The sequence below is a fragment of the Streptomyces sp. x-80 genome, from assembly GCF_046549095.1.
In the GTDB taxonomy this organism is placed as follows: domain Bacteria; phylum Actinomycetota; class Actinomycetes; order Streptomycetales; family Streptomycetaceae; genus Streptomyces; species Streptomyces celluloflavus.
This window is the reverse complement of record NZ_JAJPWM010000014.1, coordinates 57,672-115,342: the sequence shown is the minus strand read 5'-3', so window position 1 is coordinate 115,342 and position 57,671 is coordinate 57,672. Positions and strand designations below refer to the sequence as shown.

Here is a 57,671-nt window from a genome sequence, read left to right as displayed (position 1 = left end):
TCCGGAAACCGCGCAGTTCACCGATCGCACCGTCGGCGACCAGATCGGCGACCCGGGCGTGCTGCGAGTGGTGCAGGAACATGGCGTTCTCCCGCAGCACCAGACCGCGCTCGCGCGCGAGGCGGACGAGGGCCTCGCTCTCGGCGCGGGAGGCCGACAGGGGCTTCTCGGCGAAGACGTGCTTGCCCGCCTCCAGGGCGCGGGTGACCCACGGAGCGAGCAGCATCGCGGGCAGCGGTACGTACACCGCGTCGATGTCGGGGCGGGCGAGCAGCGCGTCGTAGCCGTGCACGGCCGCGCAGCCGAACCGGTCCGCGAAGCGCTGCGCCTTCTGCGGGGTGCGGCTCGCGATGGCGACCGGCGTCGCGTCCGGGTTCGCGCAGAGCGCCGGGAGCGTGCGGCGCCAGGCGATGTCGGCGCAGCCGAGCACGCCGAAGCGCACCGGGGCCCGGGAATCCGGCGACGTCATGGGGCAGTCCTCCGTACTTCGTCGGGCAGGTCCTCTGCGATGACCCGCTCGATGTTGCGCTCGGCGAGCGCGGTGATCGTCACGAACGGGTTGACACCGACGGACCCGGGGACCAGTGAGCCGTCGGTGACGTACAGATTGCGGTATCCGGACACCCGGCCGTAGAGGTCGGTGGCCTCGCCGAGCACACAGCCGCCGAGCGGGTGGTAGCAGAAGTCGTCGGCGAAGTTGCGGGTGTCGCCGAACAGGTCGTAGCGGTAGATCGTCCCGTTGGCCCGGTTGATCCGGTCGAAGAGCGAACGGGCGGCTTCCACGGCCGGGGTGTTCTGGTCCCGGGTCCAGTCGAGCCCGAGCCGGCCGGTGGCCTTGTCGTAGGTGAAGCTGCCGCGCTCGGGATTCCTGGCGATCGCCAGATAGAGGCTGACCCAGGTCTCCAGCCCCGCCGGCATGGGGGCGATCTCCGCGTACACGGGGTGGGTGGGGTTGGCCCGGTCGTCGATGGCGAGCGTGGGGATGGACGACTGTCTGCTGCCGGTGGGATCCCAGAGATGGTTGGCGCGGGCGGTCATGATGTTGCCGTTGGTGCCCCAGCCGGTGCCGAGGCGGGTGCTCAGATCGGGCAGGGCGCCGGTCTCCCGGGCCCGCAGCAGGAGTTCGGTGGTGCCGAGGCTGCCCGCGCCGAGGAAGAGCGCGCGGCAGCCGATCTCCGTGCGCTCCAGCACGGTGCCGAACGGGTCGCTCCGCTCGACCGACAGGACGTAGCCGCCGTCGCTCTCCCGGCGGATGGACGTGACCCGCGAAAGCGTCTCGATGGTGACCTTGCCGGTGCCCAGGGCCGCTGCCAGATACGTCTTGTCCAGGCTGTTCTTGCCGCCGTTGTTGCCGTAGATGACCTCCGAGTCCAGCGCGGACTTCGGCGCGGTCCCGGCCGCTTCGCGCTGCATATGGCCGAAGTCGTAGACATTCGGCACGAACGAGGTGCCGATACCGGCCCGTTCGGCGGCGGTCCGGGACACCCGGGCGAACTGGTAGTAGTCCGTGCTTTCGAAGAAATCGGCGGGAATGCTGTTGACCTTCAGCATCGCATTGGCCCGCGGGAAATAGCGGTCGTACATCTGCCCGGCATCGACGTGCGGCAGCACTTCCTCGAAATACGAACGCAGCGGGGTCACCGCCATACCGCCGTTCACCAGCGAACCGCCGCCCACGCCCCGCCCGACGTAGACCGACATCTCACGGAACCGGACCTTGTCCAGCACGCCCGCGTACGACTCGATGTCGCGGTTCACCACGTCCAGCCAGAGGAAGCTGCCCAGGGGTGCCTCGGTCCGCGTCCGGAACCATGTGGAGCGGCGGTCCGGGGTGGTCATCTTGGAGAAGACCTTGCCGTCCGGGCCCGCCTGGTTCCAGAGCTGGCCCATCTCCAGCATCAGCGTGGTCACCCCGGCCTCGGCCAGCCGGAGCGCCGAGACGGCCGCGCCGTACCCGGTGCCGACGACGATCGCGGGCACGAAGGAGCGGCTGCCGTCGTGCGACGCCCGGCCCCGCACCGCCGCGTGCGCCGCGGTGACCGTGGTGGCCCCGGCGGCCGCGGCCGCGCTCAGCGTCGCCATACCGAGGAAACGCCGCCGGGAAAGTGTCGAATGCGCTGACACGCTGAATTGCACCAAGCCTTTCGGTCGGGCAGGGAAGAAGAACGAGGCGATGCGGACACGGAAAAGGTTTTCGCTGCACGCTATACAGCGGAACGCTAGGAAATTCCCCATACCGTGTCCGGGCGCCCGGCCGAATGCGCGGCCCCGGCCGCCGGATCCGTATGCGCCGCGTACAGGCGCGCATATGTTCCGCCGTTGTCCAACAGTTCGCTGTGTGTGCCCTGTTCGGCGATCCCCCCGGATTCCATGACCACGATGACATCGGCGTCGCGGATGGTGGACAGCCGGTGCGCGATGATGAAACTCGTCCGGCCCGCGCGCAGCGAGCCCAGCGCACGCTGGATGAGCACCTCGGTACGGGTGTCGACCGCGCTCGTCGCCTCGTCCAGCACCAGGATCGCGGGATCGGCGAGGAACGCCCGTGCCACGGTGATCAGTTGCCGCTCGCCGGCGCTGGCGTTCGAGCCCTCGTCGTCCAGCACGGTGTCGTATCCGTCCGGCAGTGTGCGCACGAACCGGTCCACACAGGTGGCGCGCGCCGCGGCCACGATCTCCTCGCGGGTGGCGCCGGGGCGGCCGTACGCGATGTTCTCGGCGATGGTGCCGCCGAACAGCCAGGCGTCCTGGAGCACCAGCCCGAACTGCGCGCGCACCTCCTCGCGCGTCATCAGCGCGGTGTCCGTGCCGTCCAGCAGGATGCGGCCGCCACTCGGCTCGTAGAACCGCATGAGGAGGTTGCCCACCGTGGTCTTGCCCGCCCCGGTCGGTCCGACGATCGCCACCGTGCGGCCGGGCGCGACGGTCAGCGACAGGTCCTCGATCAAGGGCGTGCCGGGGGAGTAGCGGAACGACACCCGCGCGAACTCCACCTGGCCGCGCACCCGCCCCGGCCGCACCGGAGTCCGCGGGTCCGGCCGCTGCTCGTCCGCGTCGAGCAGCGCGAAGACCCGCTCGGCGGACGCCACTCCGGATTGCAGCCGGCCCGCGATGCTCGCCACCTCGACGATCGGCTGGCTGAACTGCCGGGAGTAGAGGATGAACGCCTGGACGTCCCCGAGGGACAGTGCGCCGCTCAGGACCCGCAGCGCGCCGACGACCGCCACGGCGATATAGCCGAGCGCGGCCACGAACGTCATCGCCGGCTCGATGGCGCCGGACGCGAACTGCGCCTTGACACCGGCCGCGAACACGGCGTCGTTGTGCTCGTCGAAGCCGCGCTCGGCCAGTTCGCGCCGGCCGAACCCCTTCACCAGCGCGTGCCCGCCGTACATCTCCTCCACATGCGCGCTGAGCGACCCGGTGGCGCCCCACTGTTCGGCGTACCGCGGCTGGGCCCGCCGGGCGATCCACGCGGCCAGCAGCGCCGACACCGGCACGCTCGCGAGCATGACGAGCGCCAGCAACGGCGAGATCACCACCATCAGGACCAGCATGCTCAGGATGGAGAACACCAGGATGATCAGCTGGCCGAGCGTCTGCTGGAGGATCTGCTGGAGATTGTCGACGTCATTGGTCACCCGGCTCAGCAGCTCGCCCGCGGGATGCCGGTCGAAGTAACTCAGCGGCAGCCGCGCGAGTTTCGCCTCGACCCGCTCGCGCAGCTCGAAGATGACGCGCTGGACGACGGTCGCGGCCAGCCGGCCCTGGAGCAGGGTGCAGAGCGATGCGGCGAGATACAGCGCGAGGGTGATCAGCAGCAGCCGGCCGACCCCGCCGAAGTCGATGCCCCGGCCGGGCACCACATCGACCGTCGAGAACACCCGGGCGAGCGTGTCGTGGCCCTCGGCGTGCAGCCGGGCCAGCGCCTCCTGCCGGGTCGTACCGGCGGGCAGCTGCCGGCCGGCGACCCCGGCGAAGATCAGGTCCGTGGCCTGGCCCAGGAGCTTCGGGCCGAGGGCGCTGAGCGCGATACCCGCGATCCCGAGCATGAGCAGCACGGCGACCCGCGGCCGGTGGGGCCGCAGCAGGCCCAGCAGCCGGCGGCCCGTACCGGGGCCGGTGTCCGGGCCGGTGGCCCGCGGGCGGTTACGGCTGCTCGGCCAGCGCATCGGCGGCCTCCTCGGCGCTGAACCGGTGGACCGGGGACGGCCCCGCGGGCCGCGCCGGCGGGGAGAGCTGGGACCGGGCGATCTCCCGGTAGGTGGGGCAGGTGCGCAGCAGCGCGTCATGGGTGCCGTGGCCCACGATCCGGCCCTCGTCCAGGACCACGATGCGGTCGGCGTGCCGGACCGTGGCGACCCGCTGGGCGACGGTGACGACGGTCGCGCCGGCCAGCTCGGGCGCGAGGGCGGCCCGCAGCGCCGCGTCCGTGGCGTAGTCGAGGGCCGAGAAGCAGTCGTCGAACAGATAGATCCGGGGTCTGCGCAGCAGCGTGCGCGCGATGGCCAGGCGCTGCCGCTGCCCGCCCGACAGATTCGTACCACCCTGCGCCACCGGCGCGCCGAGACCGTCGGGCAGCCGCTCGACGAAGTCCCGCGCCTGCACGGTCGCCAGCGCCCGCCACAGCTCCTCATCGGTGGCCGCCGGATTCCCGAAGCGCAGATTCGACGCGATCGTGCCGGAGAAAAGCTGAGATCGCTGCGGTACGAATCCGACCGTGCGGAAAAGAACGTCGGTATCCCATTCCCGGACGTCCGCGCCGCCCACCCGCACGGCGCCGGCCGTGACATCGAACTGCCGGAGTACGAGATTGAGCAGCGTTGTCTTACCGCTTCCGGTGCTGCCGAGAATGGCCACCTGTTCACCCGGGCGTACCGTGAGATCGATGCCCCGCAACACCGGTTCCTGCGCGCCAGGATATCGGAACTCCGCTCCACACAATTCGAGACCGGTGTCGGTATCTGTCCGGGCTCGCGGTACCGGCGGTGGGACGCTCGGGGCGGTGCCGAGGACTTCCTGGATACGGCCTGCGGAGACTCTGGCCCGCGGTACCGACAGGAATACGAACGTCACCATCACAACCGACATGAGGATCAGGCTCAGATAGCCGAGAAAGGCACTCAGCGCACCCACCTGCATGGCACCCGTTCCGATGCGGCCGGCGCCGAACCAGACCACCGCCACCCCGAACACGTTCAGCACCAGCAGCACGACCGGGAACATCGTCGCGATCTGCCGGCCGACCCGCAGGGAGATCCCGTTCAGCTCGGAGTTCAGCTCCCCGAACCGTTCGCGTTCGCGAGTGTCCTGGACGAAGGCACGCACCACCCGGACCCCGGTGATCTGTTCGCGCAGCACCCGGCCCAGCCCGTCGAGCCGGGTCTGCATCAGCGCGTACCACGGGCTCATCCGGGACAGCAGAATCCCGAAGACGGCACCGAGCACCACCACGAGAGCCACCAGGCACAAGGACAGCGGCACATCCTGGCGCAGCGCCAGCAGCAGGCTACCGACGCACATCAGCGGCGCCGGGACCACCACCCCGAACGCCGACACCACCAGCATCTGCACCTGCTGGACATCGTTGACGGTCCTGGTCAGCAGCGACGGTGTGCCGAACCGCCCGACCTCGCGCGCGGCGAAGTCCAGCACCCGGCGGAAGACCGCGGAGCGCACATCACGGCCGAGCGCCATCGCCGTACGGGAGGCGAGCAGCGCCGCGGCGAGCGAGCAGCAGACCTGCACGAGCGCCACGGCCAGCATCACCGCGCCGGTACGCCGGACAAAGTCCGCCTCGCCCTTGACCACACCGTCGTCGATGAGGGCGGCGCCGAGCGTCGGCAGCGCCAGCGCCGCCAGGATCTGCACCAGTTGCAGCAGCAACAGCAGGGCGACGGTGCGGGCGTAGGGCCGCAGGCGGACACGCAGGAGTGTGATCAGCACCGTGATTCTCCGGACGGCAGGGTCGGCCGACCGCCGACATACTCCAGTCCAGCGCACCGGGCACGCGAGAATCACTAGTCTTCCGCGGCTCCTGGACCACGGTCCGGGCTGCTCAACTCGGGAATTCCCTAGTGTGCAGGGGTTTTCTTGACACCCGCCGACGGGGGCTGCGAGCGTGCCGTCCATATTGGCCGGACAGGCGGCATATCTCGGTGCCAAGGTCGACGACCGGCATTTCACGGGAAGGGGATGAGATGTCCAAGCGCGCGCTGATCACCGGGATCACCGGGCAGGACGGTTCTTACCTGGCAGAACACCTGCTTTCGCAGGGATACCAGGTGTGGGGACTGAACCGGGGCCAGGCGAATCCGCGGAAATCGCGGGTCAGCCGGCTCGTATCCGAACTGTCCTTTGTGGACGGCGATCTGATGGACCAGGCGAGCCTCGTGTCCGCCGTGGACAAGGTGCAGCCCGACGAGGTCTACAACCTCGGCGCCATTTCCTTTGTGCCGATGTCGTGGCAGCAGGCCGAACTGGTCTCCGAGGTCAACGGCATGGGCGTGCTGCGGGTGCTCGAAGCCATCCGCATGGTGAGCGGCCTGAACGGCTCCCGCAACGACAGCGGCGCACAGATCCGCTTCTACCAGGCGTCCTCGTCCGAGATGTTCGGCAAGGCCGCCGAGACCCCGCAGAGCGAGACGACCCGCTTCCACCCCCGCAGCCCCTACGGCGTCGCGAAGGCGTACGGGCACTTCATGACGCGCAACTACCGCGAGTCCTTCGGCATGTACGCCGTCTCCGGCATGCTCTTCAACCACGAATCCCCGCGCCGCGGCGCCGAGTTCGTCACCCGCAAGATCTCGCTCGCCGTCGCCCGCATCAAGCTCGGCCACCAGGAGAAGCTGCACCTCGGCAACCTCGACGCCGTACGGGACTGGGGCTACGCCGGCGACTACGTGCGCGCGATGCACCTCATGCTCCAGCAGGACGAGCCGAGCGACTACGTCGTCGGCACCGGCGCCATGCACTCGGTGCGCGACGCGGTCCGGTTCGCGTTCGACCACGTCGGCCTCGACTGGCGCGACCACGTCGTCATCGACCCGGCGCTGGTCCGCCCCGCCGAGGTGGAGATCCTCTGCGCCGACTCCGCACGCACCCGCGCCGAACTGGGCTGGGAGCCCACCGTCGACTTCCCCGAACTGATGCGGATGATGGTCGACTCCGACCTCAAGCAGGCCACCCGCGAGCACGAGTACGGGGACCTTCTGCTGGCCGCCAGCTGGTAACCCACCCCCATGGGCGGCCCTGCCGCCACCGGGGCGCACCGCGCGGGGTGCGGGAAGTCCGGCCACTGGCCGTCGAGATCGCTGTCGAGATGGGTTGAGTTGAGATGGACAACGAACAGAAGCTCCGGGACTACCTCAAGCGAGCGACTGCTGATCTCCAACGCACGCGGCAGCGGGTGCAGGACCTGGAATCGGCGGCGCAGGAGCCCATCGCCATCGTCGGCATGACCTGCCGCTACCCCGGCGGCGTGCGCAGCCCCGAGGACCTGTGGCAGATGGTCGTCAGCGGTGCGCACGGCATCTCGGCCTTCCCCGCCGACCGCGGCTGGGACCAGGAAGCCCTCGGCGCGTCCGCGACCACCTCGGGCGGCTTCCTGCACGACGCCGCCGAGTTCGACACCGCCTTCTTCGGGATCTCGCCGCGCGAGGCCGTGGCCATGGACCCTCAGCAGCGCATCCTGCTGGAGTCCGCCTGGGAGGCTGTCGAACGCGCCGGCATCGACCCCACCGGACTGCGCGGCAGCCGGACCGGTGTCTTCATGGGCGCGATGGCCCAGGAGTACCGGGTCGGCCCCGCCGACGGAGCGGAGGGCTTCCAGCTCACCGGCAACACCGGCAGCGTGCTGTCCGGACGCATCTCCTACTTCCTGGGCACCGTCGGTCCCGCCGTGACCGTGGACACGGCCTGCTCGTCCTCGCTCGTCGCCCTGCACCTGGCCACCCAGGCGCTGCGCGCCGAGGAGTGCTCCCTCGCGCTCGCCGGCGGCGTCACCGTCATGTCCAGCCCCGCGACCTTCCTCGAATTCAGCCGCCAGGGCGGTCTGTCCGCCGACGGCCGCTGCCGGTCCTTCGCCGACTCCGCCGACGGCACCGGCTGGGCCGAGGGCGTGGGCGTCCTCGTCCTGGAGCGGCTCTCCGACGCCCGGCGCAACGGCCACCACGTACTGGCCGTGGTGCGCGGCAGCGCCGTCAACCAGGACGGTGCCTCCAACGGCCTCACCGCCCCCAACGGCCCCTCCCAGCAGGCCGTCATCCAGCAGGCCCTGGTCAACGCCCGGCTGTCGCCCGGCGAGATCGACGCCGTCGAGGCCCACGGCACCGGCACCACGCTCGGCGACCCGGTCGAGGCCCAGGCGCTGCTGGCGACGTACGGCCACGACCGCGCCCCCGAACGCCCGTTGCTGCTGGGCTCGGTGAAGTCCAACATCAGCCACACCCAGGCCGCCGCCGGCGTCGCCGGCGTGATCAAGATGGTCATGGCGATGCGGCACGGCGTCCTGCCGAGCACGCTGCTCGTGGACGCCCCCTCGTCCCACGTCGACTGGTCCCAGGGCGCGGTCCGGCTGCTCACCGAGAACCTCCCCTGGCCCGAGACGGGAGCGCCACGGCGGGCGGCCGTCTCCTCGTTCGGTATCAGCGGCACCAACGTCCACACCATCGTCGAACAGGCCCCCGAAACACCGCCGGCCGCCGAGCCGGCGGGCACGCCGGCCGTCGCCCCGGACGTCGTACCGGTGCTGCTGTCCGGCCGGACCCAGGACGCCCTGCACGCACAGGCCGGACGGCTGCTGACCGCCCTGGCGGAGGACCCCGCACCCGGCGTCCTCGACACCGCCTACTCCCTGGCGACCACCCGGACCGCCTTCGCCCACCGGGCGGTCCTCGTCGCCGCCGACCGCGACGAGGTACGCGCCCAGCTCACCGCCCTCGCCGCCGGCGGCGACCCGGCGGGCCTGGTCCAGGGCACGGCCCAGGGCGACGGGAAGCTCGTCTTCGCCTTCACCGGGCAGGGCAGCCAGCGGCTCGGCATGGGCCGCGAACTCCACCGCCGCTACCCGGTGTTCGCCCAGGCACTGGACGAGGTCCTCGCCGAACTCGACCCCCACCTGGACCGCCCGCTGCGCGACGTCATGTGGGGCGAGCGGGCGGCGGACCTGGACGAGACCGGATACGCGCAGCCCGCGCTGTTCGCCGTCGAGGTGGCGCTGTTCCGCCTGCTGCGCTCCTGGGGCGTCAAACCCGACTTCCTGACCGGCCACTCCATCGGCGAGATCACGGCCGCCCACGTGGCCGGCGTGCTGTCGCTGCCCGACGCCGCACAGCTCGTCGCCGCCCGCGGCCGGCTGATGCAGGCGCTGCCGGCGGGCGGCGCGATGGCGGCGGTACAGGCCACCGAGGACGAGGTCGTACCGCTGCTGACCGACCGCGTCGCCATAGCGGCCGTCAACGGCCCGTCGGCCGTCGTCCTCGCCGGCGACGACGACGCGGTGACCGAGCTCACCGCGCACTTCGCGGCGCAGGGCCGCAAGACCACCCGGCTGCGCGTCTCGCACGCCTTCCACTCGCCGCGCATGGACCCGATGCTCGACGCGTTCCGCCGCGTCGTGGCCGGACTCTCCCTCCAGGCCCCCCTCACCCCGATCGTCTCCAACCTCACCGGCGAACCGGTGACGGTCCAGCAGGTCACCTCCGCCGACTACTGGGTGGATCACGTCCGCCGGCCGGTACGGTTCGCCGACGGCATCCGCTGGCTGCGCGACCACGGCGCCACCACGTACCTGGAGCTCGGCCCCGACGGGGTGCTCTCCGCCCTGACCCGGGCCTGCCTCGACGAACCCGGCGACGACGACCTCGCCACGTTCCCCGTGCTGCGCTCCGGCCGCCCCGAGACCCACACGCTCACCACCGCACTCGCCGGCCTGCACGTGCGGGGCATCCCCGTACGCTGGGACGCCTGCTTCGCGGACACCGGCGCGCGCCACGTCGACCTGCCCACCTACGCCTTCCAGCGCCGCCGGTACTGGCCCAAGAACGGTCCGGCCCACTCCGGCGACCTGCGCTCCGCCGGACTGGGCGCGGCCCACCACCCGCTGCTCTCCGCGGCCGTCTCCCTGGCCGACTCCGACGGCGCCCTGCTCACCGGCCGCCTCTCCCTGCTCACCCACCCCTGGCTCGCCGACCACGCGGTACAGGGCTCGGTACTGCTCCCCGGCACCGCCTTCCTGGAGCTGGCCATCCGTGCCGGTGACGAGGTCGGCTGCGACCGGGTCGAGGAACTGACCCTCGCCGCACCACTGGCACTGCCCGAACAGGGCGGCGTCCAGGTGCAGTTGTGGATCGGCGGCCCCGACGCGTCCGGCCGCCGCACCCTCGCCGTCTACTCCCGCCCGGACGGCGCCGACGAACTCCCGTGGACGCAGCACGCCACCGGTGTGCTGACCACGGGGGAGCGGCGCGCCGACTTCGACGCCGCGGTGTGGCCGCCGGCGGACGCGCGAGCGGTGGACGTGGCCGGGCTGTACGAACGGCTGGCCACGGACGGCTTCGCGTACGGACCGGTGTTCCAGGGGCTCCGCGCGGCCTGGCGGCGCGGGGACGAGATCTACGCCGAGGTGGCACTGCCGGAGGACACCGGCGGCGAGGCGAGCGCGTTCGGCGTGCACCCCGCGCTGCTCGACGCCGCACTGCACGCGGCGGCGCTCACCGGGCCGGGCGGCCCGGAAGCGGACGGTCAGGGCAGGGTGCCGTTCTCCTGGGAGGGCGTGTCGCTGCACGCGACCGGTGCCGCGGCGCTGCGGGTGCGCCTGACCCCGGCGGACGACGGCGCCGTGTCGATCGCGGTCGCGGACGTCTCCGGTGCCCTGGTCGCGACGGTGGACTCGTTGCTGCTGCGCGCCGTGGGAGGCGAGCAGCCGGCCGCGGCGACCGGTCCCGGCCGCGACTCACTGTTCCGGCCGGACTGGGTACCGGTGCCCGCCGCGGATGCGGTGGCGGGTCCGGTGGCGGTGCTGGGGTCGGATGTGTTCGGTCTGGCCGATGCCTTGCGGGGTTCGGGGGTTGAGGTCGTCACGGCGGCGGATGTGGCGTCGCTGGATGGTCCGGTGCCGGACACCGTCCTGGTGTCCGTGCAGGCGGTGCCGGGTGCGGAGGCTGTCGGCTCGGTGCACGCGCTTGTCTCGGGCGCGCTGGCCCGGGTGCAGGAGTGGTTGGCGGACGAGCGGTGTGCCGACTCCCGTCTGGTGTTCGTCACCCGTGGTGCGGTGGGTGGTGAGGATCTGGCGGCGGCGTCGGTGTGGGGTCTGGTGCGCTCCGCGCAGACAGAACATCCCGGCGCCTTCGGTCTGCTGGATCTGGAGTCCTCGGTGTCGGGGGAGTCTGTTGGGTTGTCGGGGTCGGTGTTGGTGCGGGCGTTGGCGGTGGATGAGCCGCAGCTGGTTGTGCGGGAGGGGGAGCTGCGGGCGGCGCGTCTGGTGCGTGCGGCTGTCGGTGAGCAGGCGGTGGTGCCCGTCTGGGGCGATGGTGCGGTGCTGATCACGGGTGGTACGGGTGGTCTGGGTGCGGTGGTCGCGCGTCATTTGGTGAGCGAGCATGGTGTGCGGCGTCTGCTGCTCGTCAGTCGGCGGGGTGGTGAGAGTCCGGGCGCGGCTGATCTGGTGGCGGAGCTGGCGGCATGCGGTGCTGAGGCTCAGGTCGTGGCTTGTGATGTGGCGGACCGTGATGCTGTGGCTGGTCTGCTGGCTGGTCATGGGGTGTCGGCGGTGGTGCATGCCGCGGGTGTGCTTGATGACGGTGTTGTCGGGTCGATGACTGCTGAGCGGCTTGCGGCCGTGTTGCGGCCGAAGGTGGATGCGGCGTGGCATCTGCATGAGCTGACTCGGGACCTGGACCTGTCCGCCTTCGTGGTGTTCTCGTCCGTGGCGGGGACGTTCGGTGGTGCTGGCCAGGCCAACTATGCGGCGGGCAATGCCTTCCTGGACGCTCTGATCCAGCGGCGTCGTGCTGAGGGTCTGCCGGGTGTGTCGCTGGCGTGGGGCCCCTGGGCCCAGGACACCGGAATGACCAGCGGTCTCGGTGCGGGGGATCTGCACCGGCTGGCGGAGTCCGGTATGCCGGCGCTCTCGGTCGCGCAGGGTGTGGCGCTCTTCGACGCGGCCCTCGCCACCGCCGAACCGGTGCTGCTGCCGGTCCGGCTGGACCTCCCGGCCCTCCATGCCCAGGACCAGCTCCCGTCCGTGCTGCGCGGCCTCGTCCGCGGCCGGACGCGTCGTGCGGTGGTGGCGGGTACGGCGACGGCCACCGGTCTCGTACAGCGGCTGGGCCGCCTCGCCGAGCCCGACCGGCACGAGGCGCTGGTGGACCTGGTACGGACCCAAGTGGCGCAGGTGCTCGGCCACTCGGGGGGCGAGGAGATCGATGCGGCCGCACCGTTCCGCGCCCTCGGATTCGACTCGCTGACCGCCGTCGAGCTGCGTAACCGGCTGAAGACGGCGACGGGCCTGCGGCTGCCGGTCACGCTGATCTTCGACTACCCGACGGTCCAGGCCCTGGCCGGATACCTCCGGGACGAACTGCTGGGCGCGGACGCGGCCGTGACCGTACCGGACACCGCGCGCACCGCGGCCGGCGCCGACGACCCGATCGCGATCGTCGGTATGGCCTGCCGCTATCCAGGCGGCGTCGGCTCGCCGGAAGACCTGTGGCGGCTGGTCACGGAAGGCACCGACGCGGTGTCCGGCTTCCCGGTCAACCGCGGCTGGGACGTGGACGGTCTCTTCCACCCGGATCCGGATCACGCGGGGACGGCGTACACGCGGTCCGGTGGATTCCTGCACGATGCGGGTGAGTTCGATCCGGAGTTCTTCGGGATGAGTCCGCGGGAGGCGCTGGCGACGGATGCGCAGCAGCGGTTGCTGCTGGAGACGTCGTGGGAGGCGATCGAGCGGGCGGGTATCGACCCGGTCTCGCTGCGCGGCAGCCGGACCGGTGTCTTCGCCGGTGTCATGTACAGCGACTACAGTGCCGTGCTCGGCGGCGGCGAGTTCGAGGGCTTCCAGGGCAGCGGGACATCGCCGAGCCTCGCCTCGGGCCGGGTCTCCTACACGCTCGGCCTGGAAGGCCCGGCCGTCACGGTCGACACGGCCTGCTCGTCGTCCCTCGTCTCGCTGCACTGGGCGATGCAGGCGCTGCGCGCGGGGGAGTGCTCGCTGGCGCTCGCCGGTGGTGTGACGGTCATGTCCACCCCGTCCGTGTTCGTGGAGTTCTCCCGGCAGCGCGGTCTCTCGCCGGACGGGCGGTGCAAGGCGTTCTCCGACGCGGCCGACGGTGTCGGCTGGTCCGAGGGCGTCGGCATCCTCGTCGTCGAGCGGCTCTCCGACGCCCGGCGCAACGGTCACCAGGTGCTGGCCGTGGTGCGTGGCAGCGCCGTGAACCAGGACGGTGCGTCGAACGGTCTGACCGCGCCCAACGGTCCCTCCCAGCAGCGTGTCATCCGTCAGGCCCTGGCCAGTGCCGGTCTGTCCGCGGAGGACGTGGACGCGGTGGAGGCGCACGGTACGGGGACGACGCTGGGCGATCCGATCGAGGCCCAGGCGCTGCTGGCGACGTACGGCCGCGACCGGGACGCGGACCGGCCGCTGTTGCTCGGCTCGGTGAAGTCCAACATCGGCCACACCCAGGCCGCCGCCGGTGTGGCGGGCATCATCAAGATGGTCATGGCGATGCGGCACGGTGTGCTGCCGCGCACCCTGCACGCGGACACCCCCTCCAGCAAGGTCGACTGGAGCCTCGGCGAGGTCCGGCTGCTGACCGAGCAGACCGCGTGGCCGCAGACCGGCCGCCCCCGCCGGGCCGCCGTCTCTTCCTTCGGTATCAGCGGCACCAACGTCCACACGATCATCGAGCAGCCCCCGCTGCCCCAGGCCGAGCAGCCGGACCCCGCACCGGCCGGCACCGTGCCCTGGCTGATCTCCGGCCGGACCCACGACGCCCTGCGCGCGCAGGCGGCCAGGCTGCGCGCCTACGTCGAGGCACGCCCCGAACTCGACCCGGCCGACATCGCGTACTCCCTGCTCACCACGCGCTCGCAGTTCGACCGGCGGGCCGCCGTGGTGGCGGGCGAGCGCACCGAACTGCTGCGCGCCCTCGCCGCGCTCGCCGCCGACCGGCCCGACGCCGCCCTGACCGAGGGCGAGGCGGCCCGCGCCGGCAAGGTGGCGATGCTCTTCGCCGGCCAGGGCAGCCAGCGGCTCGGCATGGGCCGTGAACTCCACGGCCGGTTCCCGGTGTTCGCCGAGGCGCTGGACGGCGTGCTCGCCGGACTCGACCCCTACCTGGACCTGCCCCTGCGCGAGATCCTGTTCGCCGCCGAGGGCTCGGCCGAGGCCGCGCTCCTGGACGACACCGGCTGGACCCAGCCGGCCCTCTTCGCCGTCGAGGTCGCGCTGTTCCGCCTCGTCGAGTCCTGGGGCGTCCGTCCCGACTTCCTCGCCGGGCACTCCATCGGCGAACTCGCGGCGGCCCATGTCGCGGGCGTGCTGTCCCTGGCGGACGCGTGTGCCCTCGTCGCCGCGCGCGGCCGGCTGATGCAGGCGCTGCCGGCGGGCGGTGCGATGGTCGCGGTGCAGGCCACCGAGGAGGAGATCAGCCCGCTGCTGACCGACCGGGTGTCGGTCGCGGCGGTCAACGGCCCGTCGGCGGTGGTGATCGCCGGTGACGAGGACGAGGTCCTGGCCGTCGCGGCGCACTTCGCGGCCGAGGGGCGCAAGACCAAGCGGCTGCGGGTCAGCCATGCCTTCCACTCGCCCCGTATGGACGCGATGCTGGACGACTTCGCGGCGGTGGCCGGGAGCGTGTCGTACCACCCGCCGCGGATCCCGTTCGTCTCCAACGTCACCGGCGTGCTGGCCACCGACGAGCAGGTGTGCAGCCCGCGGTACTGGGTCGAGCACGTCCGCCACGCCGTCCGCTTCGCCGACGGTGTGCGGACGCTGCGCGCCGCCGGTGCGACGACCTTCCTGGAACTCGGCCCCGACGGCGTGCTGTCGGCGATGGTCCAGGACACCCTGGGCGACGAGGACGACAGCCGGCTCGTACCGCTGCTGCGCGCGGACCGGGCCGAGGAGACGGCCGTCACCGCGGCCCTCGCGCGCCTCCATGTGCACGGCGTCGCCGTGGACTGGCCCGCCTGGTTCGCCGCGCGCGGCGCCCGGCGGGTGGACCTGCCGACCTACGCCTTCCAGCACGAGCTGTACTGGCCGCAGCCGCCGGTGGCGACGGCCGACGCGAGCGCCGACCCGGCACAGCAGCGGCTGTGGGCCGCGGTGGAGCGCGGCGACGCGGGCGAACTCGCCACCCTGCTCGGCCTGGAGGAGGCGCAGCACTCCTCCCTGAACTCCCTGCTGCCCGCCCTCACCTCGTGGCGGCAGGGCACCCAGGAGAAGACCCTGCTGGATTCGTGGCGGTACCGGGTCACATGGACCCGGCTCCGCAAGCCGGCGGCCCCCGCACTCGACGGCGGCTGGCTGCTCGTCACCACGGACGCCGCCGACGCCGCCCTCGGCGACGACCTGTCCGCCGCCCTCGGCGACCACGGTGCGCGGGTGCAGCGGCTCGTACTCGACGAGTCGAGCGCCGACCGGGCCGTCCTCGCCGCCCGGCTGGCCGAGTTCACGGACCTCGCGGGCGTCCTGTCCGTGCTGCCGCTGGACGAGCGGACCAGTGCGGACCACCCGTCGCTCACCACCGGACTCGCCCTCACCGTCGCCCTCGTCCAGGCTCTCGGGGACACCGGTACCGACGCCCGGCTGTGGACGGCGACGCGTGGCGCCGTGTCGACCGGCGCGGACGACCCCGTCACCCGGCCGCTCCAGGCGGCGGCGTGGGGTCTCGGCCGGGTCGCCGCCCTGGAGTACCCCCGGCTCTGGGGCGGTCTGATCGACCTGCCCGAGGTCCTGGACGAGAGCGCCGCCCGGCGGCTGGCGGGAGCGCTGGGCGGAGCCGACGGCGAGGACCAGATCGCGGTCCGGGCCACCGGTGTCTCCGCGCGCCGCCTCACCCACCACCCCGTACCGGACTTCCCCGCCGCGGGTGAGTTCACCGCCCGGGGCACCGTCCTGGTCACCGGCGGCACCGGTGCGCTCGGCGCCGAGGTCGCCCGCTGGCTCGCCCGCAGCGGCGCCCGGCATCTCGTCCTCACCAGCCGCCGCGGCCCCGACGCCCCCGGAGCGGACCAACTCCGCGCGGAACTGGCGGAGTTGGGCGCGGGCGTCGACATCGTCGCGTGCGATGTGGCCGACCGTACGGCGCTGGCCGCCGTCCTCGCCGGCATCCCGGAAGAACTGCCGCTCACCGGCGTCGTGCACGCCGCCGGCGTCGGCCAGGCCGCCCCCCTGGACGAGACCGGCATCGCCGACTTCGCCGGGCTGATGGCGGCGAAGGCCGCGGGCGCGGCGCACCTCGACGCCCTGCTCGGCGACCGCGACCTCGACCTGTTCGTCCTCTTCGGCTCCGTCGCCGGCGTCTGGGGCAGCGGCGGCCAGAGCGCGTACGGCGCGGCCAACGCCTACCTGGACGCCCTCGCCGAGCACCGGCGGGCCCGCGGTCTGACCGCCACCTGCGTGGCCTGGGGCCCCTGGGCCGAGGCCGGGATGGCCCTCGACGACGCGGTCTCGCAGAACCTGGCCCGGCAGGGGCTCGGCTTCCTCGCCCCGCGCCCCGCACTGACCGAACTCCGGCGCGCGATCGTGCAGCGCGATACGACCGTGACCGTCGCCGACGTCGACTGGGACCGCTACGTCCCCCTCTTCACCGCGATGCGCCGCAGTCCCCTGCTGCTCGGCCTGCCCGAGGTCCGCGCCCTGGACCGCGGCACCGCGGACCGGACCGCGGCCGCCTCCGAGTTCGCCGACCGCGTCCGCGCCACCGCCGACGCGGACCAGGAGCGGCTGCTCGCCGAACTCGTCCGGGCCGAGGCAGCGGCGGTCCTCGGACACGCCTCCGCCGACGGCGTACCGGAGCAGCGCGCCTTCCGCGACATCGGCTTCGACTCGCTGACCGCGGTGGAACTGCGCAAGCGGCTCGCCACGGTCACCGGCCTCGCCCTGCCCAGCACGCTCGTCTTCGACCACCCCACCCCGCTCGCCCTGGCCCGCTACCTGCGCGCGGAGATCCTGGGCGCCGCGGTCGAGGTAGCCGGGCCCGTCGCCACCACCGCGGCGGCCGACGACGAACCGATCGCCATCATCGGGATGGGCTGCCGCTTCCCCGGCGGCGCCGCCTCGCCCGAACAGTTCTGGGACCTCGTCTCGTCCGGCGTGGACGCCGTCTCGGACTTCCCCGCCGCCCGCGGCTGGGACGCCACCGGCCTCTACGACCCCGACCCCGACCGGGCCGGCGCCACCTACTCCACGCAGGGCGGGTTCCTGCACGACGCGGGCGAGTTCGACCCCGCCTTCTTCGGGATCTCGCCGCGCGAGGCGCTCACCATGGACCCCCAGCAGCGGCTGCTGCTGGAGACCACCTGGGAGGCCGTCGAACGCGCCGGTATCGACCCCGCCGCGCTCCGCGCCACCCTCACCGGCACCTTCATCGGCTCCAGCTACCAGGACTACGGACGCGGCGCCGACGCGAGCTCCGAGGGCCACCTGGTCACCGGCAGCATCCCGAGCGTCCTCTCCGGCCGCCTCGCGTACGTCTTCGGCCTGGAAGGCCCGGCCGTCACCGTCGACACCGCCTGCTCGTCCTCGCTCGTCGCCCTGCACCTGGCCTGCCAGTCGCTGCGCAACGGCGAGACCACGCTCGCCCTCGTCGGCGGCGCCACCGTCATGACCACGCCCGACCCGTTCGTCGCGTTCAGCCGGCAGCGGGCCCTCGCCGCCGACGGGCGCTCCAAGGCGTTCGCCGACGCGGCGGACGGTATGACCCTCGCCGAGGGCATCGGCGTCCTCCTCGTCGAGCGGCTCTCCGACGCCCGGCGCAACGGGCACCCGGTGCTCGCCGTGGTCCGCGGCTCCGCCATCAACCAGGACGGTGCCTCCAACGGCCTCACCGCGCCCAACGGCCCGGCCCAGCAGCGCGTCATCCGCCAGGCCCTCGCCAACGCCGGTCTGTCCGCGGCCGAGGTGGACGCGGTGGAGGCGCACGGTACGGGCACCGCGCTGGGCGACCCGATCGAGGCACAGGCCCTGCTCGCCACGTACGGCAGAGACCGCGATCCGCAGCAGCCGCTGCTGCTCGGCTCCGTGAAGTCCAACATCGGCCACACCCAGTCCGCCGCCGGTGTCGCGAGCATCATCAAGATGGTCATGGCGATGCGGCACGGAGAACTGCCGCAGACCCTGCACAGCGACCATGCGTCGTCCCGGGTGGACTGGAACTCCGGCGCGCTGGAGCTGCTGACCGAGCCGACGCCGTGGCCGGCGCACGGACGACCGCGGCGCTGCGCGGTGTCCTCCTTCGGCATCAGCGGGACGAATGCGCACGCGGTGCTGGAGGAGGCGCCGGCGGACGAGAGCGCTGTGGCCGTCGAGGCTGATGTGCCGGGTTCGGCGGCGGTGCCGTGGGTGGTTTCGGCTCGGGCGGCGGGTGCGGTGCGGGAGCAGGCGGCGAGCCTGCTGGCGCGGGTGGACGGCGACGCGGAGCTGCGTTCCGCGGATGTGGCCCACTCGCTGGTCGCCTCGCGGTCGCTCTTCGAGCACCGGGCCGTGGTCGTGGGCACGGACCGCGCCGAACTGCGGGACGGTCTCGGCGCCCTCGCCGCGGGCGCGCCGTCCACCGCCGTGGTCGGCGGCGTCGCCGACGTCGCGGGCAAGACGGTGTTCGTCTTCCCGGGGCAGGGGTCGCAGTGGGTGGGGATGGGTGCCCGGCTGCTGGGGGAGTCTTCGGTGTTCGCGGAGTGGATCGGTGCTTGTGAGGAGGCTTTGCGGCCGTTTGTGGACTGGTCGTTGACGGAGGTGTTGGGGGCGGTTGAGGGTGCGCCGTCGTTGGAGCGGGTGGATGTGGTGCAGCCCGCGTCGTTCGCGATGATGGTGTCGCTGGCCGCGGTGTGGCAGGCGCATGGTGTGCGTCCGGATGCGGTGGTCGGGCATTCGCAGGGTGAGATCGCTGCCGCGGTTGTGTCGGGTGCGTTGTCGTTGGAGGACGGGGCGCGGGTGGTGGCGCTGCGGAGTCAGGCGATTGGGCGGCGGTTGGCGGGGCGGGGCGGGATGATGTCCGTTCCGTTGCCGGTGGCCGAGGTGGAGGAGCGCCTCGGTGTGTGGGGTGGGCGGGTGTCTGTCGCGGCGGTGAACGGGCCGCGTTCGGTGGTGGTCTCGGGTGAGCCGGGTGCGTTGGACGAGTTGTTCGAGGCGTTGAGTGCGGATGAGGTGCGTGTCCGGCGGATCGCGGTGGATTACGCCTCGCACTCCGCGCAGGTCGAGGACCTGCGCGAGGAACTGCTCGACGTACTCGCCCCCGTACAGCCCCGGCGGCCGGAGGTGCCGTTCCTGTCGACCATGACCGGCGACTGGCTGGAGACGGCCGCGACCGACGCCGAGTACTGGCACCGCAATCTGCGGCAGACCGTGCGCTTCGAGGAAGCCGTCCGCAACCTCCTGGGCGCCGAGTACCGCTCGTTCATCGAGGTCAGCTCACACCCCGTGCTGACCGTCGGGATCCAGGACATGATCGATGACACCGTCGGCGGCCAGGCCGCCGTCGCGGTCGGCACGCTGCGCCGCGACGAAGGCGGGCTGCGCAGGGTGTACACCTCGCTGGCCGAGGCGTTCGTCCGGGGCGTACCCGTCGACTGGGCGGCGGCCTGGGCCGGTACGGACGCCCGCCGGGTGGACCTGCCCACGTACGCCTTCCAGCACGAACACTTCTGGCTCGTGCCCGCCGACCCGGACGGGACCGCCGCGGCCGATCCGGCCGACGCCGCGTTCTGGACCGCGGTGGAGCAGGCGGACCTGGAAACGCTCACCCGGAGCCTGCACCTCGACGAGGAGTCCCTCGCCGCCGTGCTGCCCGCGCTCTCCACCTGGCGGCGGCAGCGGCGTGACCGCTCGACGGTCGACGCGTGGCGGTACCGGGTGGACTGGCGGCCGCTGGACGTCCCCGCACGGCCGGCGCTGCCGGGCACCTGGCTGGTGGTCTCCACCGATGGCGACGGGAACGAGGATGTAGTCACCGCGTTGGCCGACGGCGGTGCGCAGGTGCGGCGGTTGGTGCTGGATGAGGTGTGTGTGGATCGTGCGGTGTTGGTGGAGCGGTTGGCCGGTGTCGGGGATATCGCGGGTGTGGTGTCCGTGGTGGCTGGTGCTGAGCAGCCGAGTGAGCGGTATCCGGGTCTGTCCGTCGGGCTCGCTCTCACCGTCGCGTTGGTCCAGGCGTTGGGCGATGCGGAGATCGAGGTGCCGCTGTGGTGCCTGACCCGGGGCGCGGTGTCCACCGGGCGTTCGGACCGGGTCACCCATCCCGGTCAGGCGCAGGTGTTGGGTGTGGGGTGGACCGCGGCGTTGGAGCATCCGCAGCGGGTGGGTGGGGTGGTGGATCTGCCATCTGTGGTGGATCGTCGGGCGGGGCAGCGGTTGGCTGCTGTGCTGGCGGGGGCCGGTGGTGAGGATCAGCTCGCGATCCGTGCCTCGGGTGTGTTCGCGCGCCGGATTGTCCGGGCCGCGGCCGAGGAGCGCCGCCCGGCCGGTACCTGGACGCCTCGCGGTACCACCTTGATCACCGGCGGCACCGGCACCCTCGCCCGGCACGTCGCACGGTGGCTCGCCGGACAGGGCGCCGAGCGGCTGGTCCTCGTCAGCCGACGCGGCCCGCAGGCCCCGGGGGCTTCCGAACTGGTCGCCGAGCTCGCCGAGTCGGGCACCGAGGCCACCGTCGTCGGCTGCGATGTCGCCGACCGCGAAGCCGTCGCCGCACTGCTCGCCGGACTGAAGGCCGACGGGCACACCCTCCGCAACGTGGTGCACACCGCCGCCGTGATCGAGCTCCAGACGCTGGCGGAGACCGGCCTCGACGAGTTCGCCCGGGTCGTCGACGCGAAGGTCGCCGGCGCCCGGCACCTGGACGAACTGCTGGCCGACGACGCCCTCGACTCCTTCGTACTCTTCTCCTCCACCGCCGGGATGTGGGGCAGCGGCCGGCACGCCGCGTACGTCGCCGGGAACGCCTTCCTCGGCGCGCTCGCCGACAACCGGCGCGCCCGCGGCCTGACCGCCACCGCCCTGTCCTGGGGCATCTGGGCCGACGACCTCCAGCTCGGCCGCGTCGACCCGCAGCAGATCCGCCGCAGCGGCCTGGAGTTCATGGATCCCGAGCTGGCGCTCGCCGGACTGCGGCGCGCTCTCGACGACGACGAGACCGCCGTCGCCGTCGCCGATGTCGACTGGGACGTCTACCACCCCGTCTACACCTCGACCCGCCCCACCACTCTCTTCGACGAGATCCCCGACGTCCGGCAGCTGACCGAAGCCGCCGCGCGGGCGGACGGCCCGGCCGGGGAGGCGGAGTTCGCGGCCCGGCTGCGGGCGCTGCCCGCCGCCGAGCAGGAACGGCTCCTGCTGGACCTGGTGCGCGGTGAGGCCGCCACCGTCCTCGGCCACACCTCCTCCGAGGCGCTGTCGGACCGGCGCGCCTTCCGCGACGTCGGCTTCGACTCCCTCACCGCCGTCGGCCTGCGCAACCGGCTCGCCGCGGTCACCGGCCTGACCCTGCCGACCACCATGGTCTTCGACCACCCCAACCCGGCCGCCCTGGCGGGCTTCCTGCGCGCCGAACTCGCCGGCACCGAGGCCCCGCTGTCCGCCGCGGCGCCGTCCGCCACCGATGACGATCCCATCGTGATCGTCGGCATGAGCTGCCGCTACCCCGGCGGGGTGACCTCGCCGGACCAGCTGTGGGACCTCGTCCTGGGCGGCACCGACGCCATCTCCGGCTTCCCCGACGACCGCGGCTGGGACGCCGACGGGCTCTACGACCCGGACCCCGACAGCCAGGGCAAGAGCTACTCCGTCCAGGGCGGATTCCTGCGGCACGTCGCGGACTTCGACGCCGACTTCTTCGGCATCTCGCCGCGCGAGGCCCTCGCCATGGACCCCCAGCAGCGGCTGCTGCTGGAGACCGCGTGGGAAGCCTTCGAGCGGGCGGGCATCGACCCCGCCTCCGTACGGTCCAGCCTGACCGGCACCTTCATCGGCGCGAGCTACCAGGACTACGCGGCGAGCGACCTCGGCGCCGCCGGCGCCGCCGAGGGGCACCTGGTCACCGGCACGCTCCCCAGCATCCTGTCCGGCCGGGTCGCCTACCTCTTCGGACTGGAGGGCCCGGCGGTCACCCTCGACACCGCCTGCTCCTCCTCCCTGGTCGCCATCCATCTCGCCTGCCAGTCCCTGCGCAACGGCGAGAGCACCCTCGCCCTCGCGGGCGGGGTGAGCATCATGGCCACCCCCAACGCCTTCATCGGCTTCAGCCGGCAGCGGGCCCTCGCCGCCGACGGCCGCTGCAAGGCGTACGCGGACGCCGCCGACGGGATGACCCTCGCCGAAGGCGTCGGCCTCGTCCTGCTGGAGCGGCTCTCCGACGCCCGCCGCAACGGACACGACGTGCTGGCCGTGGTACGCGGCAGCGCGATGAACCAGGACGGCGCCTCCAACGGCCTGACCGCCCCCAACGGCCCCTCCCAGCAACGCGTCATCCGCCACGCCCTCGCCGACGCAGGACTGCGCCCCGACGACGTCGACGCCCTGGAGGGCCACGGCACCGGCACCGCCCTCGGCGACCCCATCGAGGCGCAGGCCCTGCTCGCCACGTACGGCCAGGACCGCACCCGCCCCCTGCTGCTCGGCTCGGTCAAGTCCAACATCGGCCACACCCAGATGGCGTCCGGCGTCGCGAGCATCATCAAGATGGTGCAGGCGCTGCGGCACGGCGTCCTGCCGAAGACCCTGCACGCCGACACCCCGTCGTCCCATGTCGACTGGACGGCCGGCGCCATCGACCTGCTGACCGAGCAGCGCGACTGGCCGCGGACCGGGCACCCGCGCCGGGGCGGTGTGTCCTCCTTCGGACTCGGCGGCACCAATGTGCACACCATCCTCGAACAGGCACCCCCCGCCGAAGAACCCGCCGAAGAACCCGCCGAAGAACCCGCCGACGGCCCGGCGCCCGCGGCGGAGCCGGTACCCCTGCTGGTGTCGGCCCGGAGCGACGCCGCGCTGCGCGCCCAGGCAGGCCGGCTGCTCTCCTTCGTGACGGACCGGCCCGGTCTGCACCTCACCGGCCTCGCCCACGCGCTGGCCACCACCCGCGCGGCCCTGGAGCACCGCGCGGCGGTCGTGGCCGGGGACCACGGCGAACTGCTGCGCGCCCTGACGGCGCTGCGCGACGGCGCACCGGCCCCCGGTCTGCTCCAGGGCACCACCGGCCACGGCGGGCTGGCGTTCCTCTTCACCGGCCAGGGCAGCCAACGGCCGGGCATGGGACGGGAGTTGTACGACCGCTTCCCGGTGTTCGCCGATGCCCTCGACGCGGTGCTCGCCCGGTTCGACGCCACCACGGACCGCCCGCTGCGCGAGGTGATCTTCGCGGCGGACGGCACCCCGGAAGCCGCCCTGCTCGACCTGACCGGCTACGCCCAGCCCGCGCTGTTCGCCGTCGAGGTCGCGCTGTTCCGCCTCGTCGAGTCCTGGGGCGTCCGTCCCGACTATCTCGCCGGGCACTCCATCGGCGAACTCGCGGCGGCCCATGTCGCGGGCGTGCTGACCCTGGCGGACGCCTGCACGCTCGTCGCCGCGCGCGGCCGGCTGATGCAGGCGCTGCCGGCGGGCGGTGCGATGGTCGCGGTGCAGGCCACCGAGGACGAGGTCCTGCCGCTGCTGACCGACCGGGTGTCCCTCGCGGCGGTCAACGGTCCGTCGGCGGTGGTGATCGCGGGCGACGAGGACGCAGTCCTGGCCGTCGCGGCGCACTTCACCGCGGAGGGGCGCAAGACCAAGCGCCTGCGGGTCAGCCATGCCTTCCACTCGCCCCGTATGGACGCGATGCTGGACGACTTCGCGGCGGTGGCCGGGAGCGTGTCGTACCACCCGCCGCGGATCCCGTTCGTCTCCAACGTCACCGGCGCGTTGGCCACCGACGAGCAGGTGTGCAGCCCGCGGTACTGGGTCGACCACGTCCGCCACGCCGTCCGCTTCGCCGACGGCGTCGCCTGGCTGGCGGAGCGCGACGTCCGCACGTTCCTGGAGCTCGGCCCCGACGGGGTGCTGTGCGGGATGGCACGCGAGAGCCTGACCGACGAGCGGCGTACGGCACTGCTGCCGCTGCTGCGCCGCGACCGCGACGAGGTCCGCACCGTCACCGCCGCCCTGAGCGGCGCCCAGGTGCGGGGCGTGGCCGTGGACTGGTCTGCCTACTTCGCGGACTTCGCGGCAGCGGGCGCGCGGCCGGTGGAGCTGCCGACCTACGCCTTCCAGCGCGAGCGGTTCTGGCCGGAGCGGACGGCCGCCGCGGTCCCGGCCGACGCGGTGGACGCGGAGTTCTGGTCGGCCGTGGAACAGCAGGACGTGGCGTCGCTCGCCGCGGCGCTGGAGCTGGACGGGGACACCGTGACCGCGATGGTCCCGGCGCTGACCGCCTGGCGCCACCGCCGCGACGAGCAGTCCCGCACCGACACCTGGCGCTACCGGGTCACCTGGAAGCCACTGACCGCACCCACCGCGCCCACCGCCGCCCCGGGGCCGTGGCTGGTGCTGTCCCCGGCCGGTACCGCGGACGACGCGTGGTGCACCGCCGTCACCGACGCCCTCGGCGACCGGACCGTACGGATCGAGGTCCCGGAACCCGACCGGGCGGCGCTCGGCGAACGCCTCGCGGAACTGCCCCTCGACACGGACGAGTTCACCGGAGTCCTGTCGCTGCTCGCGGTCGGCGACCAGGCGCCGGACGCGGACGTGCCCGCCGGCCTCCTGCTGACGGCCACCGCCGTCCAGGCACTCGGCGACGCCGGGATCGACGCCCCGCTGTGGTGCCTGACCCGCGGCGCCGTGTCCGTCGGCCGCTCCGAGCCCGTACGCACCCCCGAACAGGCCGCCGTATGGGGCCTCGGCCGGGTCGTCGGACTCGAACACCCGCAGCGCTGGGGCGGGCTGGCCGACCTGCCCGAGCACCTCGACGCCACCGCGCTCCGCCGCCTCGTGGACGTACTGACCGGGGAGCGCGGCGAGGACCAGGTGGCCGTCCGTGCCTCAGGTGTCTTCGCCCGCCGCCTCACCCACAGCCCCGCCGCGGGCGAGGCCCGGCGCGCCTACACCCCCACCGGCACCGTGCTCGTCACCGGCGGCACCGGCGGACTCGGCAGCGAGGTCGCCCGCTGGCTGGCCCGGCACGGCGCCGGCCATCTGCTGCTCACCAGCAGGCGCGGCCCCGACGCGCCCGGCGCCGCCGAACTGCGCCGCGAACTGGCCGCGGCGGGCACCCAGGTCACCCTCACCGCCTGCGACGCCGCCGACCGGGACGCCCTGGCCGCGGTCCTCGCCGGTATCCCCGAGGACCGCCCGCTCACCGCCGTCTTCCACACCGCGGGCGTCGTCGAGGACAGCGTCGTGGCGGCGCTCACCCCGCAGGACTTCGCGGCCGTACTGCGCGCGAAGACCGTCGCGGCACGCCATCTCGACGAGCTCACCGAGGGCATGGACCTGTCGGCGTTCGTCCTGTTCTCCTCGACCGCGGGCGTCATCGGCGCCGCCGGACAGGGCAACTACGCGGCGGCCAACGCCTTCCTGGACGCGCTCGCCGAGCACCGCCGGGCCCGTGGCCGGACCGCGACCTCCGTCGCCTGGGGCCCCTGGGCGGGTGCCGGTATGGTCGCCGGCACCGCGGAGATCGAGAGCCGCGTACGCCGCGGCGGATTCGCCCCGCTGCCGCCGCGGCAGGCCATCGCCGCACTCCAGCAGGCGATCGAACACGACGACACCGCCGTCGCGATCGCCGACATCGACTGGCGCCGCTTCGTCCGCACCCTCGCCGCCGCCCGGCCCGTACCGTTCGTGGCCGACCTGCCCGAGGTACGGGAGGCCGCCGCGGTGGTCACCGGCCCGGACGCCGCCGCGCCCCGCGAACCGGAGCTGCGGCAGCGACTGGCGGCGCTGCCCGCCGCCGAGCGCGCCGACCACCTGCTCGACCTGCTGCGCACCCTCGTGGCCGGGGTGCTCGGGCACACCGACACCGGCCGCGTCGAACCCGAACGGGCCTTCAAGGACCTCGGCTTCGACTCCCTGACCGCCCTCGAACTGCGCAACGGGCTGTCGGCCGCGACCGGCCTGAACCTGCCCGCCTCCCTCGTCTACGACAGCCCGACCCCGCTGGCGATGGCGCGGTTCCTGCTGGCGGAGCTCGACGGCTCGCTCCCCGAGACCGCCGCGCCGCCGGCCACCACCGCCCCCGCCGACGACGACCCGGTCGTCGTCGTGGGCATGAGCTGCCGCTTCCCCGGCGGCGTGTCCTCCCCCGAGGAGCTGTGGCAGCTGCTCGCCGACGGCCGCGACGGCATCTCCGCCTTCCCCACCGACCGGGGCTGGGACCTGGACGCCCTCGCCGCGGGCGCCTCGGCCACCCGCGAGGGCGGATTCCTCACCGGCGCCGCCGAGTTCGACGCCCGCTTCTTCGGCATCTCCCCGCGCGAGGCCCTCGCGATGGACCCGCAGCAGCGCCTGCTGCTGGAGACGAGCTGGGAGGCCCTGGAGCGGGCCGGCATCGACCCGGCCACGCTCCGCGGTACCCCGGCCGGCGTCTTCGTCGGCACCAACGGCCAGGACTACTCCACCGTCCTGCGCGCCTCCGACGCCGACGTCCAGGGCTACGTCGCCACCGGCACCACCGCCAGCGTCATGTCCGGCCGGCTCTCCTACGCGCTCGGCCTGGAGGGCCCGGCGGTCACGGTCGACACCGCGTGCTCGTCGTCCCTGGTGGCCCTGCACTGGGCCGCCAAGGCGCTGCACGCGGGGGAGTGCACGCTGGCACTGGCCGGCGGCGTCTCCGTGATGTCCAGCCCGGACTCGTTCATCGAGTTCAGCACGCAGGGCGGCCTGGCCCCCGACGGCCGCTGCAAGGCGTTCGCCGACGGCGCCGACGGCACCGCCTGGTCCGAGGGCGCCGGCGTCCTCGTCCTGGAGCGGCTCTCCGACGCCGTCCGCAACGGACACGAGATCCGCGGCATCATCCGCGGCACCGCCGTCAACCAGGACGGCGCCTCCAACGGCCTCACCGCACCCAACGGCCCCGCCCAGCAACGCGTCATCCGGCAGGCGCTGGCCGACGCGGGCCTGACCGCGGCCGAGGTCGACGCCGTCGAGGCACACGGCACCGGCACCACTCTCGGCGATCCGATCGAGGCACACGCCCTGCTCACGACATACGGTCAGCAGCGGGCACACCCGCTGCTGCTGGGCGCGGTCAAGTCCAACATCGGCCACACCCAGGCCGCCGCGGGCGTCGCGGGCGTCATCAAGATGCTCCTGGCGATGCGGCACGGCACACTGCCCAGGACGCTGCACCTCGACGCCCCGTCGTCCCACGTCGACTGGTCGGCGGGCGCCGTCGAACTGCTGGCCGAGGCGACCGCCTGGCCGCAGACCGGCCACCCGCGCCGGGCGGGCGTCTCCGCGTTCGGCGTCAGCGGCACCAACGCGCACGTCATCATCGAGCAGGCACCGGCCGCCGAACCGGCCGCCGAACGCCCCGCCGCGACGGCTCCCGCGCTCGTGCCGTGGGTCGTGTCGGGCCGTACCCAGGAGGCGCTGCGGCAGCAGATCGAGCGGCTGATCTCCTTCACCGGAGACGACCACGCGCCGTCCCCCGTGGACGTGGGGTACTCGCTCGCGACGGGCCGTACCGCCTTCCCGCACCGCGCGGTGCTGCTCGCCGCCGACGGCGGGGTGACGGAGGCGGCGCGCGGCACGGCCGGCCACACCGCCGGGAAGACCGCGTTCCTCTTCTCCGGCCAGGGCAGCCAGCGGGCCGGAATGGGCCGGGAACTCGCCGCACACTTCCCCGTCTTCGCCGAGGCCCTGGACGCGGTGCTGGCGCACCTGGACGTCGAACTGGCCCGCCCGCTGCGGGACGTGCTGTTCGCGGCCGCCGGCACGCCCGAGGCGGAGCTGCTGAACGACACGGGCTGGACCCAGCCGGCCCTCTTCGCCATCGAGGTGGCGCTGTTCCGGCTGGTCGAATCATGGGGGGTGCGGCCCGACTTCGTCGCCGGGCACTCGATCGGCGAACTCACCGCGGCACATGTGGCGGGGGTCCTCTCCCTGCCGGACGCCTGCCGGCTGGTCGCCGCCCGCGCCACGCTCATGCAGCAACTCCCCGCGGGCGGCGCGATGGTGGCCGTAGAGGCCACCGAGGACGAGATCACCCCGCTGCTGGACGCGTCCGTGGCGCTCGCGGCCGTCAACGGCCCCGACGCGCTGGTCATCGCCGGCGCCGAGGCCGCCGTCCTGGAGCTCGCCGCACGCTTCACGGAGCAGGGCCGGCGGACCCGGCGCCTGCGCGTCAGCCACGCCTTCCACTCGCCGCTGATGGACCCGATGCTGGCCGACTTCGCCCGCGTCGCCGGTCAACTGACCTTCCAGGAACCCCAGGTGCCGGTCGTCTCGAACCTGACCGGCCGCCTCGCCGCGGACGAGGAACTGACCTCGCCCGCGTACTGGGTCCGCCACGTCCGCGAGGCGGTGCGGTTCGCCGACGGCGTGCGCACCCTGCGGGACGCGGGCGTGACGGCGTTCGTCGAGCTCGGGCCCGACGGAGTGCTCGCCGCCATGGCCCAGCAGAGCCTCGACGGCGACGAGCCCGCGGCGACGGTCGTGCCCGTCCTGCGCGCGGACCGGGACGAGACGGCGGCCGTCACCACCGCGCTGGCCCGCCTGCACGTGCGGGGCGTGGCCGTGGACTGGTCCGCGTACTTCGCCGGATCGGGCGCCCGGCGGGTGGACCTGCCGACCTACGCGTTCCAGCGCGAGCGGTTCTGGCCGGCGCGGGCCGCCGCCCGGCCGGGCGCCCCCGACGCCGCGGACACGGAGTTCTGGTCGGCGGTGGAGGACCGCGATGTGGACGCGCTCGCCGCGACACTGGAGCTGGACGACGACACCGTGACCGCGATGGTCCCCGCACTGTCCTCCTGGCGGCGCCGCCGCACCGAGCAGTCCGCGTCCGGCACCTGGCGCTACCGCGAAACCTGGACGGCACTGCCCGCCACCGGCTCCGCGCCGCCGCACGGACGCCGGCTGGTGCTCGTACCGGCCGGGGCCGCCCGGGACGCCTGGGTCACGGCCGTGCTGGACGCCCTGGGCGAGGACGCGGTCCGCGTCGAGGCCGGGGACCTGGCCACGGCACGCGGCGACGGCGCGGAGTACACCGGTGTGGTGTCCCTGCTGGCGGCGGCCGAACCGACCGCACCCGAGGCCGCCGGCCCCGGAAGCGCCGCCCTGCCGCCCGCCGCGGTCCGGCCCACGGCGCTGCTGACGGCGCTGGGCGAGGCCGGTGTCGACGCACCGCTGTGGTGCGTCACGCGCGGCGCCGTCGCCGTCGGGGCGACGGAGCGCCTGGCTCACCCCGGCCAGGCGGCCGTATGGGGCGAGGGCCGGGTGGCCGCGCTGGAGTACCCCGAGCGCTGGGGCGGTCTGATCGACCTGCCCGAGGTACTGGACGCACCGGCCGCGGCCGGCTTCGTCCGGGCGCTCGGCGGACCCGACGGCGAGGACCAGCTCGCGGTCCGCGCCACCGGCACCCACGCGCGCCGCCTGGTGCGCGCACCAGGCGGCCCCGGCGGTTCGTGGAAACCGGCCGGCACGGTGCTCGTCGTCGGCGGTACCTCGCCCACCGGCCGCGGCGTCGCCCGCTGGCTGGCCCGCGAGGGCGCCGGGCACCTGGTGGTGACGGCGGGCCCCGGCCTCGACCCGGCCGAAACGACCGCCCTGGGCGAGGAGCTGACGCCGTACGGCACCACCCTCACCGTCGTCACCTGCGACCCGTCCGACCGTGCCGCGCTCGCCGCCGCCCTCGACGCGGTCCCGCAGCACGCACCGCTGACCGCCGTGATCCACGCGGCGGACGACACCGACGCCGCGGCGACCCTCACCGCGGTCAGCCACCTCGACGACCTGCTCGGCGACCGGCCGCTGGACGCGTTCGTCCTGTTCAGCTCGGTCGCCGGGGTGTGGGGCGTCCGCGGGCAGGGCGACCGGGCCGCGCTCGGCGCGCGCCTGGCCGCCTTCGCACGGCAGCGCCGGGACCGGGGCGCGCACGCCCTCTCCGTCGCCTGGGGCGCCTGGGCGGACAGCACGGAACCGTCCCTCGCCGCCCATCTGCGGCTGAGCGGACTGCCGCCGATGGCCGCCGAACCGGCGCTCGCCGCCCTCGGCCGCGCCGTCGCCGACGACGAGAGCGCGGTGACGGTGGCCGACGTGACCTGGGAGGTGTTCGCCCCCGCCGCCACCGCACAGCGCCACAGCCGGTTCTTCACCGATCTGCCGGAGGCCCGTACGGCCATCGAAGCGGCCGGCCGCGACCAGGCGGACGAGTCGGCCGGACAGGCCGCGGACGCCTACCGGCGGCGCCTGCTGGCCCTCTCCGGTGCCGAACGCGCGGACACCCTCCGCGCGCTCGTCCGCACCCAGGTCGCCGAGGTCCTGGGACATCCGAGCACCGACGTGGTCGAGGACGGTCTGCCCTTCCGCGACCTCGGCTTCGATTCGCTGACCGCCGTCGACCTGCGCACCCGGCTCGCCGCCGCCACCGGCCTCACCCTGCCGGCGACGCTCGTCTTCGACCACCCCACCCCCGCGGAGCTGGCGGACCAGCTGCACACCCAACTGCTGGGCGAGCAGGGGGACGTGGCGAAGACCGCGGCACCCGCGACACCGGCGGCCGTGGGCCGCGCGGCCGACGACGACCCGATCGCCATCATCGGCATGAGCTGCCGCTACCCGGGCGGTGTGCGGTCCCCCGAGGACCTGTGGCACCTGGTCAGCGAGGGGATCGACGCGGTGGGCGAGCTGCCCACCGACCGCGGCTGGGACCTGGACGCGCTGCTCACCGGACGCCCCGACGGCCACGGCGGCCGCAGCGCGACCGGCCACGGCGGATTCCTCTACGACGCGGCGGAGTTCGACCCCGGCTTCTTCGGGATCTCGCCGCGCGAGGCGCTCGTCATGGACCCCCAGCAGCGCATCGTCCTCGAAGCCGCCTGGGAGGCGCTGGAGCGTGCCGGGATCGACCCGGCCACCCTCCGCGGCAGCGGCACCGGCGTCTACGTCGGCGGCGGCAGCGGCGACTACCGGCCGCCGGAGGAGATCGGACAGTGGCAGACCGCCCAGTCCGCGAGCCTGCTCTCCGGCCGGCTGGCGTACAGCTTCGGCTTGCAGGGGCCGACGGTGTCGGTGGACACGGCCTGCTCGTCGTCGCTGGTGGCCCTGCACCTGGCCGCGCAGGCGCTGCGCTCGGGTGAGTGCTCCATCGCCCTGGCCGGCGGTGTGACGGTGATGGCCACCCCGGCCGGATTCGTCGAGTTCAGCGCGCAGGGCGCCCTCTCCCCGGACGGCCGCTGCAAGGCGTTCTCCGACGACGCGGACGGTACGGGCTGGGCCGAGGGCGTGGGCATGCTCGTCGTCGAGCGGCTCTCCGAGGCCCGGCGCAACGGCCACCGCGTCCTGGCGGTCCTGCGCGGCTCGGCGATCAACCAGGACGGCGCGTCCAACGGACTGACCGCCCCCAGCGGCCCCGCCCAGCAGCGCGTCATCCGCCAGGCCCTCGCCAACGCCGGCCTGGCCCCCGCCGACGTGGACGCCGTGGAGGCGCACGGCACCGGCACCAAGCTCGGCGACCCGATCGAGGCACAGGCCCTGCTCGCCACCTACGGGCAGGACCGGGACCCGCAGCGGCCCCTGCTGCTCGGCTCGCTGAAGTCCAACATCGGCCACACCCAGGCCGCGTCGGGCGTCGCGGGCGTGATCAAGATGGTCATGGCGATGCGGCACGGCACGCTGCCGAGGACACTGCACGCGCAGACCCCGTCGTCGCACGTGGACTGGACCGCCGGGGCCGCCGCCCTGCTGACCGCACCGGCCACCTGGCCGGACACCGGCAGGCCGCGCCGGGCCGGAGTGTCGTCGTTCGGCGCCAGCGGAACCAACGCGCACGTGATCCTCGAACAGGCCCCGGCCGCCGAGCCGGTGGCCGGCCCGGCGGGGCCGGACCGCGCGGCGGGGCTGCTGCCCGTCCTGCTCGCCGGCCGGACGGCCGGCGCCCTGCGCGACCAGGCCCGCAGCCTCCTCGCGCACACCGACGCGCACCCGGACACCCCGCTCGCCGACCTCGCGTTCTCGCTCGCGACGACCCGCTCGGCCTTCGAGCACCGGGCCGTCCTGCCGGCCGCCGAACGCGCCGGACTCCGCGCCGGCCTCGCGGCCCTCGCCGCCGGCACCGGCACCCCGCAGGTGATCGCGGGTGAGACGGGGCGCACCGGAAAGCTCGCCTTCCTCTTCTCCGGCCAGGGCAGCCAGCGCCTCGGGATGGGCCGCGAACTGTACGAGCGGTTCCCGGCGTTCGCGGACGCGCTGGACACGGTCCTCAGCCACCTCGACGCGGAGCTGAAGTGCCCGCTGCGGGACGTGCTGTGGGGCGCGGACGCGGAGCTGCTGAACAGTACGGGCTTCACCCAGCCGGCGCTGTTCGCCATCGAGGTGGCGCTGTTCCGGCTGGTCGAATCCTGGGGCGTGCGCCCGGACTTCGTGGCCGGTCACTCCATCGGCGAGATCGCCGCGGCGCACGTCGCCGGGGTGTTCTCCCTGGCGGACGCCTGCCGACTGGTGGTGGCCCGCGCCTGGCTGATGGAGGGACTCCCGGCCGGCGGCGCCATGGTGGCCGTACAGGCCACCGAGGACGAGGTCACCCCGCTGCTGACCGACCGGGTGTCCATCGCCGCGGTCAACGGCCCGACGTCGGTGGTCGTCTCGGGCGCCGAGCGCGACGCGCTGGACATCGCGGAGCGGCTGGGACGCAAGAAGTCCCGGCTGCCGGTCAGCCACGCCTTCCACTCCCCGCTGATGGACCCGGTGCTCGACGAGTTCCGCGCCGTGGCCGCGGACCTCACGTTCACCCCGCCGGCCCTGCCCGTCGTGTCGAACCTGACCGGCGCGGTGGCCTCGGCCGAGGAACTGTGCTCGCCCGAATACTGGGTCCGGCACGTCCGCGAGGCGGTCCGGTTCGCCGACGGTGTACGGGAGCTGGCGGCCCGCGGGGTCACGGCGTACCTGGAGCTGGGGCCGGACGGGGTGCTCTCCGCGCTGGCCCGCGAGACGCTGCCGGACGAGGCGCTGACCGTGCCCGTCCTGCGCAAGGGACGCGGCGAGGAGTCCACCGCCGTCACCGCCCTGGCCCGGCTGCATGTGCACGGCAGCGGCCCGGACTGGTCCGCGTTCTTCGCCGGTACCGGCGCCCGGCAGACGGAGCTGCCGACGTACGCCTTCCAGCACGGGCGGTTCTGGCCGGCCGCGCCGGCCGGTCGGGCACTGCCCACCGCCGGGGAGGCGGGCGCGACCGACCACGCGTTCTGGGCGGCCGTGGCGCAGGAGGACTTCTCCTCCCTGGAGTCCGCCCTCGACATCGAGAGCGACGCCCTCGCGAAGGTGCTCCCGGCGCTGCTGGACTGGCGTCGGCAGCAGCAGGACCGGTCCGTCGTGGACAGCTGGCGCCACCGCATCGCATGGCAGCCGCTCACCGGCGTGGCCACGGGCGGCCCGGCCGGCACCTGGCTGGCGGTGCTCCCCGAGGACCACGCCGACGACCCCTGGGTGGCGGCGGCACTCGACGCGGTGGGCCCCGAGGTGGTGCGGCTGACGGCTACGGCCCCCGACCGCGCCGCACTGGCCACCGCACTCGCCGGAACCGGCCGGCGGTTCACCGGAGTCCTCTCGCTGCTGGCCCTGGACGAAGCGGCACCGGACGGCGTGCCGACCGGACTCCTGCTCACGGCCGCACTCGTCCAGGCCCTCGGGGACGCCGGGATCGACGCCCCGCTGTGGTGCGTCACGCGGGGCGCGGTGTCCGTGGGCCGCGCCGAGGAACTGCACAGTCCCGCCCAGGCCGCCGTCTGGGGCCTGGGCCGGGTCGCCGCCCTGGAGTACCCCGAGCGCTGGGGCGGACTGATCGACCTGCCCGTGACGCCGGACGAGCGGACGGCCGCCCGCTTCGCCGCGGTCCTGGCCGGCCGGGACGGCGAGGACCAGGCGGCGGTGCGCGCCGCCGCGGTCTTCGCACCGCGCCTGGTGGCCGCGCCCGCGGACCGGTCCGCCGGACAGTGGAACCCGGCCGGCACGGTGCTGATCACCGGCGGCACTGGCGCGCTCGCCACCCACGTCGCCCGCCGCCTCGCCCACGACGGCGTACCGCACCTGGTACTGCTCAGCCGCCGTGGACCGCAGGCACCGCACGCCGACGGACTCCGGGCCGAACTCGACCGCCTGGGCACCCGCGTCACCTTCGTCGCCGGAGACGCGGCGGACCGCACGCAGCTCACGGCCGTACTGGCGGACATCCCGGCGGAGCACCCGCTGACGGCCGTCGTGCACACCGCCGGGGTCCTCGACGACGGCATCCTGGACCGGCTCACCCCGGACCGCTTCGCGGCGGTGTTCCGCGCCAAGGTCACCTCGGCGCTGCTGCTCGACGAACTGACCCGGGACCTGGACCTGTCGGCATTCGTCCTCTTCTCCTCCGCGACCGCGGCCGTCGGCAACCCCGGCCAGGCGAACTACGCGGCGGCGAACACCGTGCTGGACGCCCTGGCCGTACGGCGCCGCGCGCTCGGCCTCCCTGCCACCTCGATCGCCTGGGGCGCCTGGGGCGGAGGCGGCATGGCCGACGGGGCCGCGGCGGACGAGGCCGCCCGGCGCGCGGGCATCGGCACCATGGACCCGCAGCTGGCGTGCGCGGCGCTGTGGCAGCTGGTCGCCGAGGCGGAGCCGACGGCCGTGGTCGCCGATGTCGCCCTGGAACGGTACGTCGGCGCCTTCGGGGCCCGGCCGAGCGCGCTGCTGCGCGACTTCCCCGGCTACCGGGAACTGGTCGCCGCCGCCGCACCGGACGAGGCCGACGGCGCCCCGGGCCTGGCCGGCCGGCTCGCCGCGCTGCCGCCGGCCCGACGGCTCGACACGGTGGTGGAGCTGGTCCGCACCCGGGCCGCCCAGGTCCTGGGTCACCCGGACCCGGACGCGGTCGGCGCCGAACGGTCCTTCCGCGACCTCGGGGTGGACTCCCTGGGCGCCGTCGAGCTGCGCAACCAGCTCAACGCGGCGACGGGCCTGCGGCTCTCCGCGACCCTCGTCTTCGACCACCCGACACCCGCCGCTCTCGGCGCGCATGTGCTCCAGCAGCTCGTACCGGAGGAGGGATCCATGACCGACCACGACGAAACAGAGATCCGGGCCGTACTGGCCTCGGTACCGATCGACCGGCTGCGCGACAGCGGCGTCCTCGAACCGCTGCTGCGGCTCGTCGGCCGCGACACGCCGTCCGCACCGGACGAATCCGGTGAAGCGATCGACTCGATGGCAGTGGCAGACCTGGTGCGGGCCGCGCTCAACGGCCAGACGGACCTGTAACGCGAGTGATGGAGTTGACCATGAACACCCCCAGCGACGAGGTCGTCGAAGCGCTCCGCGCCGCGATGAAGGAAGCGGAGCGGCTGCGCCGGCAGAACCGGCAGATCGTCGCCGCCACCACGGAGCCGATCGCGATCGTCGGCATGAGCTGCCGGTTCCCCGGCGAGGTGTACTCCCCGGAAGACCTGTGGGACCTGGTCGCCTCCGGCACGGACGCCATATCGCCATTCCCCGCCGACCGCGGCTGGGACCTCGACGCCCTGCGCGACAGCGGCGTCGACGCCCGCGACACGGCGGTGAGCCAGCGCGGCGGCTTCCTCAGCTGCGCCGCGGAGTTCGACCCCGGCTTCTTCGGGATCTCGCCCCGCGAGGCCCTGACCATGGACCCCCAGCAGCGGCTGCTGCTGGAGACCGCGTGGGAGGCCGTCGAACGCGCGGGCATCGACGCGACCCGGCTGCGCGCCAGCCGGACCGGGGTGTTCATCGGCACGAACGGCCAGGACTACGCGTACCTCGTCGTCCGGTCCGCGGACGAGGCGACCGGCGACATCGGCACCGGCATCGCGGCCAGCGCCGCATCGGGCCGCCTCGCCTACACACTGGGCCTGGAGGGACCGGCCCTGACGGTCGACACGGCGTGCTCGTCCTCGCTGGTCGCCCTCCATCTCGCGGCGCAGTCGCTGCGCAACGGCGAATGCACCCTGGCGCTCGCCGGCGGCGTCAACGTGATGTCGACCCCCGGCTCCCTCGTCGAGTTCAGCCGCCAGGGCGGGCTGGCGCGCGACGGGCGCTGCAAGGCGTTCGACGACGCCGCCGACGGCACCGGATGGTCGGAAGGCGCCGGCGTCCTGCTGCTGGAAAAACTGTCGGACGCCCAGCGCAACGGGCACCGCGTCCTGGCGGTGGTGCGCGGCTCGGCCGTCAACCAGGACGGCGCCTCCAACGGCTTCACGGCCCCCAGCGGCCCGGCCCAGCAGCGCGTCATCCGCCAGGCCCTGGCGAGCGCCGGGCTCACCCCGGCCGAGGTGGACGCCGTCGAGGCGCACGGCACCGGCACCCCGCTCGGCGACCCCATCGAGGCCCAGAGCCTGCTCGCCACGTACGGGCAGGGCCGCGAACGGCCGCTGCTGCTGGGGTCCGTCAAGTCCAACATCGGCCACGCCCAGGCCGCTTCGGGCGTCGCGGGCGTCATCAAAATGGTGATGGCGCTGCGCAACGGCGAACTGCCGCGCACCCTCCACGTCACCGCACCCTCCTCGCACGTCGACTGGACGGCGGGCGATGTGCAACTGCTGACGGAACCGGTCCGGTGGCCGGTGTCCGAGCGCACCCGCCGGGCCGGCGTCTCGTCGTTCGGCGTCAGCGGCACCAACGCGCACGTGATCATCGAAGAGGCCCCGGCCGTGACGGCGGCCCCGCCGCGGGAGCGGACCGGGCCCACGGCGCTGCCCTGGGTGCTGTCCGCGCGGACCGCCGACGCCCTGCGCGCCCAGGCCACCGCCCTCCTGGCCCACCTGGCGGAGCGCACCCAGGAGCCCCGCGCCCTCGACCTGGCCTTCTCCCTCGCCACCACCCGGGCGAGCCTCGAACACCGCCTCGCCGTCACCGCCGAAGGACTCGACGCCGGCCGGAGCGCCCTCACCGCCTGGCTCGCCGACGGCACGGCCCCCGGCGTCACCGAAGGCACCGCCCTCGGCCGTCCCAAGTCGGCGGTGCTCTTCTCCGGCCAGGGCTCCCAACGCTTCGGCATGGGACGCGAGCTGGCCGAACGGTTCCCCGTCTTCGCCGAGGCACTGGACGCCGCACTGGCCCACCTGGACACGGCGACCGAGCAGCCGCTGCGGGACGTCATCTGGGGCGCGGACCCCGACCTGCTGAACCGTACGGGCTACACCCAGCCGGCGCTGTTCGCGGTGGAGGTGGCGCTGTTCCGGCTCATGGAGTCGCTGGGTGTCCGCCCGGACTTTGTGGGTGGGCATTCGATCGGTGAGGTTGCGGCGGCGCATGTGGCGGGGGTGTTCTCGCTGGCGGATGCGTGTCGGCTGGTGGGGGCGCGGGCGCGGTTGATGGAGGCGTTGCCGGCCGGTGGGGCGATGGCTGCGGTGCAGGCGACGGAGGAGGAGGTCAGGCCGTTGCTGACGGACCGGGTGTCGATCGCCGCGGTCAATGGTCCTTCGTCGGTGGTTGTCTCGGGTGCTGAGAGCGATGTGCTGGATGTCGTGGGGGTGTTCAAGGGCCAGGGGCGCAAGTCCTCCCGGCTCTCTGTCAGCCATGCTTTCCATTCGCCGTTGATGGATCCGATGCTCGACGAGTTCCGTGCCGTGGTGGCCGGACTGACGTTCGCCGAGCCGGCTGTACCCGTCGTCTCCAACCTGACGGGGGACCTGGCTTCGGCCGAGGAACTGTGCTCGCCCGAGTACTGGGTCCGGCACGTCCGCGAGGCGGTCCGCTTCGCCGACGGTGTCCGGACGCTCGCCGGACAGGGCGTCACCACCCTCCTGGAACTGGGCCCCGACGGCGTGCTGTGCGCCCTGGCCCAGGAGTCGCTGCCGGCCGGGAGCGTGACCGCCGTACCGGCCCTGCGCAAGGACCGCCCGGAAGAGACCGCGGTGGTGAGCGCGCTGGCGCGGCTCGGGACGACCGGTGTGCCCGTGGACTGGCCGGCGTTCTTCGCCGGAACCGGCGCCGCGGTGGTGGACCTGCCGACGTACGCGTTCCGCAACGAACGCTTCTGGCCGCAGGTCTCGCTCCGCGCCGTCGATGTGACATCCCTCGGACTGACCCCGGCCGGGCATCCGCTGCTCGGTGCGGCGATGGCCGTCGCGGGCTCCGACGAACTCGTCCTCACCGGCACCCTCTCGCTCGCCACGCACCCCTGGCTGGCCGACCACGCGGTGGGTGGCCAGGCCCTCTTCCCCGGCACCGGCTTCCTGGAACTGGCGATCCGCGCCGCGGACCAGGCCGGCTGCGACCGGGTGGCCGAGCTGACGCTCGACGCGCCCCTCGCACTGCCCGCGACGGGCGCCGTACAGGTGCAGATCAGGGTGGGCGGCGCCGACGACGCCGGCCGCCGGGAGCTGCTCTTCCACGCCCGCCCCGCCGACGCGCCCGACCAGGAATGGACCCGGCACGCCACCGGACTGCTCACCACCGACGAGCAGCTGATCCCCTTCGACGCGACCACCTGGCCGCCGCCCGGCTCCGCCCCGGTGGACATCACCGACGCCTACGACCACTTCGCCCGCACGGGCCTGGAGTACGGCCCGGTCTTCCGCGGACTGCGCGCGGTCTGGCGGCGCGACGAGGAGATCTACGCCGAGGTCGCGCTGCCCGCACCGGCCGCGGACGCCGACGCCTTCGGCGTGCACCCGGCGCTGCTCGACGCCGTGCTGCACGCGACCGTCTTCGCCAGCGCGGACGGCGACCGCCGCAGCCTGCTGCCCTTCGCCTGGAGCGGGGTGTCCCTGCACGCCTCGGGGGCCTCGGTGCTCCGGGTACGGGTGATCGGCAGCGGCCCGGACGCGGTCCAGCTGGCGGCGGTCGACGCCCAGGGCGAACCGGTGATCTCGGTGGCGTCGCTGGCGCTGCGCTCCGCGTCCCCGCACCTGGCCGCCCGGACCGTCCACGACGAGCGCCCCGCGCTGTTCCGGGTCGACTGGCTGCCCTGGGCGGGGGAGGGGGAGTGCGCCGACGCCTCGTGGGCACTGCTCGGCCCGGACACCTTCGGGCTCGGCGCCGCCCTGACCTCGGCGGGCCAGCTCCCGCTGTCCGTCGGCGCGTTGAGCGACCTGACCGCGGTGGTCCCGGATGTCGTGGTCGTCCAGGCGGCGGGCGATCCCGCCCGCGTCGCGGAGTCGGCCCATGACCTCACCCACCGGATGCTCCGCCTGGTGCAGGAGTGGCTGGCCGACGAGCGGTTCACCGGCTCCCGCCTGGTGTGCGTGACCCGGGGCGCGATCGCGGACCCCGACGGCGACGCGGAGACCGGCGACCCGGCCGCCGCGGCCGTCTGGGGACTGGTGCGGTCCGCGCAGGCCGAGAACCCGGGCAGGTTCCTGCTGGTGGACATCGACGGCCTCGACGGCCCGGCCGGGCCGTCGGCGGAGCTGCTGCCGGACCTGCCCCGGCTGCTGGACGCCGACGAACCGCAGGCGGTCGTCCGCGCCGGGGCGCTGCGCGTCGGCCGCCTGGCGCGCTGCGACGCGGGCGCGGCCCTGCTGCCCCCGGCGGGCGTGCCCTGGCGGCTGGACAGCCGGGCCAAGGGCAGTCTGGACGGTCTGACGCTGGCCCCCTGCCCGCAGGCACACGCCCCGCTGACCGGGCGCGAGGTCCGGGTGGCCGTCCGCGCGGCCGGCGTGAACTTCCGTGATGTGCTCAACGCCCTCGGCATGTACCCCGGCGACGCCGGGCTGTTCGGCTCCGAGGCCGCGGGCGTCGTGGCCGAGGTCGGCCCCGAGGTGACCGGAGTACGGCCCGGCGACCGGGTGACCGGCATGCTGTTCGGCGGCTTCGGACCGTATGTCGTCGGCGACGAACGGCGCCTGACCCGCATCCCCGACGACTGGTCGTGGGAGACGGCGGCGTCGGTGCCGCTCGTCTTCCTCACCGCCCACCACGCGCTCGTCACCCTGGGCGGCGTACGGCCCGGCGACAAGGTGCTCATCCACGCCGCGGCGGGCGGTGTCGGCATGGCCGCCGTCCAGCTCGCCCACCATCTGGGCGCCGAGGTGTTCGCCACCGCGAGCGAGGGCAAGTGGGACGTCCTGCGCGCGCAGGGCATCGCCGAGGACCACATCGCCTCCTCGCGCACCACCGCCTTCGCGGAGACCTTCGCCGCCGTCACGGGCGGCACGGGAGTCGACGTCGTCCTCAACTCCCTGTCCGGGGAGTACGTGGACGCGTCCCTGCGGCTGCTCTCCGAGGGCGGCCGCTTCCTGGAGATGGGCAAGACCGATATCCGCGACCCGGAGACCCTGCCGGCCGGTCTGCGCTACGAGGCGTTCGACCTGGGCCAGGTGGACCCGGACGACATCCAGCGGATGCTGGCCGAGCTCCTGGCGCTGTTCACCCGCGGTGTGCTGACACCGCTGCCGGTACGGGCCTGGGACGTACGGCGGGCGCGCGCCGCGTTCCGGCACATGAGCCTCGCCCAGCACATCGGCAAGATCGTGCTGACCATGCCGCCCGTCTGGCGCCCCGACGGCACGGTACTGATCACCGGCGGCACCGGCGGCCTCGGCGCCGAACTGGCCCGGCACCTGGTGACCACCCGCGGGGTACGCCATCTGCTGCTCGCCAGCCGGCGCGGCCCCGACGCCACGGGCGCCCGGGAGCTGACCGAGGAACTGGCCGAGCACGGCGCCGAGGTCACGGTCGCCCGCTGCGACGTGGCGGAACCGTCCGCGCTCGCCGAGCTGCTGGCGGCCGTGCCCGAAGCACACCCGCTGACCGCCGTGGTGCACACCGCGGGCATCCTCGACGACGGCGTGCTCGGCTCGCTGACGCCCGAGCGGCTGGACGCCGTACTGCGCCCGAAGGTGACCGCGGCCTGGCAGCTGCACGAGGCGACCCGCGGTCTCGACCTCGCCGCGTTCGTCCTCTACTCCTCCACCGCGGGCGTCCTGGGCAGCCCCGGCCAGGCCAACTACGCGGCCGGCAACGCCTTCCTGGACGCGCTCGCCCACCACCGGCACGCCCTGGGCCTGCCCGCGCTCTCGCTCGCCTGGGGCGCGTGGGAGCAGCGCGCCGGTATGACCAGCGGCCTGGCCGACCGCGATCTGCGCCGGGTCGGCGCGGCCGGTACCGGCGTGCCGCTGCTGCCGGTGGCGCACGGACTGGCCCTGTTCGACGCGGCCACGGAGGGCGACGAACCCCTCGTCGTCCCGCTGCCCCTGGCCACCGGCGCACCCCGTCCGGCGGGCACCGTCCCGGCCCTGCTGCGCGGCCTCGTCCGCACCGGCCGCCGCGCCGTCGCGGCCGAAGCCTCCCGCGCGGGCCTCGCCGAACGGCTGGCGGCACTGGGCGAGGACGAACGGCTGCGCCATCTGACCGACCTCATCCGCACCGAGGCCGCCGCCGTACTCGGCCACCCCTCGTCGGCGGCCGTCGTCGCCGAGCGCGAGTTCCGGCAGGCCGGCTTCGACTCGCTGACCTCGGTCGAACTGCGCAACCGCCTCGCGACCGCGACGGGCCTGACGCTGCCCGCCACGCTCGTCTTCGACTACCCCACGCCCGTCCGGCTCGCCGCGCAGCTGCTCGGCGAACTGGCCGGTCTGGACGGGGCACCGGCCGTCGCCACACCCGAACCGGCCGCGGCCTCCGGCGACCCGATCGCCATCGTCGGCATGAGCTGCCGCTTCCCCGGCGGCGTGCGCTCCCCGGAGGAGTTGTGGGACCTGGTCGCCGCCGGCGGCGACGCGATCTCCGGCTTCCCGGCCGACCGCGGCTGGGACCTGCCGACCTCGGCGGGCACCACGGACCTGGCCACGGGCCGCGGCGGATTCCTGCGGGACGTGGCCGACTTCGACGCCGGGTTCTTCGGCATCTCGCCCCGCGAGGCGCTGGCCATGGACCCGCAGCAGCGACTGCTCCTCGAAGTGGCCTGGGAGGCGGCCGAACGCAGCGGCATCGACCCCCGCACACTGCGCGGCACCCGTACGGGCGTCTACGTAGGGGTCAGCGGCCAGGACTACGCCGGTCTCGTCATGGGTTCCGCCGACGACGTGGAGGGCCATGCGACCACCGGCCTGGCGGTCAGTGTCGTCTCCGGCCGCCTCTCCTACGCGTTCGGCCTGGAGGGCCCGGCCGTCTCCGTCGACACCGCATGCTCGTCGTCGCTGGTCTCCCTGCACCTGGCGGCCCAGTCGCTGCGCAACGGCGAATGCACGCTGGCACTGGCGGGCGGCGTCACGGTGATGACCACCGCGGCGAACTTCAGCGGCTTCTCCCGGATGGGGGGCCTCGCCGGGGACGGGCGCTGCAAGGCGTTCTCCGACTCGGCCGACGGCACCGGCTGGTCCGAGGGCGCGGCCGTCCTCGTCCTGGAGCGCCTGTCCGACGCGCGCCGCAACGGCCATGACGTCCTGGCGGTGGTGCGCGGCAGCGCGGTCAACCAGGACGGTGCGTCGAACGGCCTCACCGCCCCGAACGGCCCGTCGCAGCAGCGCGTGATCCGGCAGGCGCTCGCCAACGCCGGGGTGTCCCCGGTGGACGTGGACGCCGTCGAGGCGCACGGTACCGGCACCCCCCTGGGCGATCCGATCGAGGCGCAGGCGCTGCTGGCGACGTACGGTCAGGGCCGCGACCCCCGGCGCCCGCTGCTGCTGGGCTCCGTCAAGTCGAACATCGGCCACACCCAGGCCGCGGCGGGCGCCGCGGGCCTGGTCAAGATGGTGATGGCGCTGCGCCGTGACGAGCTGCCGCGCACGCTGCACGTGACCGCGCCGTCCTCGCACGTGGACTGGTCCGCGGGCGCGGTGGCGCTGCTGACCGAGAACGCGGCATGGCCCGAGACCGGGCGGCCGCGCCGGGCCGGCGTCTCCTCGTTCGGGATCAGCGGCACCAACGCGCATGTGCTGCTGGAGCAGGCCCCCGCCGCCGAACGGCCGGGCGGCGCGCCGCGCCGGACCCCGGCCGTGGTGCCGTGGCCCGTCTCGGCGAAGAGCGAGGCCGCGCTGGACGCGCAGCTGGGCAGGCTCACGGCCTTCGCGGCCGGCACCGGCGCGGCCGGCCGGGCCGACACCGGGTACACCCTGGCCACGGCCCGCTCACTGTTCGAGCACCGGGCGGTGCTGCTGGCCTCCGGCGACGGTGTGCCGGAGATCGCCCGGGGCACGGCCGGTACCGCCTCGCTGGCGGTGCTCTTCTCCGGCCAGGGCAGTCAGCGCATCGGCATGGGACAGGAACTGGCCGAGCGCTTCCCGGTGTTCGCCACCGCCCTGGACGCCGTCCTGGCAGAACTGGACCCGTACCTGGACCACCCGCTGCGGGACGTCATCTGGGGCGCGGACCCCGCTCTGCTGAACCGTACGGGCTACACCCAGCCGGCGCTGTTCGCGGTGGAGGTGGCGCTGTTCCGGCTCATGGAGTCGCTGGGTGTCCGCCCGGACTTTGTGGGTGGGCATTCGATCGGTGAGGTTGCGGCGGCGCATGTGGCGGGGGTGTTCTCGCTGGCGGATGCGTGTCGGCTGGTGGGGGCGCGGGCGCGGTTGATGGAGGCGTTGCCGGCCGGTGGGGCGATGGCTGCGGTGCAGGCGACGGAGGAGGAGGTCAGGCCGTTGCTGACGGACCGGGTGTCGATCGCCGCGGTCAATGGTCCTTCGTCGGTGGTTGTCTCGGGTGCTGAGAGCGATGTGCTGGATGTCGTGGGGGTGTTCAAGGGCCAGGGGCGCAAGTCCTCCCGGCTCTCTGTCAGCCATGCTTTCCATTCGCCGTTGATGGATCCGATGCTCGACGAGTTCCGTGCCGTGGTGGCCGGACTGACGTTCGCCGAGCCGGCTGTACCCGTCGTCTCCAACCTGACGGGGGACCTGGCTTCGGCCGAGGAACTGTGCTCGCCCGAGTACTGGGTCCGGCACGTCCGCGAGGCGGTCCGCTTCGCCGACGGTGTCCGGACGCTCGCCGGACAGGGCGTCACCACCCTCCTGGAACTGGGCCCCGACGGCGTGCTCACCGCCCTGGCCCAGGAGTCGCTGCCGGCCGAGGGGGTGACCGCCGTACCGGTGCTGCGCAAGGACCGGCCCGAGGAGACCGCCGCGGCCGCCGCCCTCGCCCGGCTGCACGTCACCGGCGTCCCCGTGGACTGGGCCGCGTACTTCGCCGCTACCGGCGCGCGCCGCACGGATGTGCCGACGTACGCGTTCCAGCGGGAGCGGTTCTGGCCGACGGCGGCGGCACGGACCGTCGACGCGGCCGGGCTGGGGCTCGCCCCCGCACAGCACCCGCTGCTGGGCGCCGCGCTGGCCGTGGCCGGATCGGACGAGGTCGTGCTCACCGGCCGGGTGTCGCTGCGCACGCACCCCTGGCTCGCCGACCACCGGGCGCAGGACCAGGTCCGGCTCCCCGCGGCGGCGTTCGCCGAACTCGCCGTCCGGGCCGCCGACCAGACCGGCTGCGACCGGGTGGCGGAACTCGCCCTGGACGCACCGCTGACACTGACCGCACCCGACGCGTTCGCGCTGCAAGTACGCGTCGCCGCGCCCGACGCGGCCGGTGACCGCGCGGTGACCGTCCACTCCCGCCCCGCCGACGCGCCCGAGCAGCCGTGGCTGCGGCACGCCCGCGGAGTGCTGGCCGCCGGTGACCGCACCGCGCCCGACGGGTTCGACCCCCAGGTGTGGCCGCCGCAGGACGCACAGCCGGTCGCGCTCGACGACTGGTACGCGCGAACCGCCGCCTCCGGGGCGGCCCGCGGCCCGGTGTTCCAGGGACTGCGGGCGGTCTGGCGGCGCGGCGCCGAGGTGTTCGCCGAGGTGGCACTGCCCGACGAGGCCACCGGCGACGCCGCCGCGTTCGCGCTGCATCCGGCGCTCCTGGACGCGGCGCTGCAAGCCGCCGCGTTCGCCGCGGGCGCGGACGGCGGGCCGGTGGAGCCCGTCTCCTGGACCGGGCTGACGCTGCACGCCGGCGCCGCGACGGCCGCCCGCGTCCGGCTCACCGCCACGGGCCCCGGCGAACTGTCGCTGCTCGCCGTCGACGTGGCGGGGGCTCCGGTGGTCGCGGTCGACTCGCTGACGCTGCGACCGGCGGACGAGCACCCATCGGCCGGGCCCGGCACGGCAGGCGAGCCGGAATCGCTGTTCGGTGTCGCCTGGGTGCCCGTCCCGGCGGCGCAGTCGCCCCTGGCCGGTACCCGCTGGGCCGTCATCGGCGCCGATGAACTCGACCTCGGCTACGCCCTGCACCGCGCCGACGAATCCGTCATCGCGTACGGCGAGCACCTCGCCGACGCGCTCGGCGACAACGGTCGCGCACCGGACGTGTTCCTGGTCCCGGTGGTCGGCGAGGTGGCCACCGGCGGCCCCGTGGCGGTGCACGAGCTGACGGCCCGGGTGCTGGGCCTGCTCCAGGAGTGGACGGCCGACCCGCGGCTGGCCGCGTCCCGGCTGGTGTTCGTCACCCGCGGCGCGGTCGCGGCGGACGGCGCGGACGTGACCGATGTGGCCGCGGCCGCGGTATGGGGTCTGGTGCGGTCGGCCCAGTCGGAGAACCCCGGCAGCTTCGTGCTGGTGGACATCGACGAGGGATTCGTCTCGGCCGCCGCCCTGCCGGGCCTGCTCACGCTGGACGAACAGCAGGTCATGGTGCGCGCGAACGAGCTGCGCGCGGCCCGTCTGGTACGGCTGCCCGACGCGGTGCGGCCCGCGGCGCAGGGCTCCCCCTGGGACCGCGGCGGCACCGTGCTCGTCACCGGCGGCACCGGCGGACTGGGCAGCCACCTCGCGCGGCATCTGGTGACCGGACACGGGGTGAAGCGTCTGCTGCTGGCCGGCCGCCGCGGTCCGCAGGCGCCCGGAGCGGCCGCCCTGCACGCCGAACTGACCGCCCTCGGGGCCGAAGTCACCCTCGTCGCCTGCGATATGAGCGACCGGGCGGAAGTCACCGCGCTGCTGGCGGGCGTGCCCGCCGCGCACCCGCTGAGCGCGGTGGTGCACACGGCCGGTGTGCTGGACGACGCGACGATCGGCTCGCTGACGCCCGGACAGCTGGCGACGGTGCTGCGGCCCAAGGTGGACGCCGCCTGGTATCTGCACGAGGCGACCCGCGGCCTCGACCTCGCCGCGTTCGTCATGTACTCGTCGATCTCGGGGGTGATGGGCAGCCCCGGCCAGGCCAACTACGCCGCCGGCAACGCCTTCCAGGACGCACTGGCCCAGCACCGCCGCGCCCAGGGCCTGCCCGCCGTCTCGCTCGCCTGGGGACCGTGGGCCCAGGACGGCGGTATGACCAGCGGCCTGACCGACACCGACATGGCCCGGATGGCACGCTCGGGCGTACCGCCGCTGTCGACCCGGCAGGGCCTGGCGCTGTTCGACGCGGCCACCGTCCGCGACGAGGCGCTCGTCGTGCCCATCCGCGTCAACGTCACCGGCCTCCAGCAGGACCAGCAGGCCGCCGGCGCACTCTGGCGCGACCTCGTACCGCGCACCCGGCGCACCGCCGCGACCGCCGACCGGTCCCCGCGCACCCTGCGCGAACGGCTGGGCGGGCTGGCCGGACCGGAGCAGGAGAGCCTGCTGACGGAACTGGTGACGGGCCACGCCGCCAAGCTCCTGGGCCACCGCGAGGCCGGCGCGGTCGATCCGCAACGCCGCTTCCTGGAGCTGGGATTCGACTCGCTGATCGCCGTCGAGCTGCGCAACCAGCTCGCCGACGCCCTCGGCATCCGGCTGCCCTCCTCCGTCGTCTTCGACCACGAGACGCCCGCGGGGCTCGCCGCATGGCTGCGCACCGAGGCCGTCGGCCCGCTCGGGCTCGGCGGCGGGCCCGCGCGGACCGGGGCCCCGCGCGGCGCCCGGCACGGGGACGAGACGCTGGTGGAGCTGTTCTTCAACGCGGTCAAGGCCGGGAAGCAGACCGAGGCCATGGGCATGCTCAAGGCGGTGGCGTTGACCCGCCCCACCTTCGACAACCCCGCCGACCTGGAGGAGCTCTCCGCGCCGGTCACGCTCGCCGAAGGACCGGTCGGCCCCCGCCTCGTCTTCGTCAGCGCGCCCGGGGCGACGGGCGGTGTGCACCAGTACGCCCGGATCGCCGCGCACTTCCGCGGCCGGCGGCATGTCTCCGCGCTCCCGCTCATGGGCTTCGAACCCGGCGAACTCCTGCCCGCCAACGGCGAGACCGCGGCCCGGGTGGTCGCGGAGAGCGCACTGCACGCCAGCGACGGCGAGCCGTTCGTCCTCGTCGGCCACTCGTCGGGCGGCTCGCTCGCCTACCTGGCCGCCGGCGTACTGGAGGAGACCTGGGGCGTACGGCCCGAGGCCGTCGTCCTGCTCGACACTGCGAGCATCCGCTACGGCCGCGGCGAGGGCAACGACTACCACCGCACCCAGCGCTTCTACCTGGCCGACATCGACTCACCGTCGGTCAACCTGAACAGCGCCCGGCTGTCCGCCATGTCCCACTGGTTCACGGCGATGACCAGCATCGATGCGCCGCCCACGACCGCGCCGACCCTCCTGGTCCGCTGCGCGCGACCGCTGGACGGCTTCCTCTTCGACACCTCCTCCGTCCAGGCGGACACCGTCCGGATGATCGAGGCCGACCATCTGTCCCTCGCCAAGGAGCACTCGGCGCTCACGGCACAGATCATCGAGGAGTGGGTCGCGACCCTGCACACACCCGACGCATGAGCCCCGTCCGGGACCGGCGCGGCCGCCGGCCGCGCCGGTCCCGGACGCCGCACACCCCCCACCACCGGCACCACCCAGAGGGAGTCCACTCGTGACCACCACGAGCCAACTGCCCATACTCACCGCCGAGCCCCCGGCCATACTCCGCCTGAGCCCGCTGCTGCGCGAGCTCCAGGACCGCGCCCCGTTATGCAGGGTGCGCACGCCCGCGGGCGACGAGGCATGGCTGGTGACCCGGCACGCCGAACTGAAGGAACTGCTGCTCGACGAGCGGCTCGGGCGCTCGCACCCCGACCCTGCGTCGGCACCGCGCTATGTGAAGAACCCGTTCCTCGATCTGCTGATCACCGACGACGACCCCGACACCGCGCGCAAAGTGCACGCCGAGACCCGTACGGTTCTCACCCCGAATTTCTCCGCCCGGCGCGTACGCGACCTCAAACCCCGGGTGACGGCGCTTGCCGAGGCCGTACTGGAGTCGTTCACGGCCCAGGGCCCGCCCGCCGATCTGCACGCGCACTTCTCGGTGCCGTTCTCCCTGCGGGTGCTCTGCGAGCTGATCGGCGTCCCCGCCACGGAACAGCAGCGGCTGACGGCACTGCTGCACCGCATGGGCGGCCTCGACGACCGCCAGAGCGTCACCGAGGGCCAGCAGGACCTCTTCGGCTACCTCGCCGAGCTCGCCGACCGCAAACGCGCCGACCCCGGCGACGACGTCATCTCCCGCCTGTGCGCGTCCGAGGTCGCCCCGGAGCGCATCGGCCCGCTCTCCGCGGGTCTGCTCTTCGCCGGACTGGACAGCGTCGCCAGCCATATCGACCTCGGCGTCATACTGCTCGCCACCGACGCCGAGCGCCGCGCGGCGGTGCTGCGGGACGCGGACCTGATGTCGCAGGCCGTGGAGGAGGTGCTGCGCAGCGCCAAGGCCGGCGGCTCCGTGCTGCCGCGCTACGCCGCCGCGGACGTCGAGCTGGCCGGGGTGACCATCCGGGCCGGTGAACTGGTCCTGCTCGACTTCACCCTCGCCAACTTCGACCGGCAGGTCTTCGACCGGCCCGAGGAGTTCGACCCGACCCGGACGCCCAACCCGCACCTGACCTTCGGGTACGGCATGTGGCACTGCGTGGGCGCCCCGCTGGCACGGCTGGAACTGAAGACGGCCTACACCCTGCTGCTCTCCCGGCTGCCCGGTCTGCGGCTGGAGACCGGGGTGGACGAACTGCGGCTGCTCGGCGGCCAGCTGTCCGGCGGCCTCACCGAGCTGCCCGTCACCTGGTAGCGGTGCACCGACGCACGCCGTGCACGCCGTGCACGCCGTGCACGCCGACAAGCACTGATAAACGCTGACAAACGCCACTAAACACAGCCCCGCCCCCACACGATCGTGGGGGCGGGGCCGCGTCGTTCCCGTGGGGAGCCGGTTCAGTCCTCGTGCACGGTGATCGCTCCCGACGGGCAGATCACGCTCGCCTGCCGGGCGGCGTCCCGGTCCGCCGCGCCGGCCGGTGTGCCGATGACGCTGACGATTCCGTCGTCGTCCTGGTCGAAGACCTCCGGCAGCGACAGCACACACTGCCCCGCCCCGACACAGCGGTCGGTGTCCACACTGATGCGCACGTTCCTCACCCTTCCTCCGTGGCCGTCGGCTACCAGCGCACCGGCAGCTCGTGCAGCCCGAACAGCACCCCGTCGTATTTCAGGGCCAACTCCTCTACCGGTACGGCAAGTTCGAGCGTCGGGATGCGCTCGAACAGGGTCCGGTAGGCGATCTCCATCTCCACGCGCACCAGATTCTGCCCGAGGCACTGGTGCACCCCGTATCCGAAGGCCACATGGTGCCGGGCGGAGCGGGCCGGGTCGAACTCGTCGGGCCGCTCGAAGACCGTCGCGTCGTGGTTGGCGGCGGCGACGAGCGGCACGATGCCCTCACCGGCCTTGATCAGCTGCCCGCCGATCTCCACGTCCTCGACCGCCACCCGGAACGCCACCAGGTCGGCGACCGAGTGGTAGCGCAGCAGCTCCTCCACCGCCCGGTCGTCGCCGATCCCGTGCGGATGCAGCAGCAGCGTCACCACACCGAGCCCGATGTTGTTCGCCGTGGTCTCGTGGCCCGCGATCAGCAGCAGCATCCCGACGCCCGACACCTCCTGCGGGGTCAGCGTGCCGTCGGCGAGCAGCCTGCTGATCAGGTCGTCGCCCGGCCGCTTCGCCTTGATGGCGATCAGCCGGGTGAGGTAGCGCAGCAGCGCCTTGGTGGCCGCCTCCCGCTGTGCGTCGGTGGACGTCAGCGTGACCAGCACCCGGGTTTTCGCCTCGAAGAAACCGCAGTCCGCATGGGGTACGCCCAGCAGATCGGAGATCACCAGCGACGGCACCGGCAGCGCGAAGTCCGAGATGAGATCGGCCCGGTCACCGGCGGCCAGCATGGCGTCGATGCGCTCGTCCACGATGCGCTGGATCGCGGGCCGCATCTCCCGGATGCGGCGCACCGTGAACTCCGGGATGAGCGTCTTGCGGAACCGGCCGTGCTCCGGCGGGTCCAGTGCCACGAACCAGCCGGGCACGTCGTCCTGGCCGGGCACCCCGCCGGTGCGGGCCGCCCGGGGAAAACCCGGGTGCGCGGGATTGGAACTGATCCTGGAGTCGGTGAGGACGGCCCGGACCTCTTCGTGCCGGGTCACCAGCCAGACCGGGACCCCGCTCGGCAGCGTCGAGCGGACGAGCCCCGGCCGCTGCCGCAGTTCCGCGTACTCCGCCGGTGGAAAGGGCCGGCCGGGACGCCGTCCCGGAAAGTCGACGAGGTTGGGATCGGTGAGTGTCATCTGTGCGTTTCCCCTGCGGGTCTGGTGGTGGGCGGCGACGGCCGGGCCCGGTCCGGTCAGTTCGCCTCGTAGAACGCACGGACGCGCCCGACGATGTATGCCTGGTCGTCCTCGGTCAGTCCGGTGTACGTCGGCAGGTAGAAGCCGTCCGCGCTGAAACGGCTCGCGTTCAGCGACGGCCACCGCGGGTCGAAATAGCCGGGCTGCCGGCTCATCGGCTTGAAGAACAGCCGCGTCTCGATGCCCTCCGCCGCCAGGAACTCCCGCAGCTCCTCGCGGCGTTCGGCCCGCAGGTCGTACATCCACAGCACGTCCCGCGCCGGCATCAGGGTGATCTGGGGGATGTCCGCGAGTCCCGCGTCGTAGCGCTTCTCGATCTCCCGGCGGGCCGCCAGGATCTCGTCCAGCCGCTCCGTCTGGGCCAGCGCGACGGCGGCCTGCATGCTGGTCATCCGGAAGTTGTAGGCGAGCTTCTTGTGCAGGAAGCTGTGGTCCTTGGTGAACGCCATCGCGCGCAGATGGGCCATCTGCTCGGCCAGCCGCGGGTCGTCGGTGAGACAGATGCCGCCCTCACCAGAGGTGATGATCTTGTTGGCGAACAGCGAGTAACAGGCGATATCGGCCACCGGCCGGACCCCGTGCGCCTCGGCGGAATCCTCCACGACCCGGAGGTTGTACTCGTACGCGAGGTTCATCACCGCGTCCATATCGCACCGGCGTCCGTAGATGTGCACCGGCATGATCGCCTTCGTGCGCGAGGTGATCTTCTCCTCGATGCGTGAGACATCGATGTTGAGATCGTCCCCGCAGTCCACGAAGACGGGTGTCGCCCCTGTGTACGTCACCGCCCAGGCCGTCGCGATCATGGTGAACTCCGGTACCACCACCTCGTCACCCGGGCCGACGCCCAGCGCCCGCAGCGCGAGGGTGAGCGCGGTCGTCCCGGACGAGCAGGCGACACCGTGCGCGATGCCGTTGTACCGCGCGAACTCCTCCTCGAAGCGCCGCACATACGGCCCCTGCGACGAGATCCAGCCGTCGTTGATCGTCTCGGTCACATACGCGAGCTCCTGTCCTGCCAGCCAGGGCCTGGACACGGGGTATTTGACTGCCATGCGTTCCTCGCTCGGGTCACGTCGGTGGTGATGCATTGAGTCAGTTCGCGGCCAGGGCCGGCAGGCCCAGCAGCAGATCGGCCGCGGTGCTCCGGCCGCCCGCGGCCCGCAGCAGCGTCGCGAAGTGCTCGGCGCGCTCGCGGTACGCCGGATCGTCGAGCACCCGCGTCAGCTTGTCGGTCACGTCATCGGCGTCGAGGGTCTCGGGACGGTCCAGGGTCAGGCTGACGCCGAAGTCCTGCCCGCGTACCGCCTGGTCGTCGCAGTCCACCCAGAGCGGCCGCACCACCAGCGGCTTGCCGAAGTACAGGCCCTCGTGGAAGCCGTTGCCGCCCGCGTGCGTGAAGAAGAGCTTGACGCTCGGATGTCCGAGCACGTCCAGCTGCGAGGGCACCCAGCTCTCGATCCGCAGATTGTCCGGGAGCGTCTCGCGCGGCGGCAGCAACTCCTGCTGCTCCGTGGGGAGTTTCCACAGCACCTGATGCCGGTCCGCCAGCCGGCGGGTGACCTCGACCAGCGCGGCGACCTGCTCCCGCGTCAGCCTGGTGATGGTGCCGAACCCCATGTAGATCACGGACTCCTGGGCGTCGAGCCACTCCGACAGACCGTCGTCGTCCGGTGCCTGGGGGAGCGGCGGCACCATCGGGCCGACCAGCCGCAGACTCTCGGGAGCCGGGAACGGATAGTCGAGTTCGGGCACCGAATAGCAGAGCACCATCTCGGCCGCGTCGATCCGCGCCATCATGCCGCGGGCCTCCGGAGCGATCCCCAGCTCCGTACGGACCGCCACGTCCTCCGCCACCTTCTTCCGCATAGCAGGGGCCGTGAACATCCCCATCGTGCGCCATTTGAACAACTGGTTCGTCATGCGCTGGGCGACGTTCATGTCCGCCGGCAGTCCCGAATGCGGCACCGGGAATCCGGGCGGGGTGTACGACTTGGCGAACGGCACATGCGAGGTAAGGACATTGCTCGGCACGAACGGCACCCCCAGGACGAAGGGGATCCGCTCGGTGATGGCCAGTTCGTACCCGAACTGGCACATGCTCTCGATCACCATCAGCGCCGGCCGCACCTCCGCCACCACCGCCGCCAGCCGCCGGTACTTCTCGACCCGCGACCGGGGCGCGAAGGAGTGCCGGATGACCGCCCGGTGCGCCTTGAACCGCGACCGCTGGGTCACCTGCCGGTACGTCTCGTCGTCCCAGGTGACCGCCGACATCTCGGAAACGGTCTCACCCAGCGAGGCGAACTCGACCGGTGTTCCCGCATTGAGCGCCTTGATATCGGCACGCCGATTCTCGTCGGTGGCGAACCACAGGTCTTCCACACCCCGCCGGGACAATTCCCCGGCCAGTACGAGCAACGGGTTCAGCAGGCCGCTTTCCGCATAGCTGACAAAAAGGATCGGCCGCCGAATCGACTCCATGAACAACACCCTTCGGAGGTGGCAGCCGGGTGGTTTCGCTGCCACGGTGTACACACGGCCGGTCGCCGAGTGGCCGCGATTCACCGAGGACCGAGTCCCCGGCCGGACGTCAACGGACAGGGTGCGCGATGAAGCGGGACAGTATCTTGGTCTCACATCAGAACGAAGAGAATCCCTAGACTTCCGGGATGTGCCCCGGGCGATTGCCGCAGCCGCGCCGGATTCTTTAGGGAAAATTACAGCTCCCCCGCTCATACGATCCGGCACGGACACAAGTACCGGACCGCGAATCCCCGGGGGTGGGCAGCGTCATGACGATCGGAACCGACAACGATCCGGTGGTGATCGTCGGGATGGCCTGCCGGTATCCGGGCGATGTGCGATCCCCCGAGGAACTGTGGGCACTGCTCACGGCAGGCACCGACGCGGTCACCGGATTCCCCGCCGACCGCGGCTGGGACCTGGCCGCCCTCGCCGGCGACGGCACGGGCCGCAGCGACGCACAGGAGGGCGGATTCCTCTCCGGTGCCGCGGACTTCGACCCCGGCTTCTTCGGCATCTCGCCGCGTGAGGCCGTCGCGATGGACCCCCAGCAGCGCCTGGTGCTGGAGACGTCCTGGGAAGCCGTCGAACGGGCCGGTATCGACCCGCTGTCACTGCGCGGCACCCAGACCGGCGTGTTCATCGGCACCAACGGCCAGGACTACGCCCTCGTCAGCCACCGGTCACGGGACGACCTGGCGGGCCACGCCATGACGGGCCTGTCGACCGGAGTCGCCTCCGGCCGCCTCGCCTACACCCTCGGGCTGGAGGGCCCCGCGATCACCCTGGACACCGCCTCCTCCGCGTCACTGGTGGCCCTGCACTGGGCCGCCCGGTCCCTGAGAGCCGGCGACTGCTCACTGGCACTGGCCGGCGGCGTGACCGTCATGTCCACCCCCCTGGCCTTCGTCGGCCACACCCGCCAGGGCGGCCTCGCCCCCGACGGCCGGTGCAAGGCGTTCTCCGCCGACGCGGACGGCACCGCCTGGGCCGAAGGCGTCGGCGTCCTGCTGCTGTCGCGCCTCTCCGACGCCCGCGCCAACGGCCACCCCGTACTCGCCGTGCTCCGCGGCAGCGCGGTGAACCAGGACGGCGCGTCGAACGGCCTGACCGCGCCCAGCGGTCCGGCACAGGAACGCGTCATCCGGCTGGCGCTCGCCGACAGCGGCCTCGGCCCGGCCGACGTGGACGCGGTGGAGGCGCACGGTACGGGCACCACGCTGGGCGATCCCATCGAGGCGCAGGCGCTGCTGGCCACGTACGGCCAGGACCGCGCCGCGCATCTCCCGCTGTGGCTCGGCTCGCTCAAGTCGAACTTCGGGCACGCCCAGGCCGCGGCGGGCGTCGCCGGCGTCATCAAGATGGTGCTGGCCATGCGGCACGGCACACTCCCACGGACCCTGCATGTGCGCACGCCGTCGCCGCACGTGGACTGGACCGCGGGCGCGGTGGAACTGCTCACCGAGCCCGTGCCCTGGCCCGAGACCGGCCGCCCGCGGCGCGCGGGCGTGTCGTCGTTCGGCCTCAGCGGCACCAACGCCCACGTGATCATCGAGCAGGCCCCACCGGACGAGCGCCCCGCCCGGGAGCCCAAGGTGCACCCGGCCGTTGTGCCGTGGCTCATATCCGCCCGGACCGACACCGCGCTGGCCGACCAGGTGGACCTGCTCACCTCATACGTCTCCGGCGCCGGGGACCTCGCACCGGTGGACATCGGGTTCTCGCTGGCCACGGGCCGCGCGGCGCTGACGCACCGGGCCGTCCTGCTCGCCTCCGAGCAGGGCGTGACCGAGGCGGCCCGCGGCACGGCGGACCCGGCCGGGACGGGCCCGACCGCGGTGCTCTTCTCCGGGCAGGGCAGCCAGCGACCGGGCATGGGCCGGGAGTTGTACGAACGGTTCCCGGTGTTCGCCGACACCCTGGAGACCGTGCTGTCCGAACTGGACCCCCATCTGGACCGGCCGTTGCGGGAGGTCATGTGGGGTGCGGACGCGGAGGCGCTGGGCGAGACGGGGTGGACGCAGCCGGCGTTGTTCGCGGTCGAGGTGGCGTTGTTCCGTTTGGTGGAGTCGCTGGGTGTGCGGCCGGATTTCGTGGGTGGGCATTCGATCGGTGAGATCGCGGCGGCTTACGTGGCGGGGGTGTTCTCGCTTCCGGATGCCTGTCGGCTGGTCGCCGCGCGGGCGCGGCTGATGCAGGCGCTGCCGGGTGGCGGGGCGATGGTGGCGGTGGGTGCGGCGGAGGACGAGGTCCGTCCGCTGCTGGACGGCGGGGTGTCGGTGGCGGCGGTCAACGGTCCGTCGTCGGTGGTGATCGCTGGCGTCGAGGGGGCGGTGCTGGAGATCGCGGCCCGGCTGGCGGAGCGGGGCCGAAAGACCAGTCGGCTGCGGGTGTCGCACGCCTTCCACTCACCGCTGATGGACCCGATGCTGGACGACTTCCGGCGCATCGCCGAGAGCATCGACTTCCGCGCACCGCTCCTGCCGGTGATCTCGAACCTGTCCGGCGGGCTCGCGCCCGCCGCGGAGCTGTGCTCCGCCGGCTACTGGGTCCGCCATGTCCGTGAACCGGTCCGCTTCGCCGACGGGGTGGCGGCCCTGCACACGGCGGGCGTGCGCGTCTTCCTGGAACTCGGACCCGGCGCCGTCCTCTCGGCCATGGCCCAGGACAACCTGGGCGACGCGGCCCGGGAGGCGACCCTGGTGCCCGCCCTGCGTACCGGCCGCGGTGAGGAAGCCGCACTGGTCACGGCGCTCGGCCGGCTGCACGCGACCGGAGTACCGGTGGACTGGCGGCTGTTCTTCGAGGGCATGGCCGCCCGCCGGATCGAACTGCCGACCTACGCCTTCCAGCACGAACGCTTCTGGCCCACGGACCCGGCCGATACCGACACCCCCGCGCGGGCCCACCGCGAGGACCACGCCGAGCCCACCCCTGCGGGCCCCGCGGCCACCGTCCTGGAGCGCGCGGCGCCGCAGCTCGCGACGGAGCTGGCGGCGGCGTCGCCCGCCGAACGGGACCGCATCCTGCTCGACCTGGTGCGCGCCGAGACCGCGGCGGTGCTGGGGCACCCCGGCCCGGCCGCCATCGGCACCCACCGCGTCTTCAAGGAAATGGGCTTCGACTCACTCGCCGGCGTGGAACTCCGCAACCGGCTGGGCGACATCACCGGACTACGGCTGCCCACCACACTCGTATTCAGCCACCCCACCCCCGCGTTGATCGCCGCATATCTTTCGACGCACTTCGCCGGCGATACGGCCGCGGCACCAGGATCGCCGCACCGGCAATCCACGCCTCCGACAGAGCGCTCGTCCGATGAGGACATCGAGTCGGTTTCGGTGGACCGGCTCCTCGACATCATCGACGAAGAGCTCGAAACCACCTGACGAAGAACTCGAAACCACCTAACGATCCGCTGCTTTCGTTCACGACAGGATGAGGACGGGCCCGGTGCAAGAACACCAGCAGGACAAAATCGTCGAATATCTGAGGCGGGTCACTTCCGATCTCCGGCGCGCAAAGCAGCGTATCGAGGAACTGGAACTCCAGAACCACGAGCCCATCGCCATCGTGGGCATGAGCTGCCGGCTCCCCGGCGGCGTCCGCTCACCGGAAGGACTCTGGGATCTCGTCTCCTCCGGCGGCGACGCGATCTCCGGCTTCCCGGCCGACCGCGGCTGGGACCTCGCCGCCCTCACCGGGGACGGCGCGGGCCACAGCACGACCCACGAAGGCGGATTCCTTTACGACGCGGCCGAATTCGACGCCGGCTTCTTCGGCATCTCGCCGCGCGAGGCGCTCGCGATGGACCCGCAGCAGCGGCTGCTGCTGGAGGTGTCCTGGGAAGCCCTGGAGCGTGCGGGCATCGACCCGCACACGCTGCGCGGCAGCCGGGCCGGTGTCTTCGTCGGCTCGTACCACTGGGGCCAGGCCCTGTCCGGTTCGGCCGACGCCCTGCAAGGGCACGCGCTGACCGGAACCGCCGCCAGTGTGCTGTCCGGCCGGCTCGCCTACACCCTCGGTCTCGAAGGCCCGGCGATCACCGTCGACACGGCGTGCTCGTCCTCGCTCGTCGCCCTGCACGTAGCGGCCCAGTCGCTGCACGCCGGCGAGTCCTCGCTCGCCGTCGTCGGCGGTGTCACCGTACTGACGGAATCCTCCGTCTTCGTCGAGTTCAGCCGGCAGGGCGGACTCGCCCCGGACGGCCGGTGCAAGGCGTTCTCCGACGACGCCGACGGCACCGGCTGGGCCGAGGGCGTCGGC

Annotated in this window: 13 protein-coding genes and 1 pseudogene (2 of these 14 cut by a window edge); 6 read left to right on the top strand and 8 right to left on the bottom strand. The window is 73.5% G+C overall.

What is annotated here, in order from left to right:
• The 4 genes from ACLJWH_RS26595 to ACLJWH_RS26580 form a co-directional block, all read right to left on the bottom strand.
• Nucleotides 1–469: the 5' end (the start) of a Gfo/Idh/MocA family protein gene (locus ACLJWH_RS26595; protein ID WP_411144277.1), read on the bottom strand. The gene continues 521 nt to the left of window position 1, outside the view; 469 of the gene's 990 nt are visible here — the first part of the coding sequence; it begins with the start codon at nucleotides 467–469; the stop codon falls past the left edge of the window.
• Nucleotides 466–2,082, bottom strand: coding sequence for a GMC oxidoreductase (locus ACLJWH_RS26590; protein ID WP_411144276.1), 1,617 nt, complete (start codon nucleotides 2,080–2,082; stop codon nucleotides 466–468). The genes ACLJWH_RS26595 and ACLJWH_RS26590 overlap by 4 nt, the downstream gene beginning before the upstream one ends.
• A 137-nt stretch (nucleotides 2,083–2,219) precedes the next feature.
• A complete protein-coding gene (locus ACLJWH_RS26585; protein WP_411144275.1) occupies nucleotides 2,220–4,172 on the bottom strand; it encodes an ABC transporter ATP-binding protein in 1,953 nt (650 codons plus the stop codon).
• The gene (locus ACLJWH_RS26580; RefSeq protein WP_411144274.1) at nucleotides 4,150–5,946 is read right to left on the bottom strand and encodes an ABC transporter ATP-binding protein; all 1,797 of its coding nucleotides are present in this window, start codon (nucleotides 5,944–5,946) and stop codon (nucleotides 4,150–4,152) included. The genes ACLJWH_RS26585 and ACLJWH_RS26580 overlap by 23 nt, the downstream gene beginning before the upstream one ends.
• A gap of 254 nt (nucleotides 5,947–6,200) precedes the next feature.
• Between ACLJWH_RS26580 and ACLJWH_RS26575 the strand changes: the two genes are divergently transcribed.
• The 4 genes from ACLJWH_RS26575 to ACLJWH_RS26560 all read left to right on the top strand — a co-directional run bounded on the left by ACLJWH_RS26575 (nucleotide 6,201) and on the right by ACLJWH_RS26560 (nucleotide 49,276).
• Entirely contained in the window at nucleotides 6,201–7,232 is a 1,032-nt protein-coding gene (locus tag ACLJWH_RS26575) for a GDP-mannose 4,6-dehydratase (RefSeq protein ID WP_411144273.1), read from the top strand.
• Nucleotides 7,233–7,336: 104 nt separating this feature from the next.
• Nucleotides 7,337–35,647 carry a type I polyketide synthase gene (locus ACLJWH_RS26570; protein ID WP_411144272.1) on the top strand — a complete coding sequence of 9,437 codons (28,311 nt, stop codon included), beginning with the start codon at nucleotides 7,337–7,339 and terminating at the stop codon, nucleotides 35,645–35,647.
• Nucleotides 35,648–35,652: 5 nt separating this feature from the next.
• Nucleotides 35,653–47,997: an SDR family NAD(P)-dependent oxidoreductase gene (locus tag ACLJWH_RS26565; RefSeq protein ID WP_411144271.1), complete on the top strand. Its 12,345-nt coding sequence runs from the start codon at nucleotides 35,653–35,655 to the stop codon at nucleotides 47,995–47,997.
• A 91-nt stretch (nucleotides 47,998–48,088) separates the two neighbouring features.
• On the top strand, nucleotides 48,089–49,276 hold the full coding sequence (locus ACLJWH_RS26560) for a cytochrome P450 (RefSeq protein WP_411144270.1): 1,188 nt from the start codon (nucleotides 48,089–48,091) through the stop codon (nucleotides 49,274–49,276).
• A 143-nt stretch (nucleotides 49,277–49,419) separates the two neighbouring features.
• Here ACLJWH_RS26560 and ACLJWH_RS26555 read toward each other — a convergent pair whose 3' ends face one another.
• The 4 genes from ACLJWH_RS26555 to ACLJWH_RS26540 are packed head-to-tail and all read right to left on the bottom strand — an operon-like array spanning nucleotide 49,420 to nucleotide 53,363.
• Nucleotides 49,420–49,614 (bottom strand): ferredoxin, encoded by a 195-nt coding sequence (locus ACLJWH_RS26555; protein WP_411144269.1) that lies wholly within the window; start codon nucleotides 49,612–49,614, stop codon nucleotides 49,420–49,422.
• 29 nt (nucleotides 49,615–49,643) lie between these two features.
• The gene (locus ACLJWH_RS26550; RefSeq protein WP_411144268.1) at nucleotides 49,644–50,819 is read right to left on the bottom strand and encodes a cytochrome P450; all 1,176 of its coding nucleotides are present in this window, start codon (nucleotides 50,817–50,819) and stop codon (nucleotides 49,644–49,646) included.
• A 56-nt stretch (nucleotides 50,820–50,875) separates the two neighbouring features.
• Nucleotides 50,876–51,934, bottom strand: a complete 1,059-nt coding sequence (locus ACLJWH_RS26545) for a DegT/DnrJ/EryC1/StrS family aminotransferase (protein WP_411144267.1) — start codon at nucleotides 51,932–51,934, stop codon at nucleotides 50,876–50,878.
• Nucleotides 51,935–51,974: 40 nt separating this feature from the next.
• Complete coding sequence (locus ACLJWH_RS26540) at nucleotides 51,975–53,363, bottom strand: glycosyltransferase (RefSeq protein WP_411144266.1); 1,389 nt, start codon at nucleotides 53,361–53,363, stop codon at nucleotides 51,975–51,977.
• 284 nt (nucleotides 53,364–53,647) lie between these two features.
• On the opposite strand from ACLJWH_RS26540, the pseudogene ACLJWH_RS26535 reads away from it, so the two are divergent.
• Together ACLJWH_RS26535 and ACLJWH_RS26530 are read left to right on the top strand one after the other, a co-directional pair.
• Nucleotides 53,648–56,606: pseudogene (locus ACLJWH_RS26535) on the top strand (type I polyketide synthase); the annotation flags it as partial.
• Nucleotides 56,607–56,858: 252 nt separating this feature from the next.
• Nucleotides 56,859–57,671: the 5' end (the start) of a type I polyketide synthase gene (locus ACLJWH_RS26530; protein WP_411144265.1), read on the top strand. Its footprint extends 8,730 nt past the window's final position; 813 of the gene's 9,543 nt are visible here — the first part of the coding sequence; the start codon lies at nucleotides 56,859–56,861; its stop codon lies beyond the right edge, outside the window.

Bases quoted from the DNA above. Each gene is read 5' to 3' on its own strand.
- ACLJWH_RS26550 (WP_411144268.1), bottom strand. From the start codon at position 50,819: ATGACACTCACCGATCCCAACCTCGTCGACTTTCCGGGACGGCGTCCC.
- ACLJWH_RS26540 (WP_411144266.1), bottom strand. From the start codon at position 53,363: ATGGAGTCGATTCGGCGGCCGATCCTTTTTGTCAGCTATGCGGAAAGC.
- ACLJWH_RS26575 (WP_411144273.1), top strand. From the start codon at position 6,201: ATGTCCAAGCGCGCGCTGATCACCGGGATCACCGGGCAGGACGGTTCT.
- ACLJWH_RS26570 (WP_411144272.1), top strand. From the start codon at position 7,337: ATGGACAACGAACAGAAGCTCCGGGACTACCTCAAGCGAGCGACTGCT.
- ACLJWH_RS26545 (WP_411144267.1), bottom strand. From the start codon at position 51,934: ATGGCAGTCAAATACCCCGTGTCCAGGCCCTGGCTGGCAGGACAGGAG.
- ACLJWH_RS26585 (WP_411144275.1), bottom strand. From the start codon at position 4,172: ATGCGCTGGCCGAGCAGCCGTAACCGCCCGCGGGCCACCGGCCCGGAC.
- ACLJWH_RS26590 (WP_411144276.1), bottom strand. From the start codon at position 2,082: ATGGCGACGCTGAGCGCGGCCGCGGCCGCCGGGGCCACCACGGTCACC.